The following is a 57,671-nucleotide window of genomic DNA, read 5'->3' on the forward strand; positions in this document are numbered from 1 at the left end:
TCTTCTCATAAAAAATGCCCCTAAAAAGTGTATAACTTTTTGGGGGCAGTCCATCTTTGGAGCTTTTTTAATTAGGAATTAGAAAAATTTAACCTTACTTATTAGGTTGAGGTGTATATCTCAAATATGGTTTTATAACTTTCACGCCTTTTGTAAATTTCTTTTCTGCCTCTTCCTGCGATACAGCTGGTGGAATTATCACATCTTCTCCATCTTTCCAATCAACTGGCGTTGCAACCCCATAACCATCTACGAGTTGTAAAGAATCCAAAACTCTCAGGATTTCTGTAAAGTTTCTTCCTGTAGAAGCGGGATAAGTGATGATGAGTCTTACTTTTTTATTGGGATCAATAATTAATAATGATCTTACAGTCAGAGTTGCGCTCGCATTCGGATGGATAAAATCGTATAATTCTGAAACTTTTTTATCCTGATCTGCAATAATCGGGAATTCAACTTCTGTATTTTGAGTTTCATTGATGTCGGAGATCCAACCTTTGTGATTATCGATTCCGTCTACACTCAAAGCCAAAACTTTTGTATTTCTTTTATCAAATTCAGGTTTAAGTTCAGACGTTTTTCCCAATTCTGTTGTGCAGACAGGTGTGTAATCTGCGGGATGAGAAAAAAGAATTCCCCAAGAATCTCCAAGGTATTCGTAAAAATTAAGTTTTCCTAAACTGCTTTCTGCATCAAAATCCGGAGCGATATCGCCAAGTTTTATAGACATATATTTATTATTTTATGATTAAGTGATAACAAATTTAATAATAAAAATTTCAATTCATACTAATTTGGTATTATTTATTTTTGATCATAAAAAAAACCACAGATTCTGTGGTTTTAAATTTATTTGTAAAAGTTATGATTACAATGTTCCAACTTTGCTGTCATCGATATTGTATTTAGCAATAATCTCTTCGTAAGACATTTTGGATAAATCTCCAGAGTTTGCATTCTTTCCATAAACTGCAGGAACCAAAACTACTCTGAAAGTTTGATTGTTCAAGTACTGAGGTGTGGTACTGATATCATAAGTTCCACCAGCATAAATCATAAAATCATTCTTAGAGAAATCAAAATCATAATCCAATTCTCCTTGATTTAGATAAAGTGTTCTTGGGATTTGTTGCCAAACTGGAGCATTTCCAGATGTTCCTGTTTGTCTGAATATTACAACATAATCTTGATCCAACATTGGATTGTTGAAACTTTGTCCATAATTCCATCCATCTGTAGCATTATATGAAAAATTAACATTTCTAAGGTCATATACTGCAGGATAATCTACATCTACGATTGTATCATCATCTTTACAACTTAGGATAAATATACTGGAAATCAGTAATAATACGAGTGGAATAAATTTTTTCATAGGTATAAATATTTTACGTTAAATTTTAATTACAAATTACAGACCATAAAAATAGCTAATTTCCGTGGAATTAATATCTTTATGGAAACTTTCTGAATTTTAGATTTTCAAAATATGAAAAGGTTAAGTCTTCTTATAATAACTTTTATTTCGCCATTTTATTTCACTCAGTATCAGCCTAAAAATATTTCCAATTCGGATATCAAAAAAGCGAATGATTGGGTAGATAAAACTTATAGCTCACTTTCGCAAGATGAAAAGTTGGGACAACTCTTTATTGTTGCGCTTTATACTAATAAAGATGAGGCTCATATCAGTCAAATCAGAAATATTGTTAACCAAGATAAAATCGGTGGATTGATTCTAATGCAGGACGATGCAGAAAGAGAGATTAATTTGGTTAATGAATTTCAAGCTAAGTCAAAAGTTCCATTAATGATTGGAATGGATGCAGAATGGGGATTGTTTCAGAGAATTGCAAAAGCTCATAAATATCCTTGGGCAATTTCTTTAGGAGCAATTCAAGACAAAAATCTGATTTATGAGATGTCTGCGAAGATTGCAGAAGATTGTAAAAGAATGGGAATCAATTGGGATTTTGCGCCGGTTGTTGACGTGAATACTAATCCGAACAACCCTATTATAGGAAACAGAAGTTTTGGTTCTGATGTCAATAATGTTGTGAATTCGGCATTGGCTTATTCTAATGGTTTGCAGGACAACAAAATTCTGGCGGCGATAAAACATTTCCCGGGTCACGGCGATACAGACAAAGATTCACATCTTGATTTGCCCGTTGTTTCTCATAATTTGGAAAGATTAGAAAAAATTGAAATTGCACCTTTCAAAGCATTAATGAATAAAGGAATCGGCGGTGTAATGGTAGCGCATCTTTATGTTCCAAGTCTCGAAAAGGAAAAAGGAATTCCGGCTTCGGTTTCCAAAAAAATTGTGACTGGACTTTTGAAAGAAAAATTAGGTTACAAAGGTTTGATTATTACAGATGCACTTAATATGGGTGCAGTTGCCAACAAATTCAAAGCTGGAGAATTGGATGCAATGGCTTTCAAAGCGGGAAACGACATTATGCTGTTTTCGCAAGATGTTGCAACCGGAAAAAAACTAATTCAGCAAGCGATTGATAAAGGACAGATTTCTCAAAATAGAGTAGAAGAGAGTGTTAAAAAAATTCTTTTGACCAAATATTATCTTGGTTTAAATCAATATAATAACATCAATCCAGAAAATGTCAACGAAGATTTGAATAATGCGTCACATTCTGCTTTAGTTCAAAAAATGTACGCCAATGCTTTGACATTAATTAAAGATGATAAGAAACTTTTGCCATTGGATTGTAAAGAAACTTATTATTATGTTCCGCTGGAAGAAGCGCCTTATGAAACTTTTTTGAACCAATTGAATATAGGAACAACTATAATTGTAAAAAAAGCTAGTGAAATCAATACAATTCCGGCCAATTCAAAAGTGATTGTTGGTTTTCATAAAGATAATTCGTCAGCCTATAAACCTTACAAAATTTCTGATGCGAGTAAGAAAATTTTGTCAGATTTGAGCAAAAATCAAAATGTGATTCTAGATGTTTTTGGAAGTCCTTATGCCTTGAAAGATATTGATGTTTCTAATGTTTCTACAGTTTTGGTGTCTTATGAAAATAATGACGATTCGATGCAAGCTACAGCTAACGGGATTTTGGGGCAAACAAAAATTTGGGGAAGGCTTCCTGTTTTGGTTAATGACAATGTGAAGTTCGGAATAGGAATGGATGTTGAAGCTAAAATTCAAAATCAAACTGATAGAAAAAATAGTTCAGAAAAGAAAAATTCTAAGATTATTATTGAGTAAATTTGGAATATTATTTTCTAGATAAAATGAAATTTTTTACAGTAATTATTATTTGTCTCTTTGTGATTTCTTGTACAAAACCAGAAAAAGATTTGACACTTGATGTAAAAATTGTAGAATTCAACCTTACTAAAGAAAATAATAGAAATATGTTAATGTTTAGACCCAATAGTATTGGTTATAAATTAAAAGTTACTGTAAAGAATAATACTAATCAAGATACTAAGTTTTGGGCAATGTCTTGTTCTTATCAGCAAGATTTTACAACAAATCATTCAGATGCATTAATAGTAAGTTTATTACCAGGAAGATGTGATTCTAATTATCCAATGACTTATGATTTAAAACAAGGTGAACAAAAAGATTTTGATTTACATATTTTTAAAGATATTAATATTGCAGACAATAAAGTAATTAATAACATATCAAAAACTAAAGTTGGATTAATTATTCGAGCAGAAACTAATGATTTTAGAAAAAACTTTGATGATTATTTAGATAATGTATATTCAAAAAAATTCATCAAAATAATTTGGTCTAATGAAATTAATTTGAGTAACTGATTTTATTATTAATATCTTTTACTTTTTACATAATACATTGTACAAAAAAGAAATGAAAATAGGAATACTTTGCTATCCAACTTACGGTGGAAGCGGAATTGTGGCAACAGAATTAGGAATGAGCTTAGCTGATAAAGGCTTTGAGGTTCATTTCATTAGTTCGGCTTTGCCAGCGCGTTTGGACGTTACCAATCCGAATATCTTTTTCCATAAAGTAAATGTTCAGACTTATCCGCTGTTCCAATATCAGCCTTATGATATCGCATTGTCATCGATGATTTATCGTGTGGTTAATCTTTATAAGCTGGACATCCTTCACGCACATTATGCGATTCCTTATGCTTATGCGGCATTTACGGCGAAGCAAATGTTGAAAGCGGACAATAAAGATATTCCTTTAGTAACAACACTTCACGGGACGGATATTACTTTGGTTGGACAACATCCGAGTTATAAACATGCTGTTGAATTTTCGATTAATCAAAGTGATGCGATAACTTCGGTTTCCGAGAGTTTGAAAAAAGATACGCTTCAGTTTTTTAATATTCAGAAAGAGATTCAGGTGATTACCAATTTTATTGATAATTCTGAATTTGAAGAATGTACGACTTGTCAAAGAGAACAATTTGCTAGTGATGATGAAAAAATCTTGATTCACGTTTCCAATCTTCGACCGGTAAAGAGAATTCAGGATGTTTTAGAGATTTTCAAAAATGTCAACAAAAAAGTAAAATCAAAACTGATTATAATTGGAGAAGGTCCGGAAATGGAAAAAATCTCCGAGTTTATGGAACACAATCCCGATTTGATTGGAAAAATCAAATTGCTTGGAAAAGTCAATAATCTTTATCATATTTTACAGCTTTCTGATGTGTTTCTTCTACCTTCAGAACAGGAAAGTTTTGGATTGGCAGCGTTGGAAGCAATGGCGGCGAGAACACCGGTTATCAGTAGTAATGCAGGCGGGATTCCGGAAGTTAATATTCAAGGAGAAACCGGATTTTTGGCAGAAACTGGAAATGTAGAAGCGATGTCTAATTATTGCATCAAACTTTTGAGCGATGAAACCCTTCTTTCCGAAATGAAAAAGAATGCAAAAGCGCAGGCCATTCATTTTGATTTGAAAAATATTCTTCCGATTTATATCGAGATGTATGAAAATACAATTGCGAAATTTGAAGAGTCTAAACTTACTGATATTAGAAGTTAAATTTTAAAAAATAGATTGAAGAAGATTTTGTATGTTTTGAGTATCATTACAATTAGTTCTTGCATTGCTAGAACTGATGAAGATATTCATCATAAAATGACGTTAAAGCTCAAAAAATTTGATTCTAAAAAGGTAGATGTAAATTATGAAACTTTGTATAAATCTGATGGTCTATTCAAATGCACAAAAGATTTCAAAATTAATTCAAATAAAATAAAAAGTACTTCTGACGGTCAATTTGAAGAATTTATTTATTTCTATAAGGATGGAAAAGTTTCGTTTGTTGGAACGAATATTTTTCCTGATTATAAAAAATATATTAAAAAACCTTCTGGGGAATTTTCTGCCGTTATTTTTCAAAAAAATAACAAGACAAAAATTATGAGAAGTCAAGCTTTTCATTCTATTTTGGGAATGGATTTGGGAAAAGGAACTTATACTGAAAATATAAATCTTAAAAAAGAAGAAGTCATTTTACAAAAATCTAATGGAGACTGTGAAGTCTATAAGCTTCTTGAAGAGTGATAAATAAAGTAATGTTTTGTTAAAAATTATTTTATAAATTAGAGAAAAATATTTCTAATAATTTATTGAATCATCAAAAGCACAACATTATGAGTATCAAAAAACATTTTCTTGCCATTTTCTTTTTGTTCATTAGCTTTCTTGCGTATTCTCAAATCGATACTGTTACAATGACCGACGGCAAAGAAGTCCGTGGAAAAGTCGTGAAATACAATCCGAATGACATTCAGTTTGTTTATCAGAACGAAACTTTGGAGTACACGCTCAACAAAAAAGACATTTCGAAAATCACATTTTCCTCAGGTCGCATCGAGTATCTTAATGATATGAATCCTTCAAAGTCAACTCAAACAGGCGATTATCACAACAAAGTAGCGATTTTGCCTTTCGGTTACGTAAGAGACCAAGAGAAAAGTAATGAGACAATGACTAAGAAAATCCAACAGGAAACTTATACGATTTTCAATTCCAAAAAACAGAATCTCAAATTCCAAGACCCGACTGAAACCAATGCATTGCTGTACAAAGCAGGAATCAATGAAAGTAATCTTCAAGGCTTCACAATGGGTGAAATCTGTCACATCTTGAATGTGGAATATGTGATTAGCGGTCTGGTTTCCATAGAAAAAACGAGTACTTATACATCCAATTACGGAAACTCTCAAACCAAAGTTTCTACGAATAATAGTGGAGGAAAAGTTAATTCTACAGGTTCATCTTCATCTTCGACTTATCAGAATTATAATTCTAACATTACGATGAACATATTCTCTATCAATGGAGATAATCTTTTCACGCAGAATCATAATTCGTTTTGGGGATACGAGAATTCTTATAAAACAACTTTGGATTATTTGGCGAAAAGAACGCCGCTTTATAAGAGATAATTTATTTTGGGCATCTTAATCCGCCTTCCGCTCCCAATCTTTTCACTCCACTTCGTTGCGTAAAAAGGATTTCCGCTCAAGTCGGGATGCAGATTCAGCATACAAATAACAATTGTCCTAAAAACCCCAATTTGTCATTCCGTAGGAAACCTAACGAAGTGGTTCGGCGGAGTCAATCTAAACTTAGCTGTCGAGATTCTTACGGAATGACAAAATTCATTTTTTAATTAAATTCTTTGCAGACTTTGCATTAATTTCAATTTAAGTAAAAATTAATTAAAATATTTCTGTAACTTAACCCTTTCGAAGCTTGAAACTTTGAAAGGGTTTTTGTTTAACGAAAATCATACACACAAATGAATGAAGAAATATTACAATATCTCTGGAACTTTAAGAAATTTGGAAACTTTGACTTTATCTCCACAGACGGAAGGAAAATCGAAATTTTAGAATTCGGAGAATGGAATAAGAATTCTGGACCGGATTTTCTCTTTGCCAAAATCAAGATTGATGACCTGATTTTTGCAGGCAATATCGAGATTCATACCAAAGCTTCCGATTGGTTTTTTCATAATCATTCAGGTAATCCAGAATTTGGAAATCTGATTCTGCACGCAGTTTATACGAATGATTGTGATATTCCGGAATTAGAAAAACAGAATATTCCAACACTTGAACTCAAAAATTATATTGATGAAGAATTGATTGAGAAACATCGGAATTTGAGTCAAGAACATTCTTTCATTGCTTGTGAAGAATTGTTTGATGAGAATAAGGTTCCTTTGTTTTTTGAAGAAACTGTTTTGCTTAAAAAGTTAGAATCTAAATCTCAAATCTTTGAAGAATCTTTAATCAAAAATCAAAATAATTATGAAGCAGTTTTGTTTCAAAATTTGGTTTATACTTTCGGATTGAAAGTAAATGCGGAAATTTTTCTTCAAATGGCGGAAAGTCTGGATTTTTCTGTAATTCAGAAAATTAAACAAAATGATATTCATTTGGAAGCTTTGTTCTTTGGAGTCTGTGGTTTTTTGGATGAACCAAAGGATGAAATAATGCAAATCTGGAAACGTGAGTTTGAGTTTCTAAAAGTGAAATTCAATTTGTCAGATTTTCGAATTCATCCCAAATTCTCTAAACTTCGTCCTCCTAACTTTCCGACAATCAGATTGTCCCAATTAGCGAATCTTTATCATTACCAACCCAATCTTTTTTCAAAACTGATTGAAGCAAAATCGACTGACGATCTATACAAAATCTTTGAAGAAATAAAAGCTTCGGAATATTGGGATAATCGTTTCAATTTTGGAAAGATTTCATCGGTTGAGAGTAAGAAATATCTCAGTCAGGATTTCATCGATTTGATTATCATTAACACGATTCTACCTTTAAAATATTTCTATCACAAAAATCACAATCCGGAAATAGTTGATGATATTTTCGATTTCTATAAACAGATGAAGCCGGAGAAAAATTCAGTTTTGGATGAATGGAAAAAGTTGGGTCTGAAATTCGAGAATGCATTGAAAACTCAGGCGTTTCTTTATCAATACAAAGTCTTCTGCAATCAGAAAAAATGCTTAAATTGCAGTATTGGTTTTCAATTACTGAATAATGATAGATAATATTCGCCACAGATTCGAGAGAGAATGGTTTGGAGTTTTGACGAGATACGGAACTAAATTAGGTATTCCTGTTTCCAAACTGCGTGTTTTCTTTATCTATTCGACCTTTGCAACTGCAGGGATTTTCTTTTTGTTTTATCTTGGTTTAGGATTTTTTCTTTGGATAAAAGACTGCATCATTACCAAAAGACCTAGCGTTTTTGATTTGTAGAAAATATTATTTTAAATAAAAAATCCGATTGAAAAACTCAACCGGATTTTTATTTTTAAAGAAGTCTAAAATCTGACTTCTGACATCTATTGTCTAATCTTAAGAATTAGCTGTAGAAATGTTTGCTGTAATATATTCTCTGTTCATTCTTGCGATGTTTTCCAGAGATATTCCTTTTGGACATTCTACTTCACAAGCTCCAGTATTTGAACAGTTTCCGAAACCTTCTTCGTCCATTGCTTTTACCATATTCAGAACTCTTCTTTTAGCTTCTACACGACCTTGAGGTAATAATGCGAACTGAGAAACTTTTGCTCCAACGAACAACATTGCAGAACCGTTTTTACAAGTTGCAACACAAGCTCCACAACCGATACAAGCTGCTGCATCCATAGCTTTGTCTGCATCTTCCTTAGGAACTGGAATTGCGTTTGCATCCAAAGTGTTTCCTGAAGTATTTACAGACACAAATCCACCTGCAGCCATTACTCTGTCAAATGCACTTCTGTCAACCACCAAATCTTTGATTACAGGAAAAGCAGCACTTCTCCAAGGTTCAATGTGAATCGTTTCGCCATCTTTGAAATGACGCATATGCAACTGACAAGTCGTGATTCCTGTATCCGGACCGTGCGCTCTACCATTGATGTAAAGTGAACACATTCCGCAGATTCCTTCACGGCAGTCGTGGTCAAACGCAACCGGGTCTTTTCCCTCGTTGATTAACTGCTCATTCAGGATATCCAACATTTCTAAGAATGAAGAATCTGTAGAAACATCAGAAATTTTATAAGTATCGAATTGTCCTTTCGATTTATTATTTTTTTGTCTCCAAATTTTCAGCGTAAGATTTAAGCCTTTTTTTGCACTCATTTTTAATATATTTTTGAATGGAGATTATTTGTAACTTCTAGCTTTAACTTCAATGTTCTCATACACAAGGTCTTCTTTGTGTACTACAGATTGATTGATGTCCATACCTTTGTATTCCCAGGCAGCAACGTATTTGTAATTTACATCATCACGTTCTGCTTCTCCATCCGGAGTAGAGTGGTCTTCACGGAAGTGTCCTCCACAAGATTCGTTTCTGTTAAGCGCATCGATTGCCATCAATTGTCCTAATTCTAAGAAATCAGCAACTCTGAAAGCTTTTTCCAATTCCGGATTCAAGTTATCAGCTTCACCCGGCACTTTTACATTTTTCCAGAAATCATTTCTAACTTCCTCGATTTCTTTGATTGCTTCTCTCAAACCTTCTGGTGTTCTTCCCATTCCAACTTTGTTCCACATAATGTGTCCCAATTGTTTGTGGAAATGGTCAACAGAGTGAGTTCCTTTGTTATTAAGGAAGAAATCAATTTTATCTTTAATTCCTTTTTCAGCTTCATCAAATGCTGCTGAATCAGTTGGGATTTTACCAGTTCTAATGTCTGCAGAAAGGTAATCTGCAATCGTGTAAGGAAGAACGAAATATCCGTCTGCCAAACCTTGCATCAAAGCAGAAGCTCCTAATCTGTTTGCGCCGTGGTCAGAGAAGTTAGCTTCTCCAATTACAAAACATCCCGGAATTGTAGATTGTAAGTTATAATCCACCCAAACACCTCCCATTGTGTAGTGAACTGCAGGATAGATTTTCATTGGTGTTTTATAAGGATCATCAGCAGTAATTTTCTCGTACATTACAAATAAGTTACCGTATTTTTCCTCTATCCAAGCTTTTCCAAGATCATAAATCTGTTGCTCAGTTGGATTATGAATATGTTTTTCGATAGCAGCTTCCTTACCTTTTTTCATAATCTCCGTTGAGAAATCCAGGTAAACGCCTTCTTTCGTGTCATTATTTTCGATTCCGAAACCTGCGTCACATCTTTCTTTTCCAGCTCTGGAAGCAACATCTCTTGGTACCAAATTTCCAAAAGCGGGATATCTTCTTTCAAGATAGTAATCTCTATCTTCTTCTTTGATATTTTCTGGTCTCAGTTTTCCTTCACGGATTGCTACAGAATCTTCAATCTTTTTAGGAACCCAGATTCTTCCTGAGTTTCTAAGAGATTCGGACATCAATGTCAATTTAGACTGCTGAGTTCCGTGAACCGGAATACAAGTCGGGTGAATCTGTACATAACAAGGATTCGCAAAATAAGCTCCTTTTTTATGAATTTTCCAAGCTGCAGAAACGTTTGAACCCATTGCATTGGTAGAAAGGAAATATACGTTTCCGTAACCTCCGGAAGCAATTACAACCGCGTGTGCAGAATGTCTTTCGATTTCACCAGTTACAAGATTTCTTGCGATGATTCCTCTTGCTTTTCCATCAACGATTACTAAGTCTAGCATCTCGTGACGGTTATACATTTGGATTCTACCTTTACCGATTTGACGGCTCATTGCAGAATATGCTCCTAACAATAACTGCTGACCTGTTTGTCCTTTTGCATAAAAAGTTCTTTTTACCTGAACTCCACCAAATGAACGGTTATCTAATTGGCCACCATACTCACGTCCAAAAGGAACACCTTGAGCAACACATTGGTCGATGATATTTGCAGAAACTTCTGCTAATCTGTAAACGTTAGCTTCTCTTGCACGGTAATCTCCACCTTTGATGGTATCGTAGAACAATCTGTAAGTTGAGTCACCATCACCTTGATAGTTCTTAGCAGCGTTGATACCTCCTTGAGCAGCAATAGAGTGCGCTCTTCTTGGAGAATCTTGATAGCAAAATGCTTTTACGTTGTATCCTTGTTCAGCAAGAGTCGCAGCAGCAGAACCACCGGCTAATCCTGTCCCAACAATGATAATATCTATTTTGTCTCGGTTGTTTGGCGCAACCAAGTTCATATGGTCTTTATGATTTTTCCATTTGTCCTTAAGTGGACCGTGTGGAATTTTTGAATCTAAACTCATAATTTACTTTTTATTATTGAGTAACGAAGTGAAAAATTGCGATAATGATGAACCCAAGTGGAATCAAGATAGAGTACCAAGTTCCGAAAGCTTTGATAACAGGCGTGTACTTTGGATGTCTTGCTCCGATTGATTGGAAAGAAGACTGGAATCCGTGTGCTAAGTGCAAACCTAATAATACAAAAGCAATGACATAAAGAACAACTCTCCAAATATCGTGGAATTTGTGGTGCAATTCTTCCCAATATCTCAATTCATCAGGATTGTTGCCTTGGATGTACTTGTAGCTGATTTCCGGAACCCAGAAATCGTAGAAGTGCAAAGCAATGAAGGCTAAAACTACTGCTCCAGAAATAATCATATTTCTAGACATCCAAGTAGAATTTGCAGAACCTTGGTTCATCGCATATTTTACTGGTCTAGCCTTGTTGTTCTTGATTTCCAGAACGAATCCCATTACGAAGTGGAAAACTACAGCGAAAACCAAAATCGGTTGCATTACGAACTGAACCGCCGGATTGTATCCCATAAAATGAGATGCTGCATTGAAACCGTCTACACTAAAGACTGAAATCATATTGGTGGATACGTGCATCACCAAAAAAATCAGCAAGAACATTGCTGAAAGTGCCATAGCATATTTTCTTCCTATAGAAGATGTAATACCTGCCATAATTCTATGTTATTTGAATTTCCACAAATTTAGAAAATAGTTGAATCATATAACATTGAGAAATGTCACAAAAATACAGTTTGTAATCTTTCTAAATAATATAAATTATAAGTTAATTAAATGTTTCGTTATATTAAGTTTTTTGCACTTTCAAAATATATTTTTCCATCTTTTTGTTATAATTTTAATCTTTAAATTTAATGAAGATGTCTTTATCGTACGCATTCGGAGCTTCATCTATTCCTTTGCTGGGAGAAACAATAGGTGAAAATCTTACTAAAACTGTTGCCAAATTTCCAAACAACGAAGCATTGGTTTCTGCTCATCAAAATTACAGAGCAACTTATCAAGAATTTTATAATCAAACAACACAAGTTGCAAAAGCGCTGATTAATATTGGTGTCAAGTCTGGAGATAGAGTTGGTGTTTGGTCTGCTAATCGCTATGAATGGACACTTCTTCAATACGCAACAGCAAGAATCGGAATGATTTTGGTAAATGTAAATCCGGCTTACAGAACCAGTGAATTGATTTTTGTGATTAACCAATCCGAGATGTCGCATATTTTTTCATCATTGACTTTTAAATCCAGTGACTATAAAAAAATGATTACTGATGCGAAAGAATTTTGCTCTACATTGAAATCTGAAGTTTTCTTTGATGACAATTGGGATGATTTCCTAAAAGGTTCAGAACAAATTTCGGATGAAGTTTTGGAAAGTTTCGAAAATGTAGTTCAGTTTGATGACCCGGTCAATATTCAATATACATCTGGGACAACGGGTTTTCCAAAAGGTGTTACACTTTCTCATCATAATATTCTTAACAATGGATATTTCATTGGCATTAGATTGAAATATTATGACAAAGACCGAGTTTGTATCCCGGTTCCTTTTTATCATTGTTTTGGAATGGTGATTGGGAATTTGGCTTGTACGGCTCACGGCGCTTGTATGGTAATTCCGAATGATAGTTTTGATGCGGATGTGACTTTGAAGGTTGTGACTAAAGAAAAATGTACTTCTTTATATGGAGTTCCGACGATGTTTATTGCAGAATTGGCGGTTAAAGATTTTGATTCTTATGATTTTTCGAATCTGAGAACTGGGGTGATGGCTGGCTCGGTTTGTCCACCGGAAATTATGAAAAAGGTAGAAAGCTTGATGAATATCAAGGAAATGAGCGTCTGTTACGGAATGACGGAAACTTCGCCCGTTTCTACACAAACTTTGATTGGGACGTCTTTGGAAAAACAAGTTTCTACAGTTGGAACGGTTCAGGACCATTTGGAAATCAAGATTATTGATAATGATGGAAAAATCGTAAAACGTGGCGAACACGGCGAACTTTGCACAAGAGGTTATTCTGTAATGTTAAAATATTGGAATGACCAAGAGAATACGAAGAAAGTTTTGGATGATGGCCGCTGGATGCACACCGGAGATTTGGCGGTGATGGATGATGAAGGTTATATTACGATTTCTGGTAGAATCAAGGACTTGATTATTCGTGGAGGAGAAAATATTTCACCAAAAGAGATTGAGGATTTTCTTTATGCTTATCCGAATATTATGGATGTCCAAATCATCGGTGTTCCAAGTGAGAAATTTGGGGAAGAAGTAATGGCTTGGGTGAAAGTGAGAGAAGGAGCGACATTGTCAGAAGAAGAAATTTTAAATTATTGCAAAGGTCAAATCGCACATTATAAAGTTCCAAAATATTGGAAATTTGTGGACGAATTCCCAATGACTATTTCTGGAAAAGTCAGAAAAGTTGAGATGAGAGAGATTTCAATTAAAGAATTAGGATTGTAATTTATATAAAAACAAAAAGCTCCAATTTGGAGCTTTTTTTATAATTCTTTTCTCAATCTTGCAACCGGAATATTGAGTTGTTCACGGTATTTTGCGATTGTTCTTCTTGCAATATTGTAACCTTTTTCTTTTAAGATTCCTACAAGAGCGTCGTCTGTATAAGGTTTTCTTTTGTTTTCTTTATCGATTGCTTCCTGAAGATGGGTTTTGATTTCTTTTGTTGAAACTTCCTCGCCATCATCATTGGTCAATGAATCTGAGAATAGGTTTTTCAAGTAAACAATTCCGTTTGGTGTATCAGCGTACTTGCTTTTTACAACTCTGGAAATTGTAGAAATGTCAAATCCTGTAATGTCAGCCACATCTTTCAAAATCATCGGTTTGATATTTTTATCATCACCTGTCAAAAAATAATCTTTCTGAAGTTTTACAATCGCAGTAATAGTTTGTAAAAGTGTATTCTGTCTTTGATTAATAGCATCGATATACCATTTCGCAGCGTCCAGTTTTTGCTTAATGAAAAGTGCGGCTTGCTTGTGTTCTGCAGATTTTTTATCGTTAGAATAAGTAGAAAGAATTTCTTTGTATTCATCAGAAACTCTTAATGTTGGAGCGTTTTTATTATTCAAAGAAGGAATAACTTGGTTGTCCTTAATCTGAATAACAAAGTCTGGAATAATCTCTTGATTAATTGTAATCGTTTGAGTATCAAAATTTCCACCTACTTTTGGAGAAAGTCTAGAAATCTCATCCAAAGCTTCTTTTAAATCTTCTTCATCGATGTCATATTTCTGAAGAATCTTATTATAATGCTTATTAGCAAGCGCATCAAACTGATTTCTCAAAATGTTGCCTGCTAAAATAATTGCAGAATCAGAACTTACTTTTTTCTCGATTTGTAAAAGAAGACACTCTCTCAAGTCTCTTGCGCCAACTCCTGGCGGGTCGAGTTTTTGAACATAATTTTCCAGAACATCGGTTACTTTTTCTTGAGTCGTATAAACACCTTGGGAAAAAGCCAAATCATCAACAATAGATTTGATTTCTCTTCTCAAATAACCGTCAGTGTCAAGATTTCCGATAAGATATTCTGCAATTTTCAAATCTTCCTCATCGATGCTTGAAAGACGAATCTGTTCCAAAAGATAATCATAAAGCGTTTGCCCCTCTGTCAATAATGACTGATTGTCAAATTCTTCATCATCAGCAGAATAATTGCTGGAAGCTGTTTTGTAGCTTGGTTCGTCATCATAAAGATATTCATCCACATCAAAATCAGTTTCGATGCTTTCGTTGCCTTCGCTTTCGTATTCTTCATCAGCTTTTGAATAATCTTCGTCCGAATTTTCATCTGAAACTTTTTCTAAAGCAGGATTTTCTTCCAATTCTCTTTCTAGTTCTTCTTCAAATTCTAAAGTATGAAGCTGAATCAACTTCATCAACTGAATCTGTTGAGGCGCTAATTTTTGTCCGAGTTTAAGTTGTAGATTTTGCTTTAGCATAATTGTTGTCGTTAATGGTTGGATTAACTTTTACGAAGTTAAAAATTTATTTTTTAAAAACAACAAGTTTAGCACGATTTTTGATATAAGAATTAATAGTTAAATTAGTTAGTAAAAAAAAAGCCTTCAGATTGTAGTTTGAAGGATTTTTTTGTTTTATAGTGTTACCAAATTTTAATTCTATTTTCTGGAGCAACATATAATTTATCTCCCGGTTTGATATCAAATGCTTTTTGGAACGCATCCATATTAACCAAAGGTCCAAAACTTCTGTAATAACCTGGCGAATGTGGGTCCGTTTTTACCTGATTGGTCATATATTTATCAGTAGATTTCGTTCTCCAAACCGTTGCCCAACTCATAAAGAACCTTTGATCTTGTGTCAATCCGCTGATTTCCCCAGGATTTCCATGGTCTTTCAGATACATTTGTAAAGCTGTATAAGCAACATTAATTCCACCTAAGTCTCCAATATTTTCTCCACTAGTAAACTTTCCATTCACGAAACTTCCTTTTACAGGTTCGTATTTGTCATATTGCGCTGCAAGTTGTCCAACTTTTTCATCAAAGTTTTTTCTGTCACTTTCTGTCCACCAATTGTTAAGGTTTCCGTCTCCGTCAAATCTCGAACCGCTATCATCAAATCCGTGAGAAATCTCGTGGCCAATTACGCCGCCAATTCCTCCAAAGTTAACCGCAGGATCAGCATTGAAACTAAAAAACGGAGGTTGCAAAATCGCAGCAGGGAAAACAATTTCGTTGTTAGAAGAGCTGTAATAAGCATTCACGGTTTGTGGTGACATTCCCCATTCTGTTTTGTCAACAGGTTTTCCAACTTTGTCTAAGTTTTTGGCATAATTCCACTCAGAGATTTTCTCGATATTGTTATAGTAAGTTCCACCGTTGGAAGCCAATTGAAGATTTAATTTAGAATAATCTTTCCATTTGTCAGGATAAGCAATCTTCACTTTGAATTTGGCTAATTTTTCCAAGGCTTTCTCTCTGGTTACAGGCGACATCCATTCCAGATTTTCTATATGTAGTTTGAAAGACTTTTTGATGTAATCTACATAAGTTTCCATCTTTTGTTTCGCTTCTGCAGGGAAATATTTCTCAACATAAAGCTTTCCAAAAGCTTCTCCCAAAACACCATTAATCACACCAAGTCCACGTTTTTCCATAGAACGTTGCTCTTGCTGACCTTGCAGATATTTGGAATAAAAATCAAAACGGATATTGTCAAGATTTTGGTCAAGATTTCCTGCATTGCTATTTAAAAGATCATATTTCATATAGTCTTTGATAAGCCCGATGTTTTTATCGGTCATCCAAGAATCCATATTTTGATAATATTTTAATTCTCCAATAATCACTTTATCTGTGTTAACGCCAACTGTTTTCAGATAATCAGGAAGGTTAACATTTTTTACTAATGGTTTTAATTCCTCAACAGTTTTGGGATTATAACGCAAATTCGCATCACGACCTTGTTCCAAAGTCAAAAGGTCTTGAGCCAATTTCTTTTCAAAATCTACAATTTTTTGAGCTGTAACATCAGGCGTTTTATTTCCAAGAACAGTTTCCAGCTTCGCAACGTAACCTTTGTATTCTTCCAAAGTTTTTGTGTTGGCTTCATTCACTTTTTGATAGTAATCTTTACCCAAACCTAGACTTGGTCCACCAAGATAAACGGCGTTCATTACAGAGTTTTTCATATCTGCACCAACTCTCCAGCTGTAAAAAGGATTGTCACCTGAAGGAGTCGCTTCAATAAGATATTTCTGTAAATCTTTTACGTTTTTAATCGCATCGATTTTAGCTAATTGAGATTTGATAGGATTGATTCCTTCCGCATTTCTCTTATTCCAATCGATGAAAGTTCCATAAAGTGCCTGAATTTTTTCACCTTCAGAATTAGAACTGAATTTTTCCGAAAGAATTTTGTTCAAAATATCCAGTGACGCCACATCTACATCTTCTCTTAATGCATTGAATGAACCCCAACTTGGTTTATCTGATGGAATTACCGCAGTTTTCATCCAGCCACCATTGACGTAATTATAGAAATCATCCTGAGGTCTTACAGATTTGTCCATATAAGAAATATTAAGTCCTTCTTCTTTGATTTCCTTTGACGCTTCTACTTCTTTTTTAGTTTCTTCTACTTGGGTTTTCTGTGATGTAGAGCAAGATTCCAAATAAAAGGTTGCTGCAACAGTCAAGATGTAAACACTGATTTTTTTCATTGAGATTTATTTTAATACTTTCAAATTTAAGGAATTTAATTTTTTTCTGAGTTTTTATCAATAAAAATCCCACTCAATAAGAATGGGATTTGAATATTTTTGAAAATCAAAACAAGTTTATATTATAATTCTAATTTGTCAGGATTTCTTCTATTATCATAAAAAGCTAAAATGTTAATAATTTTATTTTCTATGCTATAAAACATTGAGAAATTTCTTAAAATTAGGATTCTTCTAACTTCATCTAAATCTGTTATAGTGCCGATTGATGGGTTTTCTTTTAACAATTTTTCTGCCTCTAATGTTTCTTTAAGAATTTTTGTTGAATACGTTTTAGATTGATTGTGCTCAATCCAAAATTCCAAAATATCAACTCGTTGCTTTGAAGCTTTTTTTGTCCACTCTATTTGAAACATTCTTTCGCTCTTTTTAGGGCTTCTTCGCTAGAGATTACATTTCCGCTTTTTACATCATCCAATCCTTCCTGAATTAACGTTTTTTCCAAATCAGTAAGTTTTAATATTTTTTCTTTTTTCGAAACCTCAAATTTTATATTCAACTCCTTCAAAAGTGTTTCAATTAATTTTAATTGATTTTCAGATTCATTATGTAAAGTAATTGTGCTCATTTTGAAAATTTAAGTAAAGTTAATAAAAAATTCCTTCAGTTTTAATTGAAGGAATTTTACTTTTTATATTCAAGTTAATGCTTAAAACTCTGCGTTTTTCGGTGTTCTTGGGAAAGGAATCACGTCTCTGATGTTAGTCATTCCAGTCACAAATAGAACCAATCTTTCCAAGCCTAAACCAAATCCTGCGTGTGGAACAGAACCGAATTTTCTAGTGTCAAGATACCACCAAAGTTCGTGTTCGTCAACGTGCATTTCTGCCATTTTTGTTTTCAGAACATCTAATCTTGCTTCTCTTTCAGAACCACCAATGATTTCTCCAATTCCAGGAAAAAGAACGTCCATTGCCGCAACGGTTTTGTTGTCGTCGTTCAGTTTCATATAGAAAGCTTTGATTTCTTTCGGATAATCGAACAAAACGACTGGACTTTCAAAATGTTTTTCAACCAAGAATCTCTCGTGCTCAGACTGCAAATCTGCGCCCCATTCTTCGATTGGATATTGGAATTTTCCTTTTTTGTTTTCTTTAGAATTCAACAAAATTTCAATTGCTTCTGTGTAAGAAACTCTCTTGAATCTTTTTGCAATCACATTTTCCAGCTTTTCGATAAGACCTTCTTTTGCTCTTTCTTTTTCTGGTTTTGATTTTTGTTCTTCTGCAAAACGCTTGTCAAGGAAATCAAGGTCGTCTTTGCAGTTTTCAAGAACATATTTGATAACATATTTCAAGAAGTCTTCTGCCAAATCAATATTATCTTCCAAGTTATTGAAAGCAACTTCTGGCTCAATCATCCAGAATTCAGCTAAGTGACGAGTAGTATTAGAATTTTCTGCACGGAAAGTTGGCCCGAAAGTATAAATTCTTCCCAATCCCATTGCAGCAGTTTCGCCTTCAAGCTGACCAGAAACTGTTAAATTAGTTTTCTTTCCAAAAAAATCTTCAGAAAAATCGATTTCTCCGTCTTCGTTTTTCGGGATATTATTGAGGTCAAAGTTGGTAACGCCAAACATTTCGCCAGCACCTTCTGCATCAGCTCCGGTAATTACAGGCGTGTTGATGTAGAAAAACTGATTTTGATTAAAGAATTGGTGAACCGCAAAACTCACAGCGTGACGCACTCTGAAAACTGCTCCAAACAAATTGGTTCTGAATCTCAAATGTGCCTGCTCTCTCAAAGTTTCCAATGAGTGTTTTTTCGGCTGAAGAATAGTTTTATCCCTGTCTTCTGTAAAGTTATCTCCTAGAATAGTGATTTTTTTAGCAACAATCTCCACAGCTTGTCCAGCGCCTTGACTTTCTACAACTTCGCCAACAATTTTCAGAGAAGAAGCTGTGCTAATTTTATTTATGATTTGTTCGTCAAAATTTTCAAAATCAACAACGATTTGCAAATTATTAATCGTAGAACCATCATTAAGCGCAATAAAGCGATTCGCACGGAAGGTTCTTACCCAGCCTTGCACGGTAATATCGTGATGTAATACTTTTTTGTAATCCGCTAATAAGTCTTTAATCGTTTGTCTTTTCATCGTATATACTTTATAAAGTTTCTTCTTTAAAATTAAGTGAGTGCAAATTTACAAAAAAACGAAAGAAGTTTCTTTTAAAAAAAAAAGGATTTTTTAATACAAAACAGATTGTAAATAATAGAGAATTTTAATAGTTTATATAGCTTTTTTTAACTGATATTAACTGCTTGATGGAATTGTTTTGGCGGTTATTGCAGTATTGTAGGATTATCTACAAAAATAATTAGTAATACTATTTAATGTTTTATATTATGGCAACACAAGTTAAAAATTCATCTATTAAAACCGTAAATCCGTTTAATAATGAAATTGTAAAAGAGTTTGAGGCAATGAGTGAAGGACAAGTTGCAAAAATTATCGATAAAGCTGACGAAGCTTTTAAATTTTGGAGAAATACATCTTTTGAAAAAAGAGCCGAAATTATCCATAAAGTGGCTTCTATTATGAGAAATCGCAAGGAGGAGCTGGGGAAATTAGCAACTTTGGAAATGGGTAAACTCTTAACAGAAAGTATTTATGAAGTAGAACTTTCTGCTGATATTTTCGATTATTATGCCGATAAAGCTTCGGAATTTCTTGCAGATCAGCCGCTGGATGTGAAACACGGCGAGGCATTCTTAAGCTATGAACCAGTTGGCGTTATTTTAAGTGTTCAACCTTGGAATTTCCCTTATTACCAGATTACAAGGTCAGCAGCAGCGCATCTTATGGCAGGTAACACAATGGTTTTGAAACATGCATCTAATGTTCCTCAATGTGCGCAGATTATGGAAGATATTTTCAAAGAAGCTGGGCTTCCTGATGGCGTTTATACTAATTTGTTCGTAGCAGGTAAAGATGTTGAATCTATTGTTTCTAATCCTAAGATTGCCGGTGTTACTTTGACAGGCTCTAAACCTGCAGGTGCAAGTATTGCAGCAGCAGCTGGTTCTCAAGTAAAAAAATCGACTTTGGAACTAGGAGGCAGTGATCCTTTTATTGTTTTGGATGATGCAAATATTGATGAAGCGGTAAAAGTGGCAGTTGCTGGTAGAATGTGGAATGCAGGACAAGTGTGTGTGTCACCAAAAAGAGTAATTGTTCCTTCTAGCAAATATGATGAATTTTTAACTAAAACCAAAGATGCTTTTGCAAAATTGAAATTAGGAAATCCATTAGATAAAGATACAACGGTGGCTCCTTTGAGTTCCGAAAAAGCAGCACAAGATGTTGTTGCGCAAGTTCAAAAAGCAGCTGCACAAGGTGCGCACGTAATTTTGGGAGGAAAAAGAGTTGATAGAGCTGGAGCTTTTGTAGAACCAACTTTGATTACAGATATTACGCCTAAAATAGACGCTTATTACGAAGAGATTTTTGGCCCAGTATTTATGCTTTACAAATATGACAATATTGATGAAGCGATAGAGATTGCTAATGCAACGGAATTTGGATTAGGAGGAACGGTCTTCGCAAAAGATACGAAAAAAGCAGTAGAAGTCGCTAGAAAAATTGATACCGGAATGGTTTATATTAATCACGTTACAGGTATTGCTCCAGAACTTCCTTTTGGAGGAGCAAAAAATTCAGGTTACGGTAGAGAACAATCTCCTGCAGGAATTTATGAATTTGTGAATGCTAAATTAATTAGAACCACAACTTCAGACAAAAATTATTAAAATAAGAAGTAAATCTGTTCGAATGGAAACTGTCACAATTTTTTGTGGCAGTTTTTTTTATTCAGTTAAAAAAGGTCTGTTCTTATTTGGAAGAATATCTAGAGGTTTGTTTATCTCCAAATAAATCATACAAAAATCTGTAAAGAAATTCTGAACTATTTTGAACACCAAATCAAAAATTGCAAATCTCTAAATACAGCAGGAAATAGAGATAGTAAGTTGTATTTCAATAAGATGTATCAGAATATTGAAAAATTGAAAAGCTTAATATGATTTACTCATCCTTCTTCGAAGGAACCAAGAAAACATCCATCAAACCTTCTGGTAAAAACATTTGGATGAATTTTTCTTCACGGTTCACTTCCAGAATCCAGTCTTTGATAATCGGAATGATGATTTCTTTTCCAGCAAGGTCAAGAATGAAATAATTCTGAGCAGTTTGGTCATTAATAGAAACAATATTTCCACAAGTTTTTCCATCCTCTTCACGGATTTCGAAACCAATCACTTCGTGGTAATAGAATTTTTTTCCAGTCAATGGCGGAAGCGTAGAAAGCGGAAGATAAACGCCTTTTCCAATCGATTGATTGACTAGCGCTTCGGAAGAATTTTTGAAAGAAAGAATTTTGGTGTCACCTCTTTGCCATTGTTGTTTTTCAACAAAAAAAGGAACTAATAAACCGTTGACTTCAAGAAATATCGAGCCCAATTTATCATACATCTCAGGTTGATCTGTATCCAATTTTAGAACAACGTTGCCTTGCAGTCCGTGAGTTCTTGTAATCGTTCCTAAAAAATAGCAGTCTTCTTTTCTCATTATTTCAAAAATTAATTTTCTTCCTTTCTTTAATCCTAAAGATAGGAACAGTAATGAATTTGCTCCCTTTAAGGTTGGGGTACAAATTGATTTTTTATTTAAACAACAAAGACACGATATGATTTCGTGTCTTTGTTTTGTATCTTTTTGTAAAGAATTAAGCTTGAGTTTCTTCAGTTCCTTCTGCTTCAGCAGCTGGTTCTTCTGTTGCAACTTCCTCAGCAGGAGCGTTAGCAGCTTCTTCAGCAGCCTTTGCATCAGCTTCAGCTTTCGCAGCAGCATCAATTCTTGCTTGGTTTACTTTTGCTTCAGCTTCTAGAGCTGCTTTTTTAGCATCAGCTTTTGCAGTAGATAAACCTTCTACTTTACCTTGTACTTTAGCATCTTTAGCCTCAACCCAAGCAGCGAATCTCTTCTCAGCTTCAGCCTCGTCAAAAGCACCTTTAGCAACACCACCTTGAAGGTGTTTTTTGTACAAAGCACCTTTGTAAGAAAGGATAGCTCTTGCAGTATCAGTTGGCTGTGCTCCGTTGTTCAACCATTGAACAGCAGAATCAACGTTCAAGTCGATAGTTGCTGGGTTTGTAATTGGGTTGTAAGTTCCTAATTTCTCGATGAATTTACCATCTCTTCTAGATCTAGAATCTGCAACCACGATGTGGAAAAAAGGTTTTCCTTTTGATCCGTGTCTTTGTAATCTGATTTTTACTGACATATGTTTAAAAATTTTGGGAACACGTCCCGGTTAAATATTAAGTGTGCAAAGATAGAAAATTATTTTAATGTAACAATTTGAAAATCTAATAAATTAACAATCAAAAAAAGAAAAATTTTCCGACTCTCAAACACGCAAACTCTCAGACCAAATGTTAGGAGCCGGAACCTGCTTTCCGTTGCAATCTTTTTTGCTATACATTTTGTCTTGCAGAGGTTCTCTGGACTCAAGCAAAAAAGGATTTCCTCTACAATCAGGGCTATGGGTTTAGTCTGTAATAGAAAGTTTGAAGACAAAAAAGACGAGTAATGCCGAAAAAACTGTAGCAAGAAAAGTTGAAATGAAAACAGCTATATTACTTCTCGTTTTTCCTGTAATCATTTTTATAATAAAATAGCATAAGACATAAGTTGGAACCAACAAATAGAAAATTAGACCTTTTACAATAAACATTGTTATCAAAAGAAAGAAAAACCCTGAGATTGACGCAACAATTAATCCGATAATACTTTTGTTGATTGTTTTTCTATCAACTTCAGAATTGACTTTATGTGATTTTAGAATAACATATTTTTCCAAAATAAAGTTTGAAAGTGCTTCTTTTTCTAAAATATCAGAAGAAATGTCATTGTCAATTTCTTCCAATGTTTTATTCTGCAATATCAATTTATTGATTTCAAAAGCAATTCTTCCTTTTTCCTTGATTACAAGTTTTTTATGATTTGCTTTTGCTATAATTTCAGTCATGTTTCCTCTCTCAATTAGAACATCTTCCAGTTCTTTACTGATTTTACCTGAGTTGTCAATCCATTGAATGTATGCGTCAACTAAGTCGTCTTCACTGAAATGTTTGTAAATATTCATTATATCACTAGTAAGATTGTTAAATCTAGATTCATAATATTACCTATTTTTCAACAATATCCAAGCATTATATCTGTGAATCACTTCTGTGTCTGGTTCTGTCCATTCCAAAGTGTACCAGAATGTGCCAGTAGAAAGAAGTTTTTTTCCATCTTTTCCATCCCAAATATAATTTCCATCTTTTCCAATGAATACAAATCTACCAAAACGATCAAAAATTTTAAACTTGACATTGTTTTTCAAGCGTAAAGTAGAATAGTCCAAAACATCATTTTTGCCATCGCCATTTGGAGTTATGACATTCACAAGATTGATGTTGGAAAACTCTCTTACAGTAGGAATGCATTTTTTTGCACTTCTTACATATACTTTTTGGATTCCTTTTGGAAGATTATTAAAAATGTTCGAAGATTGCCAGTTAATTCCGTCAAGAGAATATTCGTAAGGAGAGGTTCCTCCTGTTACGGTTATTGTCAATCTGTCATTCTCTATTTCTAAAATTTTAATGATGACTTCTTCCTCCGCAATGACTTTAACATCTTGTCTGGTTGTACAACCATCAAATGTAAGATCTACCCAATGATCTCCCACACTAAGTGCTCCAGAATCAGAATTAGTAGATCCAGAATCCCAAAGATAGGCGTCAAAACCAGATCCAGCATCTAAAACAATTTGATTTTCTTTACAGATGATAACATCTTGTAGTGAGCCAGATATTTTAGGATTTTTAAATATTAGTTTTAATTCTCCAACTGCTGGACAATTTATGCTGTTTTCAAAACGAAAAAAGTAGCTTCTACTTATTTTTAAATCTTGTGAAGCAGGGATGTTATTGAGTTGTTTTTTTGCATCATCTAATGTTTCATAGAAAGTGGTCGTATCGGCTTGTGTTGTAAACAGATTAATGTAGTCATGTAAATTGACAGGCTCATTTCCGGAACGGTCTGAGTCGCATATCTCTATTGGGGAGACGGTGCTAAGTGTAATCTGAGGTGCAATTTTAAAATTAATTGTACCAAAAACAGAAGGGCATCCATTTTTACTTCTTACTTCTACAATTACATTTGTGTTCATTGTAAAAGTAAAATTGTCAGGCAATGGAACTGTGGGATTAGAAGCTAAATAATAGTAAACTTCAAAGTCATTATGATTACTGACAATGATTGGAGTAATATCAGAAAATCTCAAACTGATGGAATTATCCAGATCATTATCACAAAGATTAGAATCATATAAAGCGGTATCTACATTGGGAACTGGATAGAAATTCAAAAAAATCTCCGTCGAATTTTCGCAACCACTTGTTGTAACTACCCAAGCAAATACAGATCCTCCGCTGGAAATGTGTCGTGATGGATCTAGGATTTCTGTTCCGGGAATATGATCTTGAGCGTCTTGTAATGTTAAATAATATTTTATACTAGATATAGATTCTGTGGTAAGACTGGCAGATGTAAGATTGAAAATGCCTTGTCCCAAACTATTTTCACAAGTTTCTATTTCTGGATTTGAAAGGATAAGCGGTTTATAATTTACTTTGATTGTCTCTACACGGAAACATTCTGTTAAAGTGCTTTGAATTCTGTAATAATAGTCGTGGTTGTTAAGCGTGATGGGCGATGTAATCCTATTTTCGTCATAAGTTGCGTCTTCGTAAGTGTTATAATAAGTTACGGTAAAATCTGGATTGCTATTTAAAATGTTGCTTGTAAATAAGGAAAAATCATATAATAAGCTTGGGTTACAAACATCAATTGGATTTAAAATTCCAAAAGGATTCGGAGCGACTCCAAAAGGATCTTCAAGAATGGCTGTTCCTGTCCAATTGAGTGTAAATGCTCCATTTCCAACGGGTCTGTCAATGACAAGAAAATAGGATTCGCCCGCAACTACATTCAGAGATTTTATATATCCGTCACCCAATTCGGCTGGTCCTTCGTGAAAATCACCAGCTGGTTCCGAGTCTCTCATTCCTGTATGGTTATCTAATAACAATGCAGCCAGTGGATTGGTCGTGGAGCATCGTATTGGAGTTCCAATTTTACCACAAGACACGTTAGGCCCGAAAACCCAAAAGTCATAATCGACGATTAAGTCTGTATCTGCTGGGATAAGGTCAAATCCTAAAGTTCCAGTTGTTTTTGCTGTGAATTTCAGCCATAAAGAATTGTTTTCATCACTATTACATGAGATACTCTGGTTTATTTCCTGTACACCATATCCTGTTGGATTAAGTGAGATACTTTGATTTCCGCAAATTTGAATGTAATTAATACAATCATTAGCTTCTTTGCTCTGAGAAAAAAATAGTGAGAAAAGGAAAAGAGAAACGAGGAAGGAGATTTTTTTCACAAGATTGTTTTAGTTTTTTGACAAAGCTAAAAATAACCCCAATTCCTTACAAATTAATCTTCATTAATCAATATTTCCTAAATAAAACAATCCCAAACACTGTTGATTTTCTTCAATTTTCAAAGAATCTTTCAGGTTGTTGACGATTTTTGGAGAACTCCAGTAACATCCGATTCTGTGAGCAGTGCAAGTCAAATACATATTTTGAACAGCCATTGACGTTGCTGCAATCTCTTCCCAATCCGGAACCAATCCACTGAATTCAACCACAATTGAAATGATAACATTGGCTTTAGAGATTTTAAAACCAATATCATCATATTTCTTCTGTAGAAATTGAATTTCTGGCGTCACTTCTTTGTAAATATTTTGAAGTTCCAGACCAAGATTTTGTTTTTCCTCACTTTTGAAAACTTTGAAACGCCAAGGTTTTGTACGTTTATGATTCGGAGCTAAGACAGCATTGCTGAGAATTTCGTCAATGATGTGTTGTGGAATTTCTTTATCTGTGTAATCTTTCGGGAAGATGCTTCTGCGCTCTTCTATGATATGCTTGAGAATTGTTGCGTTTTCCATAGTTCAAAGATACGGGAACAACTTAGAAAGAAAAAAGAATCAAGTAAAAAGAAACAAATGAGAAACTTCGGACATCTGACCTTCAGCATCCAACTTTAAAAAATCTCCACAATTTCCTGATGAATTTTATTAAGGGTAAAATCATCACCAACTTTCTTTCCCAACATTATCTGCGCCATTGGACTTTCGGGAGAAATGGCGTAGAAACGGTCACCTTGAAAGAAAAATTCTCCCAAAGAAACGGAAATGTAAAAACGAGCTTTATTTGTGATGACAAGCGAGCCGAGTTTTATAGTTTCGGAAACAGAATTCAGAACTTTTCGCATTTGCGTCTGCATACTTTTGAGCGAAGCCATTTGTCTATCCAAATGATAAATCTCCTCCTGAATTTCCTCTCTTATCGAATCGTATTTCGAAGTTTTTTTGATGTCTCGGCTGGCTTCCAGCGAAAAGTTGAGGTAAAATTCCAAAGTTTTTACCTTTCCGTTTATTGTATCGTTAACATAATTTCTTAGCTCTGTTTTGTCGTAAATTGTCTTCTGCATCCATTCAATTTTAAATAAAGATAATGTTTTAAAAATAAACGTTAACTGAAAAAAAATCCTTTCAAATTATTAAATCTGAAAGGATTATATATTATTGTTAGCCAAATTATTCCAACAGATCTGGTCGTCTTTCTTTTGTAATTCTCACCGCTTCATCGTGCAGCCAATCTTCAATCGCTCCGAAGTTTCCGCTCAATAGTATCTTTGGAACCGATAATCCTTTGTAAGTTTCTGGTCTTGTGTAAATTGGTGGAGATAAAAGATTATCTTGGAAACTGTCGGTTAAAGCACTCTGCTCGTCATTCAAAACACCAGGTAACAATCGGATGACAGAATCTGCCAAAACACACGCCGCCAATTCCCCGCCAGTCAAAACATAATCGCCGATTGAGATTTCTTTTGTGATATGCAAATCACGAACACGTTGGTCAATGCCTTTATAATGACCACAAAGGAAAATTAGATTTTTTTTGATGGATAAAGTGTTGGCAATTTTTTGATTAAGTGTTTCTCCGTCTGGTGTCAGATAAATAATTTCGTCGTAATCTCTTTGAGATTTTAGTTCAGAAATACATTTGTCCAGAGGTTCTATCATCATTATCATGCCTGCGCCACCGCCATAAGGCTCATCATCAATCTGACGATGTTTGCCAATGCTCCAGTCTCGGATGTTGTGAAAATGAACTTCTGCCAATCCTTTTTCCATCGCTCTTTTTAGGATTGAGGTTTTGAAAGGACTTTCCATAAGTTCCGGAAGTACGCTGATGATATCGATTCTCATTTATTGTTCGGTAGGATTTTTCTTAGACGGCGCAATAATCAGCCTTAATGAAGAATCTTTATTAATATAACTCCACATCCAGTTGAAGAAAATTGCGATTTTGTTTCTGACGCTCAGAATCAGCATCAAATGTAAGAACATCCATAGATACCAAGCAAGAAATCCCTGAAATTTGAATTTCGGAAGGTCAACAACTGCTCTGTGTTTTCCAATGGTTGCCATAGAACCGCGGTCGATATATTCGTATTCTGTCCAGTCTTTTTCGGAATCTTTCTTAAAGTTTTTTGCTAAATTTTTACCTTGGTTAATCGCCACATTCGCAACCTGTGGATGACCTTGAGGGTATTTCGGGGTTTCCATATAAGCGATATCACCAATCGCGAAAATGTTATCAAAACCTTTCACTTTGTTGTGTCTATCAACGATATATCGATTTCGAACTAAGTTTTCTTTATTAAAATCATCAATAATATTTCCAGTAACTCCGGCTGCCCAAATCACATTATTTGTTGGGATTGAGTTCCCGCTCGCCATATTGATGACTTCTCCGTCATAATCTGTAACGCGTTCGTTTTTTAAAAATTTGACACCGAGTTGTTTTAAGTAATTTTCTGCCGCATCCTGTGATTCTTGGCTCATTGCTTCCAATGGTTTGTCGCCTGCGCTGATGAGAACAATATTAAGGTCATCAAAGTTCATCCTAGGATAATCTCTTGGAAGAATATGGGTTTTCATCTCAGAAAATGCGCCTGCAAGTTCAACTCCGGTAGGTCCACTTCCTACGATGACGAGGTTCCAATTTCCATCGTCGCTGGCTTTTCTTTCGATAATCATCTTTTCAAATGTCATCAAAATATGATTTCGAATCGTGATAGCTTCCTGAGTATTTTTCATTCCAAGAGCTAAATCCTGCATCTTCTGATTGCCAAAAAAATTAGTTTTACAACCTGTCGCAATGACCAATTTATCGTAAGTGAAAACACCATCTTCACCAATGACTTTGTTTTCAGACGGAATGATTTTTTTGACTTCCGTCATTCGAAACTGAATATTCTTTGACTTTTGAAAGATTTTTCTGAACGGGAAAGAGATATTAGAAGGTTCAATTCGTCCAGTTGCAACCTGATAAAATAACGGCTGGAACATATGATGATTCATCTTATCGATGACCATTACCTTGTATTTTCCATGATTATTAAGATGTCTCGCAAGCTGTAAACCTGCAAATCCACCTCCGATGATGACAATCTTTTCCCTCATTGCGATTTTTTATAAAATTAAGGTTTTTATTTTGCTTCTCATCTATCAAAAATTGTGCTGGATTTCTAATTTCAAAATAAAAAACGAACTCTGCCAAAAATGAATTTGACAGAGTCCTAAAACATAAATGATGAAAAATTAATTTTTTTTAATGATTCTTATAACTTGATAAGATCTTTTTATAGTTTGGATGAAAAATTAGAATTGATAACTTACACCTACAGTGTAGTTTCTTGGTCTTGTTTTATATCCAATAATATCTACATAAGAAGTATTGAAAAGGTTTCCAACGTTTACAAATGCATCAATCTTTTCAGTTATTTTTTGATTGATGTTTAAATTGAATAGATTGAAACTTTTATTCGTAACATTCAAAGTGGAGAAACTTAATGAGTCATAGTAAGCATCAGATCTTTTTCCTACAAATTGATGATTGATGTATAATCTTGTAGATTTGAAAGGTTTAACTTCTACATACGAGTTGATTCTTTGTTTTGGTTGACGCAACATTGTAGCTTCTTTATCTTTTTCCACAAAACTAAAATTACTACCAAATCTTACATATTGATTAACATCATAATCAAATCCAATTTCGAAACCTTTTGCTTTGTTTTCATCAATGTTAAGGTATTGGCCTGCAAATGTTACAAAATCGACTGTCTGGTATGCGAAAACGTCTTTTTCCTGGCGTTGGAAAAGGCTTGCGTTTACTACAAAAGTTTTGGAGTTGTTTCCAATACTTAAGTCAATTTCATGGCTTTGATTGGTTTCTGGTTTCAGGTCAGCATTTGGAAGGATGTAAGGAAGTGAGCCGTAGTTTTGGTATAAAGTAGGCGCAATAAAAGCTGTTGAATACGAGTATCCGATTTTGAAAAATACATTTTCAGTTTCTCCCAAATAATAGGGATTCACAGAATAAACCCAATGATTTCCAAATTTTGAATTATCTGTCATTCTAGTTCCTGCATCCAAATTGAACCCATTGTAGTTTAGGTTGATTTTTGCAAATGCATCGAAGTTAGATAATTTAGTATCTTTTTCTAAAAGTCCATCTTCCAATTCCGCTCCGCCCCAAGGTAAGGATGCTGAACCCATTTTTTGATTTTCATACTGGATTCCTACGGTAAAGTTGAAAAAATCATTGACTTTGTAAAAGTTATATAATTCTGAAAAAAGATTTTTTCCGGTGTAAGAAAATTGATCATTGTAATTGTCAGAATAGAAGTTTTGTCCTAATCTGTCTGTTCCAGAATATCTCGAGTTGAAAACAACTTCACCGTTGTTGTATTTATAACCTGCGTTCAAACCGCCAAAGAATTGTTTGTCATTACCACGGTATAAACCATCAGTAAAAGCTCCTTCGTCATATTTGTACAAATTATGATTCCAGCCTCCTGATACATTCACATTCAATTTTTCATCAGAATAACCAATGTTTGCGGAGATGTTTTGTTTCTCCCATCCATCTTTGTCAAACGTGTCATTTCCTTCAGCAGAAGAAAAGCCTTGTGATTTTTCATTAAATCCACTGATTTGATAATTGAATTTGTCTAATTTCCCTTTAACAGTAGCGTTTTGAGAAAAAGTATTGAATGAACCGCCTCTTGCTGAGATCAGACCTTCGATGGCTTTCTGAGAATTTTTTTTGGTTTTAATGTTAATGACAGAAACGGTTGCGTTGGAACCATATAAAACGGAAGAAGCGCCATTGAGAACTTCGATGCTTTCTACATTTTCTAAAGCAATAAGGCGTAGATCTGCTACTGTGTAATCATTACCAGTAACATCTTTCAAAGGGATTCCGTCTAATAAAACCAAAATATTAGCACTTTTTCCACCTCTTATTTTCAGAGATTTTGGTTCTGTTTGGTTGTTAAAATTTCCTGTAATTTGAAAACCCGCAACTTGGTTCAAAACATCATTGAGAGTTTGACCTTTGAAGTTTTCAAGATCTTCTTGAGTGAAAAGTTTAACGTTTTTTCCTGTTTTGTAAAGTTGTTGTGGGATTTTGGAAGCGACTGTAACTTCATCAATTGGAGTTTCTTCATTCTGCTGAGCAAAAACCAATGCTCCTACCATAATCATGGCGCCTGCCAAAAATAATCTTCTGTTCATTAAAGTATAATTAAGGTTTATAAAACAACTTTCAGAAAATAAAACATGAGAATATAAACAAACAAGTGTATATAGAATCAGCCTTTTCCTCCGAAAGTATTTATTCAATTTCTTTTGGCAGGTCTCCTGACTTTCGCAGATTTTGCGCCTTCTCGTTCTTTTTCAAAACAATGGCAACATTGCAAAATCTAAGATTGCGATTTACAGTTGCGGGGACAGTTGAAGAATTGCACTTCATTCCCTTTTAATCCGAATAGATTCGGAACCAAATTTTTGCAAATATAGAAAGTTCGGATGAAAATTTTAAGAACAAGTTTCGAAAAGAAGAAAATCCTTTAACCACAAAAGTCACAAAAGAAAATATGAAAAAAATAGATAAAAGAGCAAAAAAGATAACTGTTTAAAAGCAAGTCTTTTTTTCACTTTAGATAAACTTAAAATATCTCATAAGCTTTTGTGACTTTTGTGGTTTGAAAAAAATATTAATGATTCTTAAAACGGAAGTTCACCAATTTCTAGTTTTCCAATATTTTTGTAGAAATTTTCCAAAGGTTTCGGAAACGATTTTTCATCGGCTTGTTTTTCATCAACAATCAGAAAGTCATTGTCGGAAGCATATTTTTCAAATTCTTTTTTGGACTCTAATTCAATAGTATTGATTTCTATTACCAGATTTTTATGAGTCAATTTATGATTGATTATTTTTGAATTAATGATAAAGTCTTCCCACTCATAAGGAATAGAAGTTGGGAATTCATAAAGTTTTTTCCAGATAAAATCGTTTCCTCTTTGCTTAATCAAGAATTGATTTTTGAATTTAATAAAGAAATATTTCAAACTCAAATCTGAAACTTTTACTTTCTTGGTTTTAACAGGGAATTCTGAAATTCTGCCGGTTTCGAAAGCTAAGCAGTCATCATTTACTGGACATTCGCTACAAATTGGATTTTTCGGTTTGCAAATCTCCGAACCGATATCCATTATCGCCTGATTGAATTCTCCAGATTTGTCATCAGGCATAATTAATAAAGCCAAATCAGAGAAATATTGAAAAGCTTTAGAACTTGAAATATCAAAATCATCAGCAAATATCCTTGACAAAACTCTATAAAAATTGCCATCAACTGCAGGAACTTTTTCTTCAAAACAAATACTTGCAATCGCGGCAGCTGTATATTTTCCGACTCCTTTTAATTTTAAGATGTCATTATAATGATTCGGAAATTCGCCTCCGAAATCTTCTACAATCTGATGAGCTGCTTTGTGAAGATTAATCGCTCGGGAATAATAGCCTAAGCCCTTCCAATATAATAATACGTCATCTTCTGAAGCATTGTGAAGTTCTTTAACAGTGGGAAATCTATCTATAAATCTGAGATAATGACCTAGTCCTTGTTTTACCTGAGTTTGCTGCAAAACAATCTCGCTAATCCATATATTATAAGGATGCTGGTTTTCTCTCCAGGGAAGTTGTCTTGCGTTGGTATCATACCACTTTGTGAGCTTTTTTCCAATGTGAAGAAAATCAGCATTTTGTTTGTTTGTTTTCAAAAATATATCTTATATTTGCACACCAAAAATATAAAGAATTTTAGAAAATGACAAAGGCAGAATTGGTGAATACCATCTCGAACAAGCTGGGAGTAGAAAAGAATGATACACAGAAAGTTATCGAAGCTTTTATGCAAGAGATTAGAACGTCTATGTATAACGGAGATAACGTTTACTTAAGAGGTTTCGGTTCTTTTATCATCAAAACAAGAGCAGCTAAAACAGGAAGAAACATTTCTAAGAATACAGCTATAGAAATCCCTGCTCACAACATCCCTGCTTTCAAACCTTCAAAAACTTTTGTAGAAAAAGTTAAGACCAAAGTTGCAGTAAAATAATTAATCGAGTATTAACAGTATAAAAAAAAATATAAATTATGCCAAGCGGAAAGAAAAGAAAAAGACACAAGGTAGCGACTCACAAAAGAAAGAAAAGAAGAAGAGCAAACAGACACAAAAAGAAGAAATAATTTAGCCTTTTTGAGTCTTAAACATATTAAATATAGTTGGCATTTTGCCAGCTATATTTTTGTTTTATATTTACAACCTAATTTTAATAAAACCTTTTTATGAAGTTATGAAAAAAGAACTTATTATTTCCAATGAGGGAGATGCTTCAAAAATTGCTTTATTGGAAGATGGCCGCCTTTTTGAACTTCACGAACAAGAAACAAAAACCGATTTCGTAGTCGGTGACCTATTTTTAGGTAAAATTAAAAAACTGGCACCCAACCTTAATGCTGCATTTGTCAACATTGGAACAGACAAAGATGCATTTTTGCACTATCAGGATTTGGGTCCGCAATTCCTTTCTTATCAGAAATTTCTGAAAAATACAATCTCAAAAAAACAACAATCTCCAAGTCTTAAAAATTTTGAAACTGCAAAAGATATAGACAAACTGGGAACTGTTGATAAAGTGCTTACAGCAGGAGATTTGGTATTATTACAAATTACAAAAGAACCTATTTCTACAAAAGGACCAAGAATCTCTACACAGATTTCTCTTACAGGTCGTTTTCTGGTTCTGATTCCTTTTGATAACAAGATTTCTGTATCCAAAAAAGTAAGTAATCCAGAAGAAAAAACCAGACTGAAAACTTTGATAGAAAGTATTCGTCCGGAAGGTTTCGGGGTGATTATCAGAACCGTTGCAGAAGGGAAGAAAGTAGCTGAGCTTCATAATGATATGAACCAGCTTGTTAAAAAGTGGGAATCGACATTTAAAAATATTCAGAAAAACAAAGTTCCAAGCAAAGTTCTGAATGAGGAAGATAAAGCGTCTTCGATTCTGAGAGATAACTTTAACCAGGATTTCGTAAGCATCATTTGTGACGACGAAAAAATGGTTGAGGATATGAAATCCTATATCGAAGTTATCGCACCGGAACGTAAAAATATTGTTCAGTTCTACGACTCACATATTCCACTTTTGGAATATTATAATGTTGAAAAACAACTGAAGCAGAGTTTTGGAAAACACGTTAATATTCCGGCTTCCAAAGGTGCTTATCTGGTAATTGAACATACAGAAGCGCTACATGTTGTAGATGTGAATTCTGGAAACAATATTTCCTCATCATCTACCAACAAAACCCACGGTTTGACTGTCAACAAAATGGCAGCAACAGAAATTGCAAGACAGTTACGTCTTCGAGATATGGGCGGAATCATCGTCGTGGATTTTATCGATATGACCGACCCAGAACACAGAAAGGAATTATACGAACATTTTCGTGAAGAAATGAAGCGTGACAAAGCAAGACACAAGATTTTGCCACCTTCGAAATTTGGTTTGATCCAGATGACAAGACAGCGTGTGCGCGCAGAAAAGCACATAGAAACGTCTGAAGAAAACCCTAACAAAGACGGCGAAATCATTGCTCCAATCGTGATTGTGGAAAGGATGGAAGAATCCATAAGAACTATTATACAAAAAGAAAAAGGGAAATTGTACCTGCATGTACATCCTTTTTTGGAAGCTTATCTGACCAAAGGATTGGCAAGTATCCAGAACAAGTGGTTTTTGAAGTACAAAAAATGGGTAACCATCATCCCGAGAGATTCTTTCAAGATGCTGGAGTTTCATCTCTACAATGCTCAGAAGAAAGAATTGATGAGCTATTCCAATTAAAAAATCAAACTTTGCTAAATTTTTAGCAAAGTTTTTTATTTACATTAACTAATATTTAACGCCTATCTTCTGTTAATTAAAACATAATTATAATATTTTGGTCATAATTTTGATACTTAGAAAACAAATAAAAAATATATGTCAGGAAAAATTTTATGGATCGATGATGAAGTAGACCTTCTCAAACCTCATATTGTCTTTTTGGAAAACAAGGGTTACAATGTAACGCCTGTTAATAATGTGAATGAGGCTTTGGAGATAATTGAAAAAGAAAAATTCGAGTTAACTCTTCTTGACGAAAATATGCCAGGAATCTCTGGCTTGGAAGCTATTCCGATGATTAAGGAAAAAGATAATGCGCTCAAAATCGTGATGGTTACGAAAAGTGAAGAGGAGCACATTATGGAGCAGGCGATTGGTTCACAGATTTCGGATTACATTTTGAAACCAGTTAATCCAAATCAGGTTCTATTGTCACTTAAAAAAATATTGCAAAGTGAATCTTTGGTAGAACAAAAAACTATTGTAGACTATCAGCAAGAGTTCCGTAATCTTAGTATGGAATTGTCTTATCTCAGATCTTACCAAGATTGGGCAGAATATTACAAGAAAATCTTGAGCTGGGAAGTTAAATTTGATAAAGTTTCTGACAGCGAGTTTGCAGATTTGCTTCAAAATCAAAAAGAAGAAGCTAATATCCAATTCTCAAAATTTATCGAGAATAATTACGAAGAATGGCTTCACAGCAACGAGAAACCGATGATGAGTCACACGCTTTTCAAAGATAAAGTGAAACCAGAATTGGAAAAAGAAAAAGTTCTTTTGTTGATGATTGACAACTTGAGATATGATCAGTGGAAAGTCATAGAACCTCTGTTTACTAAGTTCTACAACAAAACTTCCGAGGATTATTATTTCAGTATTTTGCCAACAGCAACTCAATACGCACGTAACTCATTTTTTGCTGGTTTGATGCCTTCAGAAATCGAAAAAAGATTTCCGGAGTATTGGTTCAATGATAACGAAGAAGGAAACAAAAATGAGCACGAAAGAGACTTCTTAGAAGACCAGATGAAACGTTTAGGACTATCAAGCAAATCAATGAAATATCTGAAAATTCTAAATTCAGACTTTGAAAGAAAAATTTTGGATGATTTCAATCAGCACAAGAACAATGATTTGTTAGTAATCGTTTACAACTTTATCGATATTTTATCTCACGCAAAGACAGATAATAATATTGTAAATCAATTAATTAGAGATGATAAGACATTCAGGTCGTTGACTTATAACTGGTTCGAGAATTCATCTTTAATTAAGATTATAAAGACAGCTGCGGAAAATGGATTCAAATTGGTTATTACAACAGATCACGGCACAATTTATGTTAAAAAACCTAGTAAGGTAGTTGGTGACAGAGAAACGTCAACTAATATAAGATACAAAACCGGACGAAGCTTGACTTACGAAGACAAAGATGTTTGGGCGATTAACAATCCCGACAAGCTTTTTCTGCCAAAAGGCAATCTGAGTTCCAAATATATTTTCGCAAAGAACAATATATTTTTAGCATACCCGAAGAACTATAATCACTTTGTAAATTATTACAAAGACACTTATCAGCACGGAGGGATTTCCCTAGAGGAGGTCATCATACCGATAAGCATACTAGAACCCAAGTAGTTTTTTCATAGTTTATTTGATTTGGGTTTATTGGGCGGAAAGAGGCAACTTTTTCCGCCTTTTTATTTTTAGGAGCAAGACGTTTGGCTATTCTTTAGACGTTTCCAACCCGCTATCCACTATATCTTTTTATTTTTCGATAAAAAAGAAAAAGGATGCCGTTCCTATCGGGGCTAAGAAGAACTTTTTCTATTTCTTTTGACCATTCAATTCAAACAAAAAAATCCCCGTCATTGGAACTGCGGGGAATTAATTATTTAAAGTTGTTATTTTTATAATTTATGTAAGTCATAAGCAAAAGAAACTCCAAAATTGAAACCACTATTGGTCAAATTATTAAAATCACTTTTCCCAACTTTGGATAAGTTTTGATTATAATATGAGTATGCGCTGAATCTGAAGTCACCAAAAGTGCGCGTAAATCCTAATTGCAAGTTTGCAGAAAATAAAGTTTTCTTCAGATTATAATCATTCTCATAAGGTGTATTTTCAAAAGGTTTATTAGACAACAGAAAATTGATTTCCGGCCCAATTCCCAAATAAAAATAAGCATCAGTAATATTGAATTTGTAATTAATATAACTGTCCAGTGAGATGTAATCCCAACGTTTAGTGATTTTGTTCCAGTCTCCCATTAGCAAAGGATTGGTTTCACGTCCGCCTCTTTGTTTGTAGCCGATATTACTTGAAACAAAATATTTTTCGTGTTCAGGATAATCAATTCCCAATTTTACATTATAAGTTTGAAGATTAGTTTCCAAAACATCAACATTTTTTCCTTTGATAGAATTGCTGGAGAACTCTGGAGAAATACGGATGTATTGCCCAAAATTATAAATTGAACCAAGTAAAAAAATGATATAATATGCTTTTCTCATGGTGTTTTTAAAATAATACGTCAAAAATACGTTTAATATCAACAGTCTAAGAATTTTTTCTTCATCAACACATCTTTTACGATTCTTTTGACCATTCAATTCAAAATTCCGACCTTTGCAGACTAAATTAATTTCAACACAAAGACACTGTATAAATTAGAAATCTCTATATTTAAGACACAAAGTTTTTAACTTCATTAAAACTGAAAATCGTTGATTTTCCTCGTGCCTTAAAAACACAAATTGAGAAAAAAAAATTCTTTGTGTCTTTGTGTTAAAATAAGTAAATCATTCATCAATTATAATAAAATGAAAATCATTTCCTACAACGTCAACGGAATCCGTGCTGCCTTTACAAAAGACTTTTTAGGTTGGCTTAATGTCGCAAATCCGGATGTAATTTGTATCCAAGAAAGTAAAGCAGGAAATGACCAGATTGATATCGATAGTTTTGAAAAATTAGGTTATCACAGTTATTGGCATTCTGCAGTGAAAAAAGGTTATAGTGGAGTAGGAATTGCTTCCAAAGTAAAACCAAATCACGTAGAATACGGTTGCGGAATAGAAAGCTATGACAATGAAGGAAGAATTATCCGAGCAGACTTTGACGGTTTTTCTGTGATTTCGGTTTATGTTCCTTCGGCTTCCAATATTGAGAGGTTGGATTTCAAAATGCAATTCTGTTTTGATTTTTTAGCTTATATCAAAGAACTCAGAAAAACTATTCCAAATCTGATTATCAGCGGAGATTTCAATATTTGTCATGAAGCGATTGATATTCATAATCCAATTGGTTTAGCCAACACTTCAGGATTCCTTCCAATGGAACGAGAATGGATGACCAACTTTATGAAAGAAAATAGGTTGACAGATAGTTTCAGATATTTCAATGACCAACCAGATCAATATTCTTGGTGGAGTTACAGAGCAGGTTCCAGAGCGAGAAATAAAGGCTGGCGTATGGACTACAACTTTGTATCCGAACCATTGAAAGAAAAATTGACAAGAGCTGTAATTTTAGCAGAGGTCAAACACTCAGACCACTGTCCTGTTCTCGTAGAATTTGAATCATAAATTACTCATAAAACACTATAACTCTATAACGCTCAAACTCAAAACGTGCACGAACAATTCAATTTTATCATCGAGGTTTTAGGAACCATTTCTTTTGCAATGTCGGGAAGTTTTGCGGCGATGCAGAAACGTCTTGATCCTTTTGGTGTTTTGATTATTGCATTTGTGACTTCTGTTGGAGGCGGAACAGTTCGTGATTTGCTTTTGGATGTTCCTGTTTTTTGGATGACCGATATGTTGACTTGTTCATTGATATTCTTCACTTGTGTGTTTTCTATGATTTTCAAATCCATTGAGAAAAACTTCAAAGTGACATTGTTTATATTTGATAGTTTTGGGTTAGGATTATTCACAATTATTGGAATTCAGAAAGGGATTAATGAAGGTCTTCATCCGTTAATATGTCTCACTTTAGGAACAATTACAGGTTGTTTTGGAGGAATCATTCGAGATATTTTGTTGAATAGAATTCCGTTGGTTTTCCGAAAAGAAATTTATGCAACGGCTTGCATTATCGGAGGTGGGAGTTTTTTGCTTTTATCAAAATATTCTATTCTTTCTTATGGATTGATTCAGATTTTTACGATTATTTTGATTGTCACTATCCGAACTCTCGCTGTAAAATACCATTGGCAAATCCCAAAATTTTATGGTTATGAGGAAAACAATGAAATGTAAAAACAAAAAAAGGATTGAAAATAATTTTCAATCCTTTTATATTTTATGTTAAGAGATTTAGTTGAATTTTCCTCTCATTCTCATATTTGGGTTGTGCATATGTTTTTGCATCGTTGGCATTTTCATTTGGTCTTTCATCATTTTGATTTGGTCGGTCATCATTCCTGCAGAATCTAGTTGTTTAGCTTCTTCCAGAAGTTTTTGAGCCTCGTTTTTTCTGCCTTTTGATAGAGCGGTAGCTGCCAAATTTAGTTTTGCCATTGCTCTGTCGTGTTTCATATTCAAACCATAATCAAGAGCTTTTTTCATCAATCCTTCTGTTTTTTGAGGATTGTCTTGAGCTGTTGTCAAAGCTTGTAGATAATGAAAATAACCGTATTGGCTTTTGTGAAGTTGAGATTTGTAATCTGTAATATTAGATAAAAACTTAGACGCTTTTTCCATATTTTGTTTTCTCAATTGCCAAAAAGCTAAAAGAATATTCTCGTTTTTGAAGAAAAGGGCTATAGGAATTGCTGAAAGTACAACCAAAACGATTCCCCAGCCAATGTTACGATTGAACATCAAATAAACACCCAAAGCGATAATTACAGCTGCTATTACAAATTTTATGTATTTGTTCATTTTTCAATTTTAGGATGCAAAGATAAGAATTACCGAGAAGAATTTTCAATAAAAATAGTTTCAAAATCCATATTAATTTTTTTGATATCTAATACTATGAATCACATTTATTCATAATATTTTTTATTTTTGTGGAAAATCATAACTAATAACTACAAATGAAAAAAATCTACAATCTACAGATTATTTTTTTGTGCATTTTATTTACGGCATTTTATCATTCTCAAAATGTCATTAATTCTCAATTAAATGAAATCAATCGTTTTCCTGGTTCAGACCCAAGAGGGATGAAATTGTTTGATGATAATCTAATCTTCTCAACTGCTGGAAACGCTTTTGGTAGAGAGGTCTACAAATATAATTTCAATACTCAGAAATCAGAAATTTTAAAGGACTATACATCGCCTGGTCGCATTGTCAAAAGCTTATTTTATAATTTGAATGATAAGGTTTATTTTTTTGCAGAAGGCGCATATAGTAAACTTGAACTATGGTGCACTGATTTGAATACGAATAATACCTTTAAGATAAAAGATTTAAACGAAGATTCTTATTCATCATATTTAAATACTTTATTTGGAAAAATCATCGGTGATAAACTTGTTTTTTCATATAGAAGTAATCTCTACGTGAGTGATGGTACATCTGAAGGGACAAATAAAATTCCAAATGTAACACTAGTAAATAATCAATTCACTTCACTGAATAATAAAGTTTATTTTTTTGGTAATTCTGCTCTGTATGGTCAGGAACTTTGGAGTTCAGACGGGACTCAAAACGGAACCCAAATAGTAAAAGACCTAAACGCAGGAAGTGGTTCTTCAGTTGGCACCTATTATGATAAATTGTACACAGTGAATGAAAAGATTGTTTTTTCTGCAGGAGTCAATCAAACACCAGGGTTATACACTTCAGATGGAACTTCTAACGGAACTGTTTTTTTACAAAATATCTCATATAACTATCAGCTACCTGATTATGAAAATGCAATAACGAATAAACTTTTCTATTATGCTAATAATAGCCTTTGGATAACGGACGGAACTTTAGGAGGGACAAAATCGCTTAATGGCCAAATCAATAATATTAAAACGATTTTTCCTTTTAAAAATAGATTATATATCAATACAACAACTGAAACTTATGTGGTTGATGAGAATGACCAAGTCAGTATTTTTAGTAATAATTTTGGGATAAAACTAGAAGCTGTTTCTACATCTTCTAACCAAAACTTTCTCGTTTTTAAACAACTCGATAATAATACAGACTCTTTCATATATATTTATGATGGTAACGAAGTCACTAAAACAGAAATCAAGTATAATGATGAGAAAAGTTTTGTAGAAAGAGATAACAAACTTTATTTTTCTGGTTATATAGAATCTTATGTAGATTTTTATACAGTTTATAAAAATACTGAACTCTGCTATTATAATATCAATGATAAATCTTCTGGAATAGAAAATGAAATTTTTTATAATGCTCACAGTAAGCCTAATAGTTTTGTGAAGTTGAATGACAATATGCTTTTTATTGCATCTGCAGGTTTTTATGCCCAGATATTCAAAAAAGGTGTGGATGAAAAGATTGTTCAGTTAAGTAATTTTTCTGACATTAATATTAATAATAATTTCTTTTCTGATTTTGAATCAGAAAAATCTGGGAATTATCTATATTATTTTTTAGAAGAAAACTTTTTTTATAGGACTGCGGGAAATGTGAATGATACGGAAAAAATAAATTTACCAGAAAATGAAAAAATAATGGATGTTTTTTCTCTTAATGATCATACAGTACTAATAAAATCATTTAATTCACTACACGGATTTATGAGGGTTTGGAGGATAAAAAACACTTCTACAGAATTAGAATTGGTATTAGAGAACCCTGCAAGTTATAGTACAAGTGCAAAAAGAGATTTTATAAAAACGGAAACGGCAATCTATTTTAAAATGTTATTTAATAATCAAGTTTCTATATGGAAAACAGACGGTACTATAGAGAATACTAAGAAAATTTTTGATATGAATTCGTCTAATTTTGCCTATTATAAAACTTTTCTCGATAGGATTGATGATAAGATTCTTTTCGTTGAGAATAATGTTAACTATAACGAAAGAGATAAAATACATACGATAGATATCTTTACAGATAATGTTGAAATGATTCATAACAAAGATAAATATTGGGGGGAAGCTAGTTTCAAAATAGATAATAAGGTATATTTCTTTTCGAGTATTTTTAATAGTGGGGTAAATGAACAAATTTATGTCACTGATGGTACGGAGATAGGAACTTCTGTAGTGAAATCACTTCCTAACACATTTTTTCGTTCCAATTCCGTTATTACGAAATGTGGTAATAATTTTTATTTTTCAGATACTTATAACTCTACCATCTTTTATAGAACAGATGGTACTGATGCAGGTACGTTTATGTTAAGTAGTGCTCCACGATATCATTCTAATCGAACTACGGTATGTTTAAACAACGAACTTTATTTTCAAAATGCAAATAATGTTTTTGGAAAAACAAAGGGGACTAATGCTGGCGATTTTACACCTATTCAAATTAAAGTGAATGATAACTCATTAACTGGTTATTATTCGTTAGAACAATTGTTTTTCGATAAAGGAAAATTCCATTTTTCTATGGATTATAAAAGCTCTGGGCAGGAATTATTTATCACAGACGTTGTTGAAGAACTAAACACTAATGAGTCTCAAACTTCAAAATCAGAAAGAAAAATTATTATATATCCAAATCCAACGGATGATATAGTCAATGTAAAACTCGATAACAATGAAAAAGTTGAGCACATCGAAATTATAGATATTGCTGGTAAGAAAATTTTGGAATCTAAAAATTCTAGTATAAGTATCAAAGGACTTTCAGCAGGAATATACTTTATCAAGGTCAAAACCAATACAAAACTTTATTCTTCAAAAGTTATCAAAAAATAGTTATGAGAAAAGTATACTTATTACTAGTCTTAATTATTTCAATTACTGCTAATGCACAAAATATTCTAAATACGAAGTTGATGGCTCATAATTATTCTGGTAGTGGGAGCCCTTATTACATTACAGAATATGAAGGTAAAATTATTTTTTCGGGAAATAGACCATATGAGTTTGGAGGAAATGAACTTTGGTCGTATAACGAAGATTCTAAAAAAGCAAAAGTCCTGAAAAATTTTGCGCAAAATCATACTCATTATTACAGTAGAATCAAGAGTCCAATAGTTAATTTCAAAGGAAAACTTTATTTTGTAGGGACTAATCTTAATGACAATAACAATCAACTATGGGTAAGCGATGGAACAGAAGAAGGTACCAAGGTTGTAAAACAATTATACAATTCTTCAGCTGCTTACGCTTATATAGATATTTTTACCAATGGCGAAAAACTATTTGTAATTACAGATTACCAGTTGTGGTCTTCAGATGGGACCTTTGCAGGAACCATAGCTTTGACGGGTAAAAACTACAAATCACAATATTATTTTCTAAATAATAAACTTTACTATTCTGAGAACAACTATAATCAACATATTATAATGGAATCAGATGGGACGGTTGAAGGAACAAAACCATTCCGGGTTTTTGAAGCTACTGATTCTTCTTTGGTCAGTCTAAATTTTGGGATGATAAAATTCCAAAATCAATTGTTCTTTTTGGCTCGAAATAATGGTGTAAAAGCTTTGTGGAGTACAGATGGGACAGAAGCCGGAACAAAAAGTATTATGCCAATCAATGATATATCCTCTTTAAATGGCGATGTAGTAAATGATAAAATAGTTTTTTATGATTCTAAAAATAATCTTTGGTCCAGCGACGGAACACAGGCCAATACAAAGATTGTAAAATTATTTACAGAGACTATTTCTAAGCTTTTTAAATTCAAGGATAAAATTTATATAGATACCGATCAAAGTATATGGAAAACAGATGGTAGTACTGAGAATACTGTTCAGGCTAATCTTACGGTTAAAGATTCGGATTTAGATTTCGCGACCTTATCAAGTAAAAAAAATTATTTGATATTCAAATCTTCCGAGCAATATAACAGCGGTATCTGGATATCAGATGAAAATGCTACGAGTGTAAAAAAAATCAATTTTGGAAATGGTTTTTGGGATGGCAACTATATAGAACTAGATGGTAATATTTTTTTCTATGGATTAGATGGTCAAGCAGGAACAGGTATTTCTGAGCACGGTGGAGAACTTTATAAATACAATGTACTGACCAAGGAAGACAAACTGGCCATAGATACAAATTTTAGCTACAACAGCTATCTTTCTTCTTATCTGAAAATTGATACCAGTCTATTTTACATTGCTAGCACGAGTTCTATAGGTCAAAAACAATTATTCAAGAAGTCTATTAATTCTGGTGAATTAACTCAAGTAAGTAATTTCACAGCCAACATTGGAACTGTGGATAAAACTTTGAAAGTAGGAAATTTTTACTATGCGTACAGCAATTATAACAGCAATGGTTTAATCAAGTCTGACGGAATTAAAGAAAATACAAAATTTATCCCATTGACAGAAGAACTCATCAGTTTTAATAATTTTAAAGACCAAGCTGTTGTTTATATAACGAAAAGTGACAAACTAAAGGTTTACCTTTTGGAAAATAGCTCTTCGATTCCTGTTCTATTAAAAGAAATGCCATTTTATAGTAATGACTACTATTCTAAATTGAACAATGGTTATATGCTGGATGATTTCCTGTACTTTTCTTTTATGGATGAAAATAGTCGTTGGTCAATCTGGAAGACCGATGGAACAGTTGCAAATACTAAGAAAGCAATTGACTTCTCAAATGAAAGTGTCCAAATTTTAAAGATGGTAGGCGTAATTAATTCAAAAATTATCTTTTATAAATCGACTAATGTTCAGAGCGCATATGTTGATCTTTATAGTTCAGATGGAACGCAAGTCGGAACTTCACTATTGAAAAATATCAATACAAGTTTTACAAACCACTCTTTGGTTAATGATGGGATTTTATATTTTTTAACATTCAAAAGTGGAACTATTAGTCTTCATAAAACGGACGGTACCGCTAATGGAACTACTCTTGTAAAAGCATTGGGAAGTACTAACTTATCAGAATCTTCATCATATTCTGACTCTAATGTTTTGACAAAATGTGGCAATGATATGTTCATATTGCACAATAATAGACTATATAGAAGTAACGGGACAACTGTTGGAACTACATATCTTTCCGCCAATCTTACTGAGAACGAAATGGCTTGCAGTAAAAATTATTTATATACTTTAAATACATCTGATCCAAGAATAGTAAGATTTGGGGGTGTCAATACTTCATTTAACGTCAATATTGTAGATAGTAATACAAACATTGAAGAAGATTATTCTGTTTTAGCTGTTCCCTTTAAAAATATAGCGAGCGATGGCAATACATTGTATTTTTCTGCATATACTAATAAATCAGAATACATACAATTACAAGTGATTGACCAACTGCCAGACTTACTTCAAGTAGAAAACTTAGAAGGGAAAGATAGAATAGTTGTATCTGTTTATCCAAATCCAACATCAAATCAAGTGAAAATTCAAAGTCCATCGAAAATCCAAAATGTTGAAGTTTATGATTATTCTGGAATTAAAATATTAGAATTAAAATCAGATAATATAGATTTCAGCCAATTCAATTCGGGAGTTTATCTGGTTAAGATTTATACGGATGATTTTGTAGAGACAAAAAAAATAATTAAGAAATGATAAAAATTAAAAGAGCATCGAAAATGGTGCTCTTTTAGTTTTTATTAAAAAACTCCCAAACAATTTTTGCTTTTGCTTTTCCAAGAATTTCTTCCAGAGTTGCCAAGTCCGATTCTTTGATTCTTTTAACAGATTTTAGTTTCGATAAAAGCAGTTCAATAGATTTTGGTCCAACGCCTGGGATTTCTTCCAGCTCAGATTTTATGGTAGAATTCTTTCTTCTGGTTCTGTGGTGTTTCACGCCAAAACGGTGAGACTCGTCTCTTACACGTTGCAGGATTTTCAAAGTTTCCGATTTTTTGTCTAGATACAACGGAATAGAATCTTCGGGAAAATAGATTTCTTCCAAACGTTTTGCAATCCCAATAATGGTGATTTTTCCGTAAAGTCCAAGCAGTTTCAAACTTTTGACAGCAGAAGATAATTGCCCTTTTCCTCCATCAATCAGAATCAATTGTGGCAAAGGTTCTCCTTCGTCCAATAATCTTCTGTAACGTCTGTAGATCACTTCTTCCATTGTTGCAAAATCATTCGGACCTTCTACAGTTTTGGGGTGAAAAATTCTGTAATCTGCTTTGCTTGGTTTCCCATCTTTGAAAACCACACAAGCCGAAACAGGATTACTTCCTTGAATGTTGGAGTTATCAAAACCTTCAATATGTCTTGGTTCAACCGGCATATGCAAGAGTTTTTGCATCTCAGCCATTATTCGATTCGTGTGTCTTTCTGGGTCAACAATTTGGACTTGTTTTAGTTTTTCAAGACGATATTCTTTGGCGTTTTTTTCAGAAAGTTCCACGATTCTTTTTTTATCACCAACTTTGGGAACAATCAATTTTACATTCGGGATTTCGATTCCAAGATGAAAAGGAATTAATATTTCTCTCGATTCAGACAAAAACTTTTGACGAATTTCAATAATCGCTTCTTCCAGAATATCTTCATCACTTTCCTCTAAAACCTTCTTGATTTCTGTTGTAAAACTTTGTACGATAGAACCATTTCTTATTTTAAAATAATTGACATAAGCTGCAGTTTCATCACTCGTCATCCCAAAAACATCCACATCATCAATACTTGGATTCACAACCGTATGTTTTGCTTGATAATCATCTAATGACTCAATATTTTGCTTCAATATCTGTGCTTTCTCAAATTCTAGATTTGCAGCAAAGCGATACATTCTGTCTTCCAAATATTTCTTTGCAAATCGGAAATCTCCTTTGATAATTCCTCGGATTGCTTCTACTTTTTCATCGTAGTCTTCCTTAGATTCTAGATCTTCACACGGGCCATTGCAATTTTTGATATGATATTCTAGACAGACTTTGTACTTTCCATCAGCAATTTTCTCAGGCGCAAGATTTAGATTACAAGTTCTAATTTTATAAAGATTTTTAATCGTATCAAGTAAAATTCTGGCAGGTCTTACTTTCGCATAAGGACCATAATATTCGGAACCATCTTTTATTTTTGTTCTTGTTAGGAAAATACGGGGAAAATCTTCATTCTTGATGCAAATCCACGGATAAGACTTATCATCTTTCAGCATCACATTGTAAAAAGGCTGATGTTCTTTGATGAGGTTATTCTCTAGCAAAAGCGCATCATATTCACTATTTACAACAGTTGTTTCCAATCTGTGGATTTTGGAAACCATAATCCGCGTTCTGTAACCATTTTGATTTTTGTTGAAATAAGAAAGCACTCTTTTGTTGAGTTGCTTGGCTTTTCCGACATACAAAAGCTGGTCGTTTTTATCATAATAACGATAAACGCCAGGCTCTTTAGGTAGGGTTTTGAGTTGAAGTTCTAGATTGGGATTCACAATACAAATTTACGGAATGAATCCGAGTTTTGAAATTAGAAACTATAAAATGAAAAAAAGGCTTTGACAATAATGCCAAAGCCTTTCGATATTAAAACTTAATTCAATTTATGAAAATCTAGATGTAGAATTATTTTTTATCAACAACAAAAAGATCGTCTGCGTTTTCTGTAATAGGAACATATAGTCTTTCCCATTCTTTGCTGTTTACCATATCCCAGCTGTGTCCTACACCAGTTGTATCCTCAGCTAAAAGTATAACTCCAGGTTCGATGATGAATGTTGAGCCATCACTCACTTTGAATTTGATTTTACCTTTCAATGTGATGACGTATTGTCTTCTAGGAGCTTTGTGAGTATTTTTTTCCCATTCTTCGGTTTTATTATTTATCCAAAAGGTTGTGGTATTCATGTGTTTCAGGGTTGGGATTGTTCCTCTTTCAAAAGAACTAGTACCATCTGGGTTACTGATTAATCTTACGGCAGGGATTGCGTTTTCGGATTCTTCTACTTTTACATTCACGTTTTTATGTGCTTTTTTTTGCGCATTCATTTGAGCTGTTGCTAATAGAGATAAAGATAAGAAGATCCCTTTGATAATGTTTTTCATTGTTTTTAAAATGTATTAATGTTGTTTTGATTTATTTGATATAAGCAGTGTCGTAAACTTTCATTTTTACGAAATAAGGTTTGTATTTTGCGACAAGAGCAAGATGCTCGGGCATTTTTCCGTAGGCTTCCAAGTCCTCCAAAGAATCGAACTCCATTGTACAATTGTAGGTGAATGTTTGGTCTAATACAGCTCTGGGAGATGATTTTGCAGGTACGCCATAATGCAGGTTTTTCTGATAAGGCAATTTTGATAATCCTACAAAAAACTGCTCAAATTCTTTTACTTTTTCTGGCGGAAGAGCTGGGTCTAGCCAAAATAATAAGCTATGGAAATGGGTTACTTTTTGTTCTGATTTCATAGGTGTATTTTTTGTTGTTTGTTTCTGTGCATTCATATTTGCTGCAACTAATAGAAATAAAGACAGGAAAATTCCTCGGATAATATTTTTCATTTTTTTAATTTTAATTAAAGTCTATTCTGTATTTCAGAACAAACTGCCATTTTCTGTCTGTTACGACTGGACTGCTGTTAGCATCGGGCATGTAGATAGGACGGTTCTGTGCATCAAATGTCAATCTAGAAGACATCCCATTGAAGAGTAGAGAGATTCCTGCATCATAAGTAACAGAGTTTTCTTTCAATCCATCAAGATTTGAGATTTGAATACTTGCGGCAGGTTGCAATTGTAAAGTACTTTTAGACTTGTTGAAGTAAGGTAAAGTACCTCCAGCTTGTATGAAGTAAGTGTTACCTGTCCCTATAATTGGGAATGCATTTCCGGCACCATTCAAACTTGCTTTTGTAGCATCAACACCAGAAGCAGGACTGTTGGTTCCAACGTATCTTACATAGTTTGGTCCATAATCGTTATGCATTGCCATTGCGTAAGCTGAGAATGATGTTCCTTTTTCTTTGTTGATAGGCGTATCATAGAAAACATCCACTGCAAGATTTTTCATATCATCATTAATGACATTGCTGGAAGCATCTTTATGATACAAAGCGTCTTTCAGATAATCGAAACCGGCGCCAAGTGCAAGAACTTTTTTCTTTCCAACATAAGTTCCAGAATTGAAAGGCGATGCAATACTTTCCTTATCCAAGAATTGATATCTGAAATATCCTGTAAACTCTTTGTTAACAGAATTTTTGCTAAATGTTGCTACATTATATTTAGGGTCAGCAGAAGTATTGTTGTAAGGGTCAATAACTACCAATCGGTAATCAAATTTCCCTAATTGACCTTTCAAATATGCATTAAATTCTCTTACAGTGTAATCCAAAACTCCAGTGTTGGAAGTTGCGTAAGCTGGTAAATCAAATAATAATGTATTCAATGGTCCGGTTGTGAATCTTGATAAGCCTTTCCAAGTAGAACGTCCGATACCAAATGCAATTTTATCATTGAATTTGTATTCTCCGTAAGCATCAAGTAATTCTAATGAAGTTGCAGTTTTGGAAGCAACATTAACATTGGTAGTTCCAGCCTGCAATACAAATAATAACTTTTCTGTCGGCTGATACTGCATTTTAACTCTTATTCTTCTAAGAGAAAGGTCGGAAACCGAATTTTCTGGTTGGCTGTTGACAAGACTTCCTGGGTTCAGCTGTGTATATCTTGCCCAAAGTTCTGCATAACCACTGAATGAGATATACCTTGTATGCTCGTCATTAAGATAATGGGTTAAAAGAGGGTTTTTGAAATCATTAGTTTTCTCTGCTTTTTGAGCTTTTACAAAAGCAGTTGGAGCTAATGTTAAGATGGATAAACCAATGATTTGAGTTAATTTTCTATTCATGACTTTCTGAATTATGCCTTATCAGATAAGGTTTTTAATTGTTCTTGTTTGGTGATGCAAAGTTAGATTGGGATGCTTTCAAAGACTATTAGAAAACTATTAGAGTTTTTTTAGAAAACCATTAACAAGATTTGATATTTTTGATTTAAATTGTTTTAATTCAGGTGGTTGAGGCTTTTGTGATTGAGTTTTAAATAAAGATGAAATTGGTTGAGGTTCTAACATCATCATATTATGTTGTAATTTTGAAGCGTAATCATCACAAAAATTTTCTATGAAGCTATTAATAGTTGAAGATAATGCTAGGGTTTCCGGTCTTTTGAAAAGAGGGTTGGAAAATCAAGGTTATCAGATTTATATTTCGGAAGATGCAGAAGAAGCTCTATTGATATTGAAGCGCGTCAAATTTGACCTTGTTATCACAGATATTATGCTTCATAAGATGGATGGATTGGAACTGAGTAAAAAAATAAAAAAGAATTACGAAGATTTGCCAATCATAATGTTGACAGCTCTTGGAACGATTGATGAAAAGATAGAAGGTTTTGATGCTGGAGCCGATGATTATATGGTAAAACCTTTTGAATTGCGCGAGCTCTATGCAAGAATCAAAGCTGTTTTGCAAAGAAGAGGATTAACTCATAACCTTCCGAAAAAAGAATTTCTTACTTACCGGAATTTGAAAATCAATGAAAATACCAAAAGTGTTTTTCGAGATGATATTGAGATCAGCTTGACTCCAAAAGAATTCAAATTGCTACATTTTATGATGGAAAATCCAGAAAGACTTTTAACAAGAGACGAGATTGCAGAAAGTGTTTGGGGGAATAATTTTGATACAGGAACCAATTATATCGATGTTTACATCACTTATCTCAGAAAAAAAATTGATAAAAATTTCGAGGAAAAACTCATCCATACCAAATCCGGAATGGGATTTATTCTAACTTATAACTTATGAGATTAGCTACCAGAACAGCTTTAGCGTATGCGATATTGACAGCGAGTATCTTGTTGGTGTTTACTTACATCATCTATTTTATTTCGGAAAAAAACAGACAAGACGAGTTTTTTGATAGGTTGGATTACAAAATTATTTGGAGAGCAGAGTTTATTTTCGACGCTAAGATGCAGGATTCTTTGATAAGAAAACTACATCAGAAAAATCAAAAACTACTCAACGAAGCAGAAATCAGTGTTTATGATTCTAAGGGTAAACTTTTGTTTTCTGATTTTGATATCGAATTGGGAAACCCCAAGATTCTTTCAAAAATCAATAAAAAAGACAGGTTGAAATGGAGTAGTGGTGATTTGCAATATTTAGGAATTGTGTATTCTTATAATGATCAGGATTTTTACATGATTGGACGAGCCAAAGATGTTACAGGGATGGAGCATATCAAAACCTTCAAAAAGAATGTCATTATTGCGTATGTTCTTTCTGTTATAGTTATTTTTATCATAGGTTTTATTTTTTCCAATTATACCATCAGACCGCTCAAATATATCATTAGTCAAATTCAGGATATTTCTGAGCATAACTTGAATAAGCGGCTTGAGCTTCCAAAAACCAAGGATGAGTTGTACGATTTGAGTAAGTCATTTAACTCTACGCTTAATAGGTTGGAGAAGAGTTTTAATAATCATAGGAATTTTGTAAGTACCATTTCGCACGAGTTTCGGACGCCATTATCTATTTTGATAACAGAATTGGAATTGGCGAAAGAACTTAACAAAACCATAGACGATTATAAGATATCAATTGATAATGCCTTGGAAGATGCTAACAGAGCTTCAGAACTTTCGTCTGCGTTGCTAGATTTTGCAAGAGCGAGTTACGATATTTCTCAAATTAATCTCAAAACCATCAGAGTAGATGAGGTTTTAGTAGATGCAAAACTGAATGTTATTAACAAAAACGGACAATATAGAGTAGCTATTCAATATGATAATGATGTGACGTCAGAATCTAGTTTTTTTGATATGAAAGGTAATCCTTATCTATTGCAGGTTGCATTTGTGAATTTGATAGAAAATGCCTGCAAATATTCTCGGGATAATACTTGTAATGTTAAGATTTCTAATGACGACAAAACTATTCAATTACATTTTAGTGATAACGGAGCAGGTATTGACTCCGAAGATATTCCTCATATTTTTGATTTATTTTTCCGAGGAAAGAACAAAAAAAGTGAAAAAGGAAATGGAGTAGGTTTATCTATTGTTCATCAGATTATTACGATTCATAATGGTGCAATTGATGTAAAATCGAAGTTGGGAAAAGGTTCTGTTTTTTTAGTTTCTTTACCTTTAGAAATATAGACGGGATTTATTTTGTAAGTTGTCAATTAGGAATTAAATTTGTTCTTGATACAATTATAAAATGAAAATCCTGCACACCGCCGATTGGCATCTTGGAAAACGTCTCGAAAATTTTTCCCGATTAGAAGAGCAAAAACTAGTTATGAAAGAACTGGTTGAGATTGTTGATTCCGAAAATATAGATTTGGTTTTGGTTGCTGGAGATTTGTTTGATAATTTCAATCCATCAACCGAAGCTGTAGAATTGTTTTACAAAACTTTGAAACAATTGTCCAAAAATGGTGAACGTCCAGTTATCGCCATTGCAGGAAACCACGATTCACCAGATAGAATTGATGCTCCAAACCCACTCGCAAAAGAATGCGGGATTATTCTCATCGGTCATCTAAATGCCGAGGTTCCGATTTTTGAACTTGAACACTTTAAAATAATTAATACTGATAAAGGATTTATTGAACTAAAATTAAATCAATTCGATTACCCGATTCGAATTCTTCACACGGCTTACGCCAATGAAATTAGATTAAAAGAGTACCTCGGCGGAGACAACAAAGAAATCGCTCTGAATCAAATTCTAAAAGAAAATTGGCAAAATATTGCTGAAAATTATTGTGATGAAAATGGCGTGAATGTGCTGCTTACTCATCTTTTTATGATGAAAAAAGGAATGCCAAAACCCGAAGAACCAGAAGGCGAAAAACCGATTATGATTGGCAACGCAGATTTGATTTATTCTGAGATTATTCCTGAGCAGATTCAATATTCTGCGTTGGGACATTTGCATAATTATCAAAATATTGGAACGACTGAGAAACCTGTTGTTTACTCATCATCGTCGCTTTGTTATAGTTTTTCCGAAGCTGGACAAAAGAAATCTGTGACAATTATCGAAGCCAAACCGAATCAAAATGTCAGTCTTAAAAATATTCCTTTAACTCAAGGAAAAACATTATTTCGAAAAACATTTAATAACGTTGATAGAGCTGTTGATTGGCTTAAGGAAAACCAAGATTGCTTGATAGAATTAACTTTGGAAAGCGATACTTTTTTAAAAGCTGAAGACCGAAAATTACTCTATCAGACGCACAATGGTATTATTCATCTGATTCCAAAATTGACGAATAATATTGCTGATTTAAGTCAAGCGGATATTAGTATCAATCTAAATCAGGATATTCAGGATTTGTTCAAAGATTATTTCAAATCGAAAAATCAAAATCAGGAACCTAATGATGAATTGTTGTCAATTTTCAAAGAGATAATTTAAAATGAAATGGCTTCGAGAGCCTCAGCCTGACAATTTCTCAAACACACAAAACCTCAAACTTTCCAACTCAAAAAATGCTTCCAATAAAACTTACCATAGAAGGACTCTATTCTTACCAAACCCGTCAAATAATCGATTTTTCTGAACTGACTCAAGCTGGTTTGTTCGGGATTTTTGGTTCTGTTGGTTCTGGAAAATCCTCGATTCTAGAAGCTGTGAGTTTTGCGCTTTATGGCGAGACTGAAAGGATGAATAGCAAAGACAGCCGGGCTTATAATATGATGAATCTCCGCAGTAACAGGTCTTTCATCGAGTTTGATTTTCAGAATTATGAGAACAGAAAGTTTCGTGCTGTGCGAGAATTTAAAAGGAATTCCAAACGTTTTGATAAAGTTGAAATCTCTAATTCTATTTTCTACGAAGAAAAAAATGGAGAATGGATTCCAATGGAAAACACCAATGCCTCGGAAATTCTGGGTTTGAGTTATGATAATTTTAAGCGCACGATTATCATTCCGCAAGGTCAGTTTAAGGAGTTTTTGGAGTTGGGAGCAAGAGACAGAACGCAGATGATGAAGGAGATTTTTGGACTTCACAAATATGATTTGCAGGATAAAGTCTCTGAATTGTCTAGAAGTAATGACGTATTTTTGGCTGAATTAAAAGGGAAACTGGGAACTTTTGAAGAAGTTTCTGAGGAATTGATTCATCGAAAAAGAGATGAAGCTGGCCTTTCAAAAATGAATTTTGAGAAAGAAAAAGAAATTCATAACCAACTTGAAACTCAATTTCAAAAGCTTAAAAATCTTAAAACTGATTCTGATAATCTTAAAATCAAAGAATCTGAATTTCAAATTAAGGAAAATGAGAATGAAAAATTTCAAAAACTTGAACAAGATTTGGAGGTTTTTGAAAACGCAGAACGGATTTTCAAATCTTTGTTGACGGAGCAAAAACGTTTGTCAATAGAGATTTCTAAGAATGTAAAAGTTCAGGAATTAACAAAGGTTGAATTTGATTCGCTTTCTGAAAATTTGAACAACTTAAAAAAGAATATTTCGAATTTAGAAAACGATTTTAATCAACTTGAAAATAGCAAGCAAAAAGCGGTTGAATTATTGAGCATTTCGAAGGTTTTAGATTTTGAAATTCAGAAAAATTTGTTGTTAGAAAGAATTGGAAAAGGCGAAGAAACCATTTCAAATTCTAAAAATAGAGAAATCGAGATTCAGAAAAATATTGATTCTGAAATTAATAATATATCTGATTTAAAATCGAAAAAAACAGATACAAAAATTCTGATGGAAGTTGAAAATTGGTTTCAGACTCAGAAAAATTTTCAAAATGAATTACACCAAAATCAAAAAAATATTAATTCTAAATTAGAAGAAATTGCAAGTCAAGAATCGTTACTAAATCAATTTCCCAAGAATTGGAAATCCGATTTTTCTGAAAAAATAACATCTCTGAATGAAAGAAAACTAAATCTTCAGAATCAGAAAAGTCATCTGGAATTGTCGCAAAAACTAGCAGAATTTGCTCAAAATATTGAAAGTGGAAAACCTTGTCCGCTTTGTGGCTCGATAGAACATCCAGAAATTTTGGTTTCTGAAAATGTTTCGGAATCAATGAAAAAATTGAATTCTGAAATTCTTGAAATTGAACAGGAACTTGAGAAAATCAGAATTGATGAATCTCAAGTAAGTAAAATTATTGAACTGAAGCAGGCTTTTGATAATCAGAAAGTTGAATTAGAAAATCAAAAATTAGAAACTGTGAAAAAATTGCAATTCCATTCGGAACAATTTATTTGGAAACAGTTTGATAAAGAGAATGAAAATGATTTTCAGATTCAAAAAAATCAAGCTTTGGAATTGGAAAAAAACATTTCTTCTGCGGAAAAAATTCTTGATGATAATCGGAAAATATTCGAAAATCAACAGAAAGAAACCAAACGTTTCGAAGATGCAATTGCTGAATTTAGAAATAAAAAAATCAGTTTAGAAACTTCGGTTTTCGACTTGAAAGACAGTTTGAAAGTTCTTGATTTTACAGATTTTGAAAATAGTAATTCAGAAGAAATCAAGATTGAATCTGAAACGTTATCTGAGAAAAACACTTCGGTAGAAAGTCAATATAAACAACTTCAAAAAGATCTGTTTGAAATCACTCCGAAAGTAGCTTCCAAGGAAACATTGCTTTCTCAGATTTCAAAGCAAATTGTAGAACTTCAGAAATCGGAAAAAGAAAATAATGAAAATTTAGAATCTGTTTTATCAAAATCTTCATTCAAAAATATTGAAGAAGTTGAAGTAATCTTGGCTCAAGATTTTGATGTTCAGACGATAAGAAAAGAAATTCAGGATTTTAAAATCAGTTTCAATACGTTGAAAGAAATCATCAGTTCTTTGAAATTAAAACTAAAAGAATCTGATTTTGACGAATCTAGTTTCTTGGCAAAACAAGAATTGTTTTTGAGTTCCCAAGAGAATATCTCAGAATTACAAAAACAATTGACCATTGTAGAACAACAACTTTCTGACTTGCAAAAAAGCTTTGATATAAAGAAGGAATTGATTGTCGAACAGGATAAATTGATGCTGAGAAAGAGCAATCTTGATACGCTTTTTAATCTCTTTAAAGGTTCTGGTTTTGTGCAATATGTTTCATCGATTTATCTAAAACAGCTTTGTGATAATGCCAATGTGAGATTTCATAGAATGACAAAGAATCAACTGAGTTTGCAAGTTAATGACAAAAATGAATTTGAAATTATTGATTATCTGAACGAAGGAAAAACAAGAAGCGTCAAGACTTTATCTGGCGGACAAAGTTTTCAGGTGTCGTTGAGTTTGGCTTTAGCTTTGGCGGAAAGTGTCCAGTCTCAGGCAAAATCGGATAAGAACTTTTTCTTTATTGATGAAGGTTTCGGAACGCAAGACCCGGAATCTGTGAATCTTGTTTTTGAAACATTGATGAATCTCCAAAAAGAAAACCGAATTGTCGGAATCATTTCACACGTTGAAGACCTGAAAGAGAAAATCCCAATTTCTTTGAATGTTACCAAAGATGAGGAAAATGGAAGTTTTTTGAGTTTGAGAGTGGGAGAGTTTTAGAGTTTTTTGAAACGTTCAAAACTTGAATTTTTTGCCTTTTATCTTGTTTTTCTTTCTAAATCTTTCTATTCTTCGCTAACATTGGAATCGAAATTAAGCCCATTACGAGCATAATAATGATTTGCAAAGGCAAAGTTATGAAAGAGTAGGCTAGACCTAATTCTCCGCCTTCAATCGCGTCTTTTCCCATAGAAATAAACAATGCAGTGAACCCGAATTTCATTGCAAGATTAAAAGCACCAATTCCGCCACTTGCAGGGATAATCATTCCTAATGTTCCCACAACTAAAATGAAACATCCATCAGCCGGAGTGAAATTGGAAGTTTCAGGAAGTGAAAAGCAAACCAAATAAGATGCGAAGAAATAACAAATCCAGATTCCTGCTGTCAAAAGAATGAATTTTCCTTTTTGACGAAGTTTGAAAATAGATTTTAAACCTTCGAAAATTCCTTTTCCAAAATCTATTATTTTATTATAAATGCTTAGTTTCTGTAATGATTTTCTGAAAACGAAAAATAAAATCAGAACTAAAGCAATACAACCTAAAATAATATAAAACGTATTAGAATCTGATTGGGGTTGTGTTTGTTCTTTTTGTTGAGTTGCAGATTTGTAAAAAGCAATTAATGCATCATATTTGAAAACTAATGTCAACAATGCAAAAATCCCCATACAGACCAAATCAACAACTCTTTCGAGAATAATCGTTCCAAAAGATTTGTCCACAGGTACTTTTTCTACGCCATAAAGTGCTGTTGAACGGGCAACTTCACCACTTCTGGGAATAGTCAAATTCATCAGATATCCGAAAGAAAGTGACCAAAGGGAATTACTATTGGAGATTTTGTAACCCATTGGTTCAAGAAGTAGATTCCATCTTACAGCTCGAAAAATGTAGGCTGAAACTCCGAAAACTGCTGCAAACAAAACCCAAAGATAATTGGCTTTCTGTAAAGAGTTTTTGATTTTATCAAAGTCTAATCCTCTGAGTGCAACCCAAAGAAAAACACCTGCAATTGCAATAGAAATTAAAACGGTAAGAACGTTTTTGAGTACTGTTGGTTTCTTCTCTTCCAAGATATTGTTATGTTAGAAGATTAGTTT

Annotated in this window: 48 protein-coding genes and 1 riboswitch (1 of these 49 running past the window's edge); of the genes, 20 read left to right on the forward strand and 28 right to left on the reverse strand. The window is 33.4% G+C overall.

Features of this window, described 5'->3' with window-relative positions; genetic code table 11:
• Positions 1–94: 94 nt before the first annotated feature.
• Both RTY06_RS06400 and RTY06_RS06405 read right to left on the reverse strand, forming a co-directional pair.
• Positions 95–730 carry a peroxiredoxin gene (locus tag RTY06_RS06400; protein ID WP_312823653.1) on the reverse strand — a complete coding sequence of 212 codons (636 nt, stop codon included), beginning with the start codon at positions 728–730 and terminating at the stop codon, positions 95–97.
• Between the two features lie 138 nt (positions 731–868).
• Positions 869–1,375, reverse strand: a complete 507-nt coding sequence (locus tag RTY06_RS06405; RefSeq protein WP_312823655.1) for a hypothetical protein — start codon at positions 1,373–1,375, stop codon at positions 869–871.
• A 114-nt stretch (positions 1,376–1,489) separates the two neighbouring features.
• Between RTY06_RS06405 and RTY06_RS06410 the strand changes: the two genes are divergently transcribed.
• From RTY06_RS06410 to RTY06_RS06440, 7 genes are all read left to right on the forward strand, one after another.
• On the forward strand, positions 1,490–3,238 hold the full coding sequence (locus RTY06_RS06410) for a glycoside hydrolase family 3 protein (RefSeq protein ID WP_312823657.1): 1,749 nt from the start codon (positions 1,490–1,492) through the stop codon (positions 3,236–3,238).
• A gap of 26 nt (positions 3,239–3,264) precedes the next feature.
• Positions 3,265–3,801 (forward strand): hypothetical protein, encoded by a 537-nt coding sequence (locus RTY06_RS06415; protein WP_312823659.1) that lies wholly within the window; start codon positions 3,265–3,267, stop codon positions 3,799–3,801.
• 52 nt (positions 3,802–3,853) lie between these two features.
• Positions 3,854–5,011, forward strand: a complete 1,158-nt coding sequence (gene bshA, locus RTY06_RS06420) for an N-acetyl-alpha-D-glucosaminyl L-malate synthase BshA (protein ID WP_312823661.1) — start codon at positions 3,854–3,856, stop codon at positions 5,009–5,011.
• Positions 5,012–5,026: 15 nt separating this feature from the next.
• Positions 5,027–5,536, forward strand: coding sequence for a hypothetical protein (locus RTY06_RS06425; RefSeq protein WP_312823662.1), 510 nt, complete (start codon positions 5,027–5,029; stop codon positions 5,534–5,536).
• 89 nt (positions 5,537–5,625) lie between these two features.
• Positions 5,626–6,423 (forward strand): hypothetical protein, encoded by a 798-nt coding sequence (locus RTY06_RS06430; RefSeq protein WP_312823663.1) that lies wholly within the window; start codon positions 5,626–5,628, stop codon positions 6,421–6,423.
• A 356-nt stretch (positions 6,424–6,779) separates the two neighbouring features.
• On the forward strand, positions 6,780–8,048 hold the full coding sequence (locus RTY06_RS06435) for a DUF2851 family protein (RefSeq protein ID WP_312823666.1): 1,269 nt from the start codon (positions 6,780–6,782) through the stop codon (positions 8,046–8,048).
• Positions 8,038–8,259 carry a PspC family transcriptional regulator gene (locus RTY06_RS06440; protein ID WP_312823667.1) on the forward strand — a complete coding sequence of 74 codons (222 nt, stop codon included), beginning with the start codon at positions 8,038–8,040 and terminating at the stop codon, positions 8,257–8,259. The genes RTY06_RS06435 and RTY06_RS06440 overlap by 11 nt, the downstream gene beginning before the upstream one ends.
• 99 nt (positions 8,260–8,358) lie before the next feature.
• Here RTY06_RS06440 and RTY06_RS06445 read toward each other — a convergent pair whose 3' ends face one another.
• Genes RTY06_RS06445 through RTY06_RS06455 form a run of 3 tightly spaced genes read right to left on the reverse strand, consistent with a single transcriptional unit; the run spans position 8,359 to position 11,839 of the window.
• A complete protein-coding gene (locus tag RTY06_RS06445; protein WP_312823668.1) occupies positions 8,359–9,132 on the reverse strand; it encodes a succinate dehydrogenase/fumarate reductase iron-sulfur subunit in 774 nt (257 codons plus the stop codon).
• A 24-nt stretch (positions 9,133–9,156) separates the two neighbouring features.
• The gene (locus tag RTY06_RS06450; protein ID WP_312823918.1) at positions 9,157–11,169 is read right to left on the reverse strand and encodes a fumarate reductase/succinate dehydrogenase flavoprotein subunit; all 2,013 of its coding nucleotides are present in this window, start codon (positions 11,167–11,169) and stop codon (positions 9,157–9,159) included.
• Between the two features lie 10 nt (positions 11,170–11,179).
• Entirely contained in the window at positions 11,180–11,839 is a 660-nt protein-coding gene (locus tag RTY06_RS06455) for a succinate dehydrogenase cytochrome b subunit (RefSeq protein WP_312823669.1), read from the reverse strand.
• Positions 11,840–12,039: 200 nt separating this feature from the next.
• Between RTY06_RS06455 and RTY06_RS06460 the strand changes: the two genes are divergently transcribed.
• Positions 12,040–13,653 (forward strand): AMP-binding protein, encoded by a 1,614-nt coding sequence (locus RTY06_RS06460; protein ID WP_312823670.1) that lies wholly within the window; start codon positions 12,040–12,042, stop codon positions 13,651–13,653.
• A 38-nt stretch (positions 13,654–13,691) separates the two neighbouring features.
• Here RTY06_RS06460 and rpoN read toward each other — a convergent pair whose 3' ends face one another.
• The 5 genes from rpoN to asnS all read right to left on the reverse strand — a co-directional run bounded on the left by rpoN (position 13,692) and on the right by asnS (position 19,559).
• Positions 13,692–15,155 carry an RNA polymerase factor sigma-54 gene (rpoN, locus tag RTY06_RS06465; RefSeq protein ID WP_312823671.1) on the reverse strand — a complete coding sequence of 488 codons (1,464 nt, stop codon included), beginning with the start codon at positions 15,153–15,155 and terminating at the stop codon, positions 13,692–13,694.
• A 164-nt stretch (positions 15,156–15,319) separates the two neighbouring features.
• Entirely contained in the window at positions 15,320–17,401 is a 2,082-nt protein-coding gene (locus RTY06_RS06470; RefSeq protein ID WP_312823672.1) for a M13 family metallopeptidase, read from the reverse strand.
• A gap of 122 nt (positions 17,402–17,523) precedes the next feature.
• On the reverse strand, positions 17,524–17,817 hold the full coding sequence (locus tag RTY06_RS06475) for a type II toxin-antitoxin system RelE/ParE family toxin (protein ID WP_312823673.1): 294 nt from the start codon (positions 17,815–17,817) through the stop codon (positions 17,524–17,526).
• Positions 17,805–18,029 (reverse strand): hypothetical protein, encoded by a 225-nt coding sequence (locus RTY06_RS06480; protein WP_312823674.1) that lies wholly within the window; start codon positions 18,027–18,029, stop codon positions 17,805–17,807. Before RTY06_RS06480 ends, RTY06_RS06475 begins: the two co-directional genes overlap by 13 nt.
• Before the next feature lie 81 nt (positions 18,030–18,110).
• The gene (asnS, locus tag RTY06_RS06485; protein WP_312823675.1) at positions 18,111–19,559 is read right to left on the reverse strand and encodes an asparagine--tRNA ligase; all 1,449 of its coding nucleotides are present in this window, start codon (positions 19,557–19,559) and stop codon (positions 18,111–18,113) included.
• A 251-nt stretch (positions 19,560–19,810) separates the two neighbouring features.
• Here asnS and RTY06_RS06490 point away from each other — a divergent pair, with 251 nt between their 5' ends.
• The gene (locus RTY06_RS06490; protein ID WP_312823676.1) at positions 19,811–21,214 is read left to right on the forward strand and encodes an NAD-dependent succinate-semialdehyde dehydrogenase; all 1,404 of its coding nucleotides are present in this window, start codon (positions 19,811–19,813) and stop codon (positions 21,212–21,214) included.
• A 274-nt stretch (positions 21,215–21,488) separates the two neighbouring features.
• Here RTY06_RS06490 and rimM read toward each other — a convergent pair whose 3' ends face one another.
• From rimM to mutY, 10 genes are all read right to left on the reverse strand, one after another.
• Entirely contained in the window at positions 21,489–22,031 is a 543-nt protein-coding gene (gene rimM / locus RTY06_RS06495; RefSeq protein ID WP_312823677.1) for a ribosome maturation factor RimM, read from the reverse strand.
• 157 nt (positions 22,032–22,188) lie between these two features.
• Positions 22,189–22,746: a 30S ribosomal protein S16 gene (locus RTY06_RS06500; protein ID WP_312823678.1), complete on the reverse strand. Its 558-nt coding sequence runs from the start codon at positions 22,744–22,746 to the stop codon at positions 22,189–22,191.
• 267 nt (positions 22,747–23,013) lie between these two features.
• Positions 23,014–23,610: a hypothetical protein gene (locus RTY06_RS06505; protein ID WP_312823679.1), complete on the reverse strand. Its 597-nt coding sequence runs from the start codon at positions 23,608–23,610 to the stop codon at positions 23,014–23,016.
• A gap of 39 nt (positions 23,611–23,649) precedes the next feature.
• Positions 23,650–25,962, reverse strand: a complete 2,313-nt coding sequence (locus tag RTY06_RS06510; protein ID WP_312823680.1) for a gliding motility-associated C-terminal domain-containing protein — start codon at positions 25,960–25,962, stop codon at positions 23,650–23,652.
• A 63-nt stretch (positions 25,963–26,025) separates the two neighbouring features.
• Complete coding sequence (locus RTY06_RS06515; RefSeq protein ID WP_312823682.1) at positions 26,026–26,538, reverse strand: nitroreductase; 513 nt, start codon at positions 26,536–26,538, stop codon at positions 26,026–26,028.
• Positions 26,539–26,633: 95 nt separating this feature from the next.
• On the reverse strand, positions 26,634–27,083 hold the full coding sequence (locus RTY06_RS06520; protein WP_312823683.1) for a hypothetical protein: 450 nt from the start codon (positions 27,081–27,083) through the stop codon (positions 26,634–26,636).
• A gap of 106 nt (positions 27,084–27,189) precedes the next feature.
• A complete protein-coding gene (trmD, locus tag RTY06_RS06525) occupies positions 27,190–27,864 on the reverse strand; it encodes a tRNA (guanosine(37)-N1)-methyltransferase TrmD (protein WP_312823684.1) in 675 nt (224 codons plus the stop codon).
• Positions 27,865–29,124, reverse strand: coding sequence for an NAD(P)/FAD-dependent oxidoreductase (locus RTY06_RS06530; protein WP_312823685.1), 1,260 nt, complete (start codon positions 29,122–29,124; stop codon positions 27,865–27,867).
• Between the two features lie 198 nt (positions 29,125–29,322).
• Positions 29,323–31,239, reverse strand: coding sequence for a TonB-dependent receptor domain-containing protein (locus RTY06_RS06535; protein WP_312823686.1), 1,917 nt, complete (start codon positions 31,237–31,239; stop codon positions 29,323–29,325).
• A 98-nt stretch (positions 31,240–31,337) separates the two neighbouring features.
• Positions 31,338–31,524: riboswitch (cobalamin riboswitch) on the reverse strand.
• Positions 31,525–31,731: 207 nt separating this feature from the next.
• Complete coding sequence (gene mutY / locus RTY06_RS06540; RefSeq protein WP_312823687.1) at positions 31,732–32,790, reverse strand: A/G-specific adenine glycosylase; 1,059 nt, start codon at positions 32,788–32,790, stop codon at positions 31,732–31,734.
• 47 nt (positions 32,791–32,837) lie between these two features.
• Between mutY and RTY06_RS06545 the strand changes: the two genes are divergently transcribed.
• The 3 genes from RTY06_RS06545 (at position 32,838) to RTY06_RS06555 (ending at position 36,606) form a co-directional block, all read left to right on the forward strand.
• Positions 32,838–33,128 carry an HU family DNA-binding protein gene (locus RTY06_RS06545; RefSeq protein WP_027383593.1) on the forward strand — a complete coding sequence of 97 codons (291 nt, stop codon included), beginning with the start codon at positions 32,838–32,840 and terminating at the stop codon, positions 33,126–33,128.
• A 238-nt stretch (positions 33,129–33,366) separates the two neighbouring features.
• The gene (locus RTY06_RS06550) at positions 33,367–34,923 is read left to right on the forward strand and encodes an Rne/Rng family ribonuclease (RefSeq protein ID WP_312823688.1); all 1,557 of its coding nucleotides are present in this window, start codon (positions 33,367–33,369) and stop codon (positions 34,921–34,923) included.
• Positions 34,924–35,061: 138 nt separating this feature from the next.
• Positions 35,062–36,606 carry a PglZ domain-containing protein gene (locus tag RTY06_RS06555; RefSeq protein WP_312823690.1) on the forward strand — a complete coding sequence of 515 codons (1,545 nt, stop codon included), beginning with the start codon at positions 35,062–35,064 and terminating at the stop codon, positions 36,604–36,606.
• A gap of 272 nt (positions 36,607–36,878) precedes the next feature.
• On the opposite strand, the gene RTY06_RS06560 is transcribed toward RTY06_RS06555, so the two are convergent.
• Positions 36,879–37,484: an outer membrane beta-barrel protein gene (locus tag RTY06_RS06560; RefSeq protein WP_312823691.1), complete on the reverse strand. Its 606-nt coding sequence runs from the start codon at positions 37,482–37,484 to the stop codon at positions 36,879–36,881.
• 309 nt (positions 37,485–37,793) lie between these two features.
• On the opposite strand from RTY06_RS06560, the gene RTY06_RS06565 reads away from it, so the two are divergent.
• Positions 37,794–38,558 (forward strand): exodeoxyribonuclease III, encoded by a 765-nt coding sequence (locus RTY06_RS06565; RefSeq protein ID WP_312823693.1) that lies wholly within the window; start codon positions 37,794–37,796, stop codon positions 38,556–38,558.
• Positions 38,559–38,603: 45 nt separating this feature from the next.
• Positions 38,604–39,236 carry a trimeric intracellular cation channel family protein gene (locus RTY06_RS06570; RefSeq protein WP_312823695.1) on the forward strand — a complete coding sequence of 211 codons (633 nt, stop codon included), beginning with the start codon at positions 38,604–38,606 and terminating at the stop codon, positions 39,234–39,236.
• Between the two features lie 57 nt (positions 39,237–39,293).
• Here RTY06_RS06570 and RTY06_RS06575 read toward each other — a convergent pair whose 3' ends face one another.
• Positions 39,294–39,860, reverse strand: a complete 567-nt coding sequence (locus RTY06_RS06575) for a DUF2892 domain-containing protein (RefSeq protein ID WP_312823697.1) — start codon at positions 39,858–39,860, stop codon at positions 39,294–39,296.
• A 158-nt stretch (positions 39,861–40,018) separates the two neighbouring features.
• Between RTY06_RS06575 and RTY06_RS06580 the strand changes: the two genes are divergently transcribed.
• A complete protein-coding gene (locus tag RTY06_RS06580; RefSeq protein WP_312823699.1) occupies positions 40,019–42,823 on the forward strand; it encodes a T9SS type A sorting domain-containing protein in 2,805 nt (934 codons plus the stop codon).
• Between the two features lie 2 nt (positions 42,824–42,825).
• Positions 42,826–45,621: a T9SS type A sorting domain-containing protein gene (locus tag RTY06_RS06585; RefSeq protein ID WP_312823701.1), complete on the forward strand. Its 2,796-nt coding sequence runs from the start codon at positions 42,826–42,828 to the stop codon at positions 45,619–45,621.
• Between the two features lie 34 nt (positions 45,622–45,655).
• Here the strand turns inward: RTY06_RS06585 and uvrC are convergent, their stop codons facing one another.
• The 4 genes from uvrC to RTY06_RS06605 form a co-directional block, all read right to left on the reverse strand.
• Entirely contained in the window at positions 45,656–47,449 is a 1,794-nt protein-coding gene (gene uvrC / locus RTY06_RS06590) for an excinuclease ABC subunit UvrC (protein WP_312823703.1), read from the reverse strand.
• 130 nt (positions 47,450–47,579) lie between these two features.
• Entirely contained in the window at positions 47,580–48,059 is a 480-nt protein-coding gene (locus RTY06_RS06595) for a hypothetical protein (protein ID WP_312823705.1), read from the reverse strand.
• A 31-nt stretch (positions 48,060–48,090) separates the two neighbouring features.
• Entirely contained in the window at positions 48,091–48,513 is a 423-nt protein-coding gene (locus RTY06_RS06600; protein WP_312823707.1) for a Dabb family protein, read from the reverse strand.
• 10 nt (positions 48,514–48,523) lie between these two features.
• Positions 48,524–49,861 carry a hypothetical protein gene (locus RTY06_RS06605; protein WP_312823709.1) on the reverse strand — a complete coding sequence of 446 codons (1,338 nt, stop codon included), beginning with the start codon at positions 49,859–49,861 and terminating at the stop codon, positions 48,524–48,526.
• A 274-nt stretch (positions 49,862–50,135) separates the two neighbouring features.
• Between RTY06_RS06605 and RTY06_RS06610 the strand changes: the two genes are divergently transcribed.
• The 4 genes from RTY06_RS06610 to RTY06_RS06625 all read left to right on the forward strand — a co-directional run bounded on the left by RTY06_RS06610 (position 50,136) and on the right by RTY06_RS06625 (position 56,566).
• Positions 50,136–50,822, forward strand: coding sequence for a response regulator transcription factor (locus tag RTY06_RS06610; protein ID WP_312823710.1), 687 nt, complete (start codon positions 50,136–50,138; stop codon positions 50,820–50,822).
• On the forward strand, positions 50,819–52,183 hold the full coding sequence (locus RTY06_RS06615) for a HAMP domain-containing sensor histidine kinase (protein ID WP_312823711.1): 1,365 nt from the start codon (positions 50,819–50,821) through the stop codon (positions 52,181–52,183). Before RTY06_RS06610 ends, RTY06_RS06615 begins: the two co-directional genes overlap by 4 nt.
• A gap of 61 nt (positions 52,184–52,244) precedes the next feature.
• A complete protein-coding gene (locus RTY06_RS06620) occupies positions 52,245–53,450 on the forward strand; it encodes an exonuclease subunit SbcD (RefSeq protein WP_312823714.1) in 1,206 nt (401 codons plus the stop codon).
• A gap of 74 nt (positions 53,451–53,524) precedes the next feature.
• Positions 53,525–56,566 carry an SMC family ATPase gene (locus tag RTY06_RS06625; protein ID WP_312823716.1) on the forward strand — a complete coding sequence of 1,014 codons (3,042 nt, stop codon included), beginning with the start codon at positions 53,525–53,527 and terminating at the stop codon, positions 56,564–56,566.
• Positions 56,567–56,621: 55 nt separating this feature from the next.
• Here RTY06_RS06625 and RTY06_RS06630 read toward each other — a convergent pair whose 3' ends face one another.
• The gene (locus RTY06_RS06630) at positions 56,622–57,647 is read right to left on the reverse strand and encodes a lysylphosphatidylglycerol synthase transmembrane domain-containing protein (protein ID WP_409450832.1); all 1,026 of its coding nucleotides are present in this window, start codon (positions 57,645–57,647) and stop codon (positions 56,622–56,624) included.
• A gap of 4 nt (positions 57,648–57,651) precedes the next feature.
• Positions 57,652–57,671: the 3' end of an aspartate 1-decarboxylase gene (gene panD, locus RTY06_RS06635; RefSeq protein WP_116035234.1), read on the reverse strand. 331 nt of this gene lie beyond the right edge of the window; 20 of the gene's 351 nt are visible here — the last part of the coding sequence; the start codon falls outside the window, past its right edge — the gene reads right to left on this strand; its stop codon occupies positions 57,652–57,654.

It is taken from the genome of Epilithonimonas sp., assembly GCF_032055105.1.
Taxonomy (GTDB): domain Bacteria; phylum Bacteroidota; class Bacteroidia; order Flavobacteriales; family Weeksellaceae; genus Epilithonimonas.

Excerpts from the sequence above, each read along its gene's own strand:
- RTY06_RS06595 (WP_312823705.1), bottom strand. The coding sequence starts at position 48,059 with ATGAAAAACATTATCAAAGGGATCTTCTTATCTTTATCTCTATTAGCA.
- RTY06_RS06615 (WP_312823711.1), top strand. The coding sequence starts at position 50,819 with ATGAGATTAGCTACCAGAACAGCTTTAGCGTATGCGATATTGACAGCG.
- RTY06_RS06400 (WP_312823653.1), bottom strand. The coding sequence starts at position 730 with ATGTCTATAAAACTTGGCGATATCGCTCCGGATTTTGATGCAGAAAGC.
- RTY06_RS06470 (WP_312823672.1), bottom strand. The coding sequence starts at position 17,401 with ATGAAAAAAATCAGTGTTTACATCTTGACTGTTGCAGCAACCTTTTAT.
- RTY06_RS06475 (WP_312823673.1), bottom strand. The coding sequence starts at position 17,817 with ATGTTTCAAATAGAGTGGACAAAAAAAGCTTCAAAGCAACGAGTTGAT.
- RTY06_RS06445 (WP_312823668.1), bottom strand. The coding sequence starts at position 9,132 with ATGAGTGCAAAAAAAGGCTTAAATCTTACGCTGAAAATTTGGAGACAA.
- RTY06_RS06405 (WP_312823655.1), bottom strand. The coding sequence starts at position 1,375 with ATGAAAAAATTTATTCCACTCGTATTATTACTGATTTCCAGTATATTT.
- RTY06_RS06490 (WP_312823676.1), top strand. The coding sequence starts at position 19,811 with ATGGCAACACAAGTTAAAAATTCATCTATTAAAACCGTAAATCCGTTT.
- RTY06_RS06535 (WP_312823686.1), bottom strand. The coding sequence starts at position 31,239 with ATGAACAGAAGATTATTTTTGGCAGGCGCCATGATTATGGTAGGAGCA.
- RTY06_RS06620 (WP_312823714.1), top strand. The coding sequence starts at position 52,245 with ATGAAAATCCTGCACACCGCCGATTGGCATCTTGGAAAACGTCTCGAA.
- RTY06_RS06600 (WP_312823707.1), bottom strand. The coding sequence starts at position 48,513 with ATGAAAAATATTATCCGAGGAATTTTCCTGTCTTTATTTCTATTAGTT.
- RTY06_RS06410 (WP_312823657.1), top strand. The coding sequence starts at position 1,490 with ATGAAAAGGTTAAGTCTTCTTATAATAACTTTTATTTCGCCATTTTAT.
- RTY06_RS06550 (WP_312823688.1), top strand. The coding sequence starts at position 33,367 with ATGAAAAAAGAACTTATTATTTCCAATGAGGGAGATGCTTCAAAAATT.
- RTY06_RS06435 (WP_312823666.1), top strand. The coding sequence starts at position 6,780 with ATGAATGAAGAAATATTACAATATCTCTGGAACTTTAAGAAATTTGGA.
- RTY06_RS06585 (WP_312823701.1), top strand. The coding sequence starts at position 42,826 with ATGAGAAAAGTATACTTATTACTAGTCTTAATTATTTCAATTACTGCT.
- RTY06_RS06605 (WP_312823709.1), bottom strand. The coding sequence starts at position 49,861 with ATGAATAGAAAATTAACTCAAATCATTGGTTTATCCATCTTAACATTA.
- bshA (WP_312823661.1), top strand. The coding sequence starts at position 3,854 with ATGAAAATAGGAATACTTTGCTATCCAACTTACGGTGGAAGCGGAATT.
- rpoN (WP_312823671.1), bottom strand. The coding sequence starts at position 15,155 with ATGCTAAAGCAAAATCTACAACTTAAACTCGGACAAAAATTAGCGCCT.
- RTY06_RS06530 (WP_312823685.1), bottom strand. The coding sequence starts at position 29,124 with ATGAGGGAAAAGATTGTCATCATCGGAGGTGGATTTGCAGGTTTACAG.
- RTY06_RS06480 (WP_312823674.1), bottom strand. The coding sequence starts at position 18,029 with ATGAGCACAATTACTTTACATAATGAATCTGAAAATCAATTAAAATTA.
- RTY06_RS06565 (WP_312823693.1), top strand. The coding sequence starts at position 37,794 with ATGAAAATCATTTCCTACAACGTCAACGGAATCCGTGCTGCCTTTACA.
- RTY06_RS06520 (WP_312823683.1), bottom strand. The coding sequence starts at position 27,083 with ATGCAGAAGACAATTTACGACAAAACAGAGCTAAGAAATTATGTTAAC.
- RTY06_RS06555 (WP_312823690.1), top strand. The coding sequence starts at position 35,062 with ATGTCAGGAAAAATTTTATGGATCGATGATGAAGTAGACCTTCTCAAA.
- RTY06_RS06415 (WP_312823659.1), top strand. The coding sequence starts at position 3,265 with ATGAAATTTTTTACAGTAATTATTATTTGTCTCTTTGTGATTTCTTGT.
- RTY06_RS06505 (WP_312823679.1), bottom strand. The coding sequence starts at position 23,610 with ATGAATATTTACAAACATTTCAGTGAAGACGACTTAGTTGACGCATAC.
- RTY06_RS06545 (WP_027383593.1), top strand. The coding sequence starts at position 32,838 with ATGACAAAGGCAGAATTGGTGAATACCATCTCGAACAAGCTGGGAGTA.
- RTY06_RS06625 (WP_312823716.1), top strand. The coding sequence starts at position 53,525 with ATGCTTCCAATAAAACTTACCATAGAAGGACTCTATTCTTACCAAACC.
- RTY06_RS06515 (WP_312823682.1), bottom strand. The coding sequence starts at position 26,538 with ATGGAAAACGCAACAATTCTCAAGCATATCATAGAAGAGCGCAGAAGC.
- RTY06_RS06460 (WP_312823670.1), top strand. The coding sequence starts at position 12,040 with ATGAAGATGTCTTTATCGTACGCATTCGGAGCTTCATCTATTCCTTTG.
- RTY06_RS06455 (WP_312823669.1), bottom strand. The coding sequence starts at position 11,839 with ATGGCAGGTATTACATCTTCTATAGGAAGAAAATATGCTATGGCACTT.
- trmD (WP_312823684.1), bottom strand. The coding sequence starts at position 27,864 with ATGAGAATCGATATCATCAGCGTACTTCCGGAACTTATGGAAAGTCCT.
- RTY06_RS06610 (WP_312823710.1), top strand. The coding sequence starts at position 50,136 with ATGAAGCTATTAATAGTTGAAGATAATGCTAGGGTTTCCGGTCTTTTG.
- RTY06_RS06560 (WP_312823691.1), bottom strand. The coding sequence starts at position 37,484 with ATGAGAAAAGCATATTATATCATTTTTTTACTTGGTTCAATTTATAAT.
- rimM (WP_312823677.1), bottom strand. The coding sequence starts at position 22,031 with ATGAGAAAAGAAGACTGCTATTTTTTAGGAACGATTACAAGAACTCAC.
- RTY06_RS06580 (WP_312823699.1), top strand. The coding sequence starts at position 40,019 with ATGAAAAAAATCTACAATCTACAGATTATTTTTTTGTGCATTTTATTT.
- RTY06_RS06430 (WP_312823663.1), top strand. The coding sequence starts at position 5,626 with ATGAGTATCAAAAAACATTTTCTTGCCATTTTCTTTTTGTTCATTAGC.
- RTY06_RS06500 (WP_312823678.1), bottom strand. The coding sequence starts at position 22,746 with ATGTCAGTAAAAATCAGATTACAAAGACACGGATCAAAAGGAAAACCT.
- asnS (WP_312823675.1), bottom strand. The coding sequence starts at position 19,559 with ATGAAAAGACAAACGATTAAAGACTTATTAGCGGATTACAAAAAAGTA.
- RTY06_RS06440 (WP_312823667.1), top strand. The coding sequence starts at position 8,038 with ATGATAGATAATATTCGCCACAGATTCGAGAGAGAATGGTTTGGAGTT.
- RTY06_RS06575 (WP_312823697.1), bottom strand. The coding sequence starts at position 39,860 with ATGAACAAATACATAAAATTTGTAATAGCAGCTGTAATTATCGCTTTG.